Raw genomic sequence first — 57032 nt, forward strand, 5'->3', positions numbered from 1 at the left:
GCACACCGGGGTGAGATGGGCCGAGGTGGAAGCCCGGCTGCAAGCGAACCCCGACAAGCTGAAGGCGTTGCTCGCCATGGAGGAGACGGGAGGCGAGCCGGACGTCATCGGCCCGGTCGATGCCAGCGGCGCCTGCCTGTTCTGCGATTGCGCACCCGAGAGCCCGTCGGGCCGAAGAAGCCTCTGCTACGACGCCGAGGCACTGGCCTCGCGCAAGGAGAACAAACCAGCGGACAACGCGATGGACATGGCGAAAGCCATGGGCATCTCGTTGCTGACGGAAGCGCAGTACCGCCAGTTGCAGGCGTACGGTGAGTTCGACCTGAAGACCTCGAGCTGGGTGGCAACGCCACCCGGGATCCGCAAGCTGGGCGGCGCGCTGTTCTGCGACCGGCGCTACGGCCAGGTCTTCACGTACCACAATGGCGCGCAGTCGTACTACGCCGCGCGGGGCTTCAGGGGCTGGGTGAGCGTCTGACGTTCAGGGCGGATCAGTCGCCCTGGAAGCCACCCCGCCGGCAGGTCACCACCAGCGTATCGCGCCAGCCCAGCGCGCCCTCTTCCAGCGGCTGGATCGGTGTGCTCTCGTGGATCACGCGCGAGTCGTCGATCAGCAGCAGCGACCACGGCTCGCGCAGTGTGAAGCGCTGGCCACTGGGGCCGTTCGCTTCGAACACGCGGCTCTCCCCGCCCTTGATGGCGTGGCGGTCGACCATGAACACGGCGACCAGGTCCACACCGTCGCGGTGGGCACCTTCGGGCGTGGGGCGGCCAATGCCGTCGGTGGTGTCGATGCGGAACACGTGGGCCTCCACGCTCCAGGGCTGCGGGCCACGTAACTGGCTGGCCGCTTCGCCCAGCCGCGCAAGCAGGCGGCTCCACACCGGCAGCGCCACGGTGGCGGGTTCCATGGGTTCGAACCAGCGCTGCATGCCGCCGTGCAAGGCGTTGTATTCCAGCGGTTGCCAGTGGGCGCGGTGCGGCACCTGGCGCACGCGATCGTCCTCCACCACGAAGCAGCTGTGGCGCCGGCTGCGGTAACGACCACCGTCCTTCAGGTAGGCATCGGGTGGCAGCTGGTTCCAGCCGGTGTGCAGCTCGGCCAGATCCACCGGCCGCGCGGCGAGCCATTCGCTCACGTCGGCCGCACTGAGCAGCGCGAAACCGGTGGATTGCAGGGTGCTGTGCACCGCGGAAAGGGGCACGTAAGGAGGCTGGAATTCGCTGGTCATAACGCCGGCCAGTGTAGCGGCGCGCCGGTGGGCCCACAGGCCACCGGGCCTTGCGCGTGCCCAGCGTTTGCGCTGGATCAAGGCGCGCGGCGACGGCTACTGCCAAGCTCCGGCAACGCCTTGCAAGAGACAAAAGGAGCACCCGATGGCGACCCCCGTTGCGCAATGGTCCGAGGCCTTGAATCTGGACTACGGCCCGCTGGACACGATGAACCGCGAACTCATGGAGCGGCTGGCTCGCGCGCAGGCCGCGAACGACGCCGAGCTTCCCCAGGCCTGGGCCGACCTGGTGGCCCACGTCTCCACCCATTTCGGCCAGGAGGATGCCTGGATGCGCGACACAGGCCATGGCCGTTCGGACGCGCACGCGCTGGAACATCGCGTGGTGCTCAACCTCCTGCGCGAGGGCATCGGGCAGATCCGCAACGGCGATCTCGCACCGGCGCGCCAGATGGCTCGCGAACTGGGCGCCTGGTTCGCCAAACACACGCATGCGTTCGATGCGGCGCTGGCCCTGCACCTGCGGGGACACACCTTGAATTGACCCACAAGGCAACCCGGACACAGACCTGCGCACAAGCACCCGCCATGAGGTGGCGCGCATCACCGAGGAGACAGTCATGAACGACGAAGAACCCCAGCCGCCATCTTCGGTTTTCAATCTGCAGCTGGCCGAACTGAACGCGGGCGACCCGCTGCGCTGGCTTCGCCTGGGTTGGGCTGATTTCGTGCGCACGCCGGTGGGCCTGTTCTACGGCATGTGCTTCTTTCTCATGGGGCACGCGTTGCTGCTGGTGTTCCGCACCGCACCGGCCTATGTGCTGGCGCTCTCGGCGGGCTTCCTGTTGCTGGGGCCCTTCCTGTGCCTGGGTCTGTACCACGTGAGCCGGGCGCTGGAAGAAGGCCACCCGCCTTCGCTGCCGGATTCCTTGCTGGCCTGGGAGCAGACCAAGGGCTCGATCGCGATCTTCGCGGGCGTGTTGCTCATCCTGGAAATGCTGTGGGGCCGCGCGTCGCTGGTGGTGTTTGCGGTGTCGTTCAGCACCGTGCCCGACGCGCACAACCTGCCTGGCCAGCTGCTGGCGCGCGAGAACCTGGAATTCCTCATCACCTACACGCTGGTGGGTGGCGTCTTCGCCGGTCTGATCTTCGTCACCAGCGCCATCTCGATTCCCATGATCCTGGACCGCCAGACCGACGCGATCTCTGCCTCGCTCACGAGCATCCGGGCCTGCCTGCAGAACCCGGGCGTGATGGCCTGGTGGGGAGCGCTCATCACGCTGCTCGTGGTACTGGCGATGCTGCCGTGGTTCCTGGGTCTGATCGTGGTGGGGCCGGTGGTGGGCCATGCCACCTGGCACGCATACCGGCAGGCGGTGCCGGCGCGCTGACTCAGCCCTTGACGTTCACAACCAGCCGCCCGCGCACCTGGCCCGCCAGGATCTGGCTGGCGGCGGGGATCGCGTCCGCCAGGCCGATCTCGGTGATCATCGCGGCCAGCTGCGCGCGGTCCAGTGTGCGGGCCAGTTCGCCCCACGCGGCCTCGCGCTTCGCCATGGGAGCCATCACGCTGTCGATGCCATACAACGTGATACCGCGCAGGATGAAAGGCGCCACACTCGCGGGCAGGTCCATGCCCTGGGCCAGGCCGCAGGCGGCCACCGCGCCACCGTAGCGCGTGCTCGCGCAGGCGTTGGCCAGCGTATGACTGCCCACGGAGTCGACCACACCGATCCAGCGCTCCTTCTGCAAAGGCTTGCCGGGTGCGCCGAGTTCGTTGCGGTCGATCACCGCGGCGGCACCGAGCGACCTGAGGTAAGTCTCTTCCTGTGGCCGGCCGGTGGAGGCCACCACCGTATGGCCCAGCCCGGCCAGCAGCGAGATCGCCACACTGCCGACGCCACCACCCGCGCCCGTCACGAGCACCTCCCCGCTGCCGGCGGCCACACCCGCCTCGGCCCAATGTTTCTGCAGCGCCTGCACGCACAGCATGGCGGTGTAGCCGGCGGTGCCCAGGGCCATGGCGTCGCGCTCGCTCAAGCTGTCTGGCAGGGCCACGAGCCAGTCGCCTTTCACACGCGCCAGCTGCGACAGGCCACCCCAGTGCACCTCGCCCACACCGAAGCCGTTGAGCAGCACGCGGTCACCCGGCTTCCAGTCCGGGTGGTCGCTGTGCGTGACCGACCCGGCGAAGTCGATGCCAGGCACCATGGGAAAGCTGCGCACCACGGGCGACTTGCCAGTGATGGCCAGACCGTCCTTGTAGTTCACGGTGGAGTAGTCCACGCGCACCGTGACGTCACCACTGGCGGGCAGTTGCGCTTCGTCCAGTTGCGCGAGTTCGCAGCGGTAACCCGACTCGGGCTTGGTGATCAGCAAGGCATCGAACATGAACGTCTCCTAGGAAGGGGTGGATGGGGCCGACTCGCGCCACAGGCGCGCCGCCAGCCACCAGGCCAGCAGCGAATCGATCAGCGCCATCACGCCGAGCGCGAGGCGCAGCGCATCGGGCGGATCGGTGATCTGCACGAACAGCACGATGCACGAAGACAGCAACTGCAGCAGCACCATGAGCCAGAACAGGCCACGGTGCGGTTGCCACAGACGGCGAAGGATCGCGGCGGGAGAGCGCATGCCCTATTGTGCCGGTGCCCACCCCGGCGCTGCTCACGTGTCCCGGGTCGGGGTTTCCACCGTCCAGCCTCCGCCCATGGCGCGGATGAGCCGCACCGTGGCCTGCTGCCGAGCGGCCTCCACGCGCTGCGCCTGGCGCCGGTTGATCAACTCGTTGCGGCGCGCATCGAGGAGTTCGAGCTGGCTCACCAGGCCATTGCGGTAGCGCGTCTCCGAGATCGTGCTGGCGCGCTGTGCGGCGTCCACCGCACGGCCCTGGGCCAGGGCCTGGTCCTGCAGCCAGCGCAGGGCCGACAGTTGGTCCTCCACTTCGCGGAAGGCCGTGAGGACCTGACCCCGGTAGCTGGCGGCGGCCGCGTCGAGTTGCGCCTGCGCGCCCTGCACGCCGGCCTCGCGCCGGCCACCGTCGAACAGAGGCACCGACAGCAGCGCCCCCACACCCCACGCGCGCGCCGACCACTTGAACACATCGCCGAGGTCGGGGGCGGCGTAGCCCGCGGCCGCCGTGAGCGACACGCTGGGGAACCACGCCGCCTGCGCCACGCCCACGCGCGCCTGGGCGGCCAGCAGGCTGGCCTGGGCGGCGGCCACGTCGGGCCGACGGGTGAGCACGGTGCCGGGCACACCGGCCGGGATCACCGGCAGCACCCGGCCGGTGTCGGCGGGCGCCACCGTGAAGCCGGAAGCGGGTTCGCCCACCAGCACGGCCAGCGCGTGTTCGAGTTCGGCCCGGCTGCGGCCGAGCGCGAACCCCTCGGCCTCGGTGGCGGCCAGTTCGGTCTGGATGCGGATCACATCCAGCTCGGCCACGTCGCCGGCCTCGAAGCGCCGCTGCGTGAGACGAAGCGTGTCCGCGTAGGCGGCGGCGGTGTCCTGCACAAGGGACCGCTCGGTGTCCAGCGCGCGCAGAGCGAGGTAGGCCTGGGCCACCTCAGCCTGCACCAGCAGGTGTGTGCTTTGCAACAGGGCCTGGCGCGACTGCGCATCCAGCGCGGCCGCATCGCGCGCGCCCGACAGGCGGCCGAACAGGTCGAGCTCGTAGGAGAAGTTCACGCCCGCCTGCAGCAGCGTGGCAGGCACCGCGCCGCTGGCGGTGGAGGCACCGGCACCGCGCGAGGCGTCGGCACCCACGCCGACCCGGGGCAGGCGATCGGCCTGCGCGCCACGCAGCAGCGAGCGCGCCTGCGCCAGGCGGGCGGCGGCTTCCTGGATGTCGGTGTTGCCAGCGGCGGCGCGTTCGGCCAGATCGTCGAGCACCGGGTCCTGGAACGCCTTCCACCAGGCACCCCGGGGTTGGGCTTCGGCGGGCTGCGCGATCGTCCAGTGTTCGTTCTGACGCGGCTGCTCCTTGAATTGCGGCGGAGTGGGCACCGACGCCGGCAAGGGCGGCAGCGCAGTGGCGCAGCCAGCCAGCACGAGCGCGGCGGTCAGCGCCAGCAGGCGATGGAGATGTGTCACGGGATTCACCTTGGGATCTTCAATGGGTCAGGGGAGCGGCAGGGACGGCGCGGGCGTTGCCACCCCCGCCGGAGGCAAAGCCCTCCAGGTGTGGCACGGCGCCATGCAGCCTGAGCGCGCGGTTGCCGGCCAGGCGGCGCAGCAGCACGTAGAACACCGGCGTGAGGAACAGGCCGAAGGCGGTCACGCCGATCATCCCGGCGAATACGGCCACGCCCATGGCCGAGCGCATCTCGGCGCCTGCGCCGGTGGCGAGCACCAGCGGCAGCACACCCATCACGAAGGCCAGGGAGGTCATGAGGATGGGGCGCAGCCGCAGGCGGCTGGCCTCGATGGCGGCCTGCACAGGCGACCGCCCGGCGAATTCCAGCTCGCGAGCGAACTCCACGATCAGGATCGCGTTCTTCGCCGACAGCCCCACCAGCACGATCAGCCCGATCTGCGTGAACACGTTGTTGTCGCCCCCGTCCAGCCAGACGCCGGTCATGGCCGCGAGCAGGCCCATGGGCACGATCAGGATGATGGACAGCGGCAGCGTGAGGCTTTCGTACTGCGCGGCCAGCACCAGGAACACCAGCAGGATCGCCAGCGGAAACACCCACAGCGCGGAGTTGCCGGCCAGGATCTCCTGGTAGGTGAGCTCGGTCCACTCGAAGCCGATGCCCTGCGGCAGCGTCTCCGCGGCGATGCGCTCGATCGCGTCCTGTGCCTGGCCCGACGAGAAGCCGGGCGCGGGCCCGCCGTTGATGTCGGCCGAGAGGTAGCCGTTGTAGCGCATGGCGCGCTCCGGGCCGAAGTTGGAGTTCACCTTCATCAGCGCCGACAGCGGCACCATCTCGCCCGAGGTCGAGCGCACCTTGAGCAGCCCCACGTCTTCGGCTCGCGCGCGGTAGGGCGCGTCGGCCTGGGCACGCACGCTGTAGGTGCGGCCGAACTGGTTGAAGTCGTTCACGTACAGGCTGCCGAGGTAGATCTGCATGGTGTCGAAAATGTCCGTCACCGGCACGCCGAGCTGGCGCGCCTTGGTGCGGTCGATGTCGGCGTAGAGCTGCGGCACGTTGACCTGCCAGCTCGTGAACATGCCGGCGAGTTCGGGCGTCTGGTAGGCCTTGGCCATGAAGGCTTTCACCGCCGCGTCCATCGCTTCGTAGCCCAGCGAGGCCTTGTCTTCCAGCTGCAGCTTGAAGCCGCCCGTGGTGCCCAGGCCCGCCACCGGCGGCGGTGGGAACATCACGATGAAGGCGTCCTGGATCTCGCCGTAGGCCTGGTTGAGCTGGCCCGCGACGGCGCCGCCGCTCTGGTCGGCGCGCCGGCGCTCGGCGAAAGGTTTGAGCGTGGCGAACACGATGCCGGAGTTCGAGCTGTTGGTGAAGCCGTTGATGGACAGGCCGGGGAAGGCGATCGCGTCTTCCACGTTCGGGTTCTTCTTGGTGATCTCGCCCATGCGGTGGATCACCTCTTCCGTGCGGTCCAGCGTGGCACCGTCGGGCAGCTGCGCGAAGCCGATCAGGTACTGCTTGTCCTGCGCCGGCACGAAGCCGCTGGGCACAGCCTTGAACAGGCCGAAGGTCACGCCCACAAGCGCGAGGTAGATCACCATCATGAGCGCCTTGCGCGAGATCACGCGCCGCACGCCGCCGCTGTAGGCTTCGGCCCCCCGGTGAAAGAAGCGGTTGAAACCACGGAACAGGCCACCGAACACCCGGTCCATGCCGCGCGTGAGCGCGTCCTTGGGCGCGTCGTGGCCGCGCAGCAGCAGGGCCGCCAGCGCGGGCGAAAGCGTGAGCGAGTTGATGGCCGAGATCACGGTGGAGATCGCGATGGTCACCGCGAACTGCTTGTAGAACTGGCCCGTGAGGCCGCTGATGAAGGCCAGCGGCACGAACACCGCCACCAGCACCAGCGCGATCGCGATGATGGGTCCGGACACTTCTTTCATTGCGCGGTAGGTCGCATCGCGCGGCGACAGCCCCGCCTCGATGTTGCGCTCCACGTTCTCCACCACCACGATGGCGTCGTCCACCACGATGCCGATGGCCAGCACCAGCCCGAACAGCGAGAGCGCGTTGATGGAGAAACCGAGCAGGTGCAGCACGGCGAAGGTGCCCACCACCGACACCGGCACCGCCAGCAGCGGGATGATGGATGCCCGCCAGGTCTGCAGGAACAGGATCACCACCAGCACCACCAGCGCGATGGCTTCGAGCAGCGTGGTGATCACCGACTGGATGGAGGCGCGCACGAACTGCGTGGGGTCGTAGGCGATGCGGAACTCCACGCCCTCGGGCATGTTCCTCTGCAACTCGGCCATGGTGGCGCGCACCCCGGCCGAGATGTCGAGCGCGTTGGAGCCCGGCGCCTGGAACACGCCCATGCCGACAGCGGGCTGGTTGTTGAGCAGCGAGCGCAACGAGTAGTCGGCCGCCCCCATCTCCAGACGCGCGATGTCGCGCAGCCGGGTCACGGCGCCGTCGCCACCGGTCTTCACGATGATGTCGCCGAATTCCTCTTCGGTCTGAAGACGGCCCTGCGCGTTGATGGAGAGCTGCATGTCCACGCCGGGCAGGCCCGGCGAGGCACCCACCACACCAGCGGCGGCCTGCACGTTCTGGCCGCGGATCGCGCTCACCACGTCGCTGGCCGAGAGGCCACGCTGCGCGACCTTCTGCGGATCGAGCCAGACGCGCATCGAGTAGTCGCCGCCGCCGAAGATCTGCACCTGGCCCACCCCCTGGATGCGCGCAAGCCGGTCCTTCACGTTGAGCACCGCATAGTTGCGCAGGTAGTTGATGTCGTAGCGGTCGTTCGGCGAGACCAGGTGGACCACCATGGTGATGTCGGGCGAGCTCTTGACCGTGGTCACAACCAGGCGCCGCACTTCCTCGGGCAGGCGTGGCTCGGCCTGCGACACGCGGTTCTGCACCAGCTGCTGCGCCTTGTCGGGGTCGGTGCCGAGCTTGAAGGTCACGGTCAGCGTCATCACGCCGTCGGTGGTGGCCTGGCTGCCCATGTAGAGCATGCCTTCCACGCCGTTGATGGACTCCTCCAGCGGCGTGGCCACGGTTTCGGCGATGACCTTGGGGTTGGCGCCCGGGTACTGGGCGCGCACCACCACCGAAGGCGGTGCCACCTCGGGGTACTCGGAGATCGGCAGGCCGCGCAGCGCGACCAGGCCGGCGATCAGGATCAGCAGCGAGAGCACGCCCGCGAAGATCGGCCGATCGATGAAGAATTTCGAGAGATTCATGATGTTCTTCTTGTCAATCGCGTGGCGGTTCAGGACCTGGCCACGGCCACCGAGGTTTTTTCCGCGCGGGCGCTCATGGGCACGGTCTGCGGTTGCACCACGTCGCCAGGGCGCACGCGCTGCAGGCCATTGACGACAATGCGCTCACCAGGTTTGAGTCCGCTGAGCACGGTGCGCAGGCCATCGACTGGTGCGCCCAGCGTGACCTCGCGGTACTCGGTCTTGTCGCCCTCGCCCACCACCAGCACGTACTTCTTGTCCTGGTCGGTGCCGACGGCGCGCTCGCTCACCAGCAGGCTGCGCGCGGTCTGCGGCTGGCCCATGCGGATGCGCGCGAACTGCCCGGGCATCAGGCGGCCGTCCTTGTTGTCGAAGACGGCGCGCACGCGAACCGTGCCGCTGCGCGGATCGACCTGGTTGTCGATCAGCTGCAGCTGACCGGCGAACGGCGTATCGGTGGTGGCCGAGGTGCCCATCTGCACCGGAATGCGTTCGACCGCTGGACGTGCACCCCCCGCCAACCCCTGCAATGCGCCGGCGACGGTCCGTTCATCGGCATCGAAGCTGGCGTAGATCGGGCTGACCGACACCAGGGTTGTGAGCACGGGTGCACCGGGCCCGGCGGCCACGAGGTTGCCCACGGTCACCTCCAGTTTGCCGATGCGCCCGGCCACCGGTGCGCGCACCTGCGTGTAGCCCAGGCTCAGACGGGCGGCCTGCAACTGCGCCTGCGCGGCCTTGAGGTTCGCCTCGGCTTCGCGCAGCACGTTCTCGCGGTCGTCCAGCTCGCGCTGGGCGATCGCCTTGTCGTCCCACAGGCGGCGCGAGCGCGCGTGCTCGTTGGTGGCGTGGTTGACGCGGGCCTGCGCGGCGATGACCTGGGCCTCGGCGCGCGCGAACTCGGCCTCGTAAGGCGCCGGGTCGATGGACACCAGCAGGTCGCCCCTGGCCACCAGCGCGCCTTCGCGGAAGTGCGTGGCCTGCACCACCCCGGCCACGCGGGAGCGGATATCCACCCGCTCCACCGCTTCGAGGCGGCCGGAGAACTCCTGCCAGGCGGCCACGTCGCTCTCGGCCACGGTGGCCACGGAGACCGGCATGGGCGGCGGCGCGCTCACGGGTGCACTGGCCCGGGCGGGGTTTGCTTCCTGGACGAGCACGACGCCCGCGCCGATGAGGGCGGCCACGGCCGCCGCGGTGGGCCACCAGATGCGGCGCTTGAATGGAGACAGGTCGGACATGATGTTTCCTTTTTGAGGGCGAACGGAGCCGCCCCCGGTGGGTCACCGGGGTGGGCATGCGAGGTGAATGGGAAAGGGGGCGTGGGGCCGTCAGGACGGCGGGGGCGTTGCGGCCTGGTAGAAGGCCCGGACGTGGCCGCGCACCTCGACAGCGCACGGACATTCCCCGGCGGCCTGCTCGCTCAGCGAGTCAGGCCAGCCAGTGGTGGGAGGCATGAGGCCGCTGTGCACCGCGATGCCCGCTTCGCGCAGGCGCTCGGCGTAGGCCAGGGCCTCGTCGCGCATGGGGTCGTCACCGCTGGTGAGGATCAGCGCCGGCGGCAGGCCGGTAAGCCGTTGTGCGCGGCCGGGCACGGCGTAGGGGTGCTCCGCATCCATCGGGCCGCGCAGGTACTGCTGCCAGCCCTCCATCCATTTGCAGCAGGTCGCCTCACCCATGGTCTGCCGCAGCGAGGCCGTGGCGTTGCAGGGGTCCAGCATCGGCGAGACCAGGATCTGGCCAGCCAGCGGGGGATGCGCGCGGTCGCGCACCATCAAGGCCACGGCCGCCGCCAGGTTGCCACCGGCTTCCTCGCCGGCGACGAACAGCGGCGCGCCACTGCCCGCCAGGCGGGTGCGCTGCTTGAACAGCCATTCCAGCGCGGCATAGCCGGCTTCCACCGCATCGGGGAAGCGGTGCGCCGGCGCCAGCGGATAGGCCAGCGACGCGACCACGGCACCCGAGCCCGCCAGCAGCTCGGCCAGGCAGGCGCCACTGTCCAGGTCGCCCGACACGAAGGCGCCGCCATGGAAGTGCAGCACCAGCGGCACCGTGCCGCCGCGCGGCTTCGCGCCCCGCACGCGCAGCGCCAGTGGACGCTCGCCGGGCACCGACAGGTGGCGGGCGGGCGGCAAGGCGGCAGAGGATGAGGCAGTTGAAACCATGGCCCGGACTATAGACACACCCTTTCTGCGGATAAAGCCACCTGCGGCCAGTTGTCTGTTTCCATTGCATGAACAATCCCGCCACAAAGCACATCGAGGACAGAGGGCATGGATCAGATCCAATCGATCAGGGTATTTGCGCGGGTGGTGGAGGCCGGCACTTTCACCAAGGCAGCCGAGTCGCTGGACCTGCCGAAAGGAACGGTGACGAAGCTGGTGCAGCACCTGGAGTCGCGGCTGAAGGTCAAGCTGCTCAACCGCACCACACGGCGCGTGACCGTCACCCCGGACGGTGCGGCGTATTACGAGCGCACAGCGCGCGTGCTCAACGACCTCGACGACATCGAGGCGAGCATGACCAACGCGCAGGCCAACCCCAGCGGACGCCTGCGCGTGGACGTGGGGACGTCGGTGGCGCAGCACATCATCATTCCCGCCCTCGCCGATTTCTACCGCCGCTACCCCGACATCCAGCTGGAGCTGGGCGTCACCGACCGCGCGGTCGATCTCATCGCCGACAACGTGGACTGCGTGATCCGCGGCGGCGAGTTGCTGGACCAGTCGCTCGTGGCCCGGCGCGTGGCCAACGTGCCGCTCATGACCGTGGCCTCGCCGGCCTACATCCGCACGCACGGCATGCCCACCCACCCGGAGCAGCTGGGCAGCGAGCACACCATGCTGAACTACTTCTCCGCCCGCAATGGCCGCCCCTTCATCAACGAGTTCGTGAAGGACGGCCAGACGGTGGAGATCACGGGCCCGACCCGGCTGTCCGTCAATGAAAGCAACGCCATGATCGCAGCGGTGCTGGCGGGCCTGGGTGTGGCACAGATGGGCGCTTTCACGGCTGTGCCGCTGATCCAGCGCGGCGAGCTGGTGCGGGTGCTTCCGGACTGGTCGACCCACAGCATTCCGCTCTATGTGGTGTATCCGCCCAACCGGCACCTCAGCGCGAAGGTGCGGGCCTTCGTCGAGTGGGTTGCCGACCTGTTCACGAAGCAGCCCGAGATGGCTTCCCGGGGTTGAGCCTCACGCGGCGCTGGCGGCCTTGGCGGTCTCCTGCTCCTGCAACAGGCGCCACATCACCTTGCCACTGCCGCTCTTGGGCAGCGCGGTGACGAACTCGACCATGCGCGGGCACTTGTAGGCGGCCATGTTCTCGCGGCACCAGTCGACGATGGCTTGCTCGCTCGTGTTGCCGCGCGCGGCTTCGCGCAACACCACCACGGCCTTCACGCTCTCGCCCCGGTAGGCATCCTGCGTCGCGATGACGCAGGCTTCCGCGATGGCGGGATGGCGAAACATCAGGGCCTCCACCTCGGCCGGCCAGACCTTGAAGCCACTGGCATTGATCATGCGCTTGAGCCGGTCGGTGATGAAGAAGTAGCCGTCTTCGTCCACTCGACCGAGATCACCCGAGCGGAAGAAGCGCTTGCCCTCGAAGGTGATGAACGCGGCCTCTGTGGCCTCGGGGCGTTTCCAGTAGCCGTCGAACACCTCGGGCCCGTGGATGATGATCTCGCCGGCTTCGCCCTGAGGCATTTCCTGCAACGTGAGCGGGTCGACCACGCGCGCGTCGGTCCCCATGAAAGGGATGCCCAGACATTGCTGCTTGGGGTGATCGGCCGGGTTGTTGTGCGAAGGCGCGGCCGTTTCGGTGAGGCCGTAGCCCTCGCAATAGCGCAGGCCGTATTGCTCCAGCAGGCGCTGTGCCACGGCCTGCGGCATGGCCGCGCCGCCCCCGCCCATCAGGACCAGACTGGAGAGGTCGTACTTGTCGAAGTTCGGGCTGGCCAGCAGGTCGATCACCATCGTGGGAATGTTGGTCCAGTGCGTGCAGCGCCAGCGCGAGATCAGGCGGCCGGCGAGCTCGCGGTCCCAGCGCGGCATCAGGACCATCGTCGACCCGCCATAGACCCCGGCATGCATGCCGGCGACCATGCCGGTGATGTGGAACATGGGCACCACCAGCAGGCCCACGTTTTCCGAGGTGCTGTTCGTCCACATGCCCACGGCCACCGCGTTGTGCATGATCGTGCGGTGCGGGTGCATGCAGCCCTTGGGCAGGCCGGTGGTGCCGCTGGTGTAGGGCAGCACGGCCAGATCGTCCGGGCCCCGGTTGTGCGCCGGCGCTGCAGCGGTGCAGGCGAGCGCGTCGGCCCAGCTGCTCGCGGTGCCACCGGGTGGCGTGGGCAGGGCGTGCCGGGCGCCCAGCCACTCGGCCCAGGCCGGCGGTATTTCGGCCTGCGGGCCGATGGTGTCGGCGTAGTGGGAGACCACAAGGTGGCGCAAGCGCTCGGCCTCGCTCACCTCACTGTTGGCCTTGAGCAGTTCACCCGCGAGATCGGCGGCGACGATCGCGACGCGGGCATCGGGATCGAGGATGTAGTGCCTGAGCTCCTCGGCACGGTTCATGGGGTTGACCGGTACCACCACGGCGTTGGCACGCAGGATGGCGAAGTGCGCCACCACCCATTGCGGGCAGTTCTGCATCAGCAGGATCACGCGATCGCCGTCCTGCACGCCGTGTTGCCGCAGGTGCGCCGCCAGCCGTTCGGCCTGGTCATGCAGTTCACGGTAGGTGATCACGCTGTCGAAGAACACCAGGGCGGGTTTGTCGGGGTAGCGCTGGGCACTCACCACGAGGTTGTGCCAGAGCGAGGTGGCCGGCGGCGAAATGCGCCGCGGCAGGCGCGAGGGCCAGAAGCGGTGGTGTGCGTTCGGATCGGGCAGGGACGCGGTGCGCGCGCCCTCGGTGCTGCTGCTCATCACTTGTCTCCAGTGTCCGGTCTTGTGCGGCAAGCATACGGCTCGATGCCGCCCATGGCGACGCCAGCTTGTCGCCCCAGGGACGTGATCCGCGAAAGCGGATGCCACGTTGCGAAACGCGCTGTCTTGCATCGGTCACGAGAGGCTGTCAGACTGCCCCCATGACCCGACCTACCTCGCAGGGCGTGCAACGCCTGACGTGGATCCGCTGGAGCTGCACCACCGCCCTGGGCCTGTCGCTGTGGTGCGCAGGCGCCGCGCTCGCGTTCGACGCCCAAGGCCATCGCGGCGCGCGCGGCCTGGCACCTGAAAACACCATGGCCGCCTTCGAGCGTGCCCTCGCGATCGGTGTCACGACGCTCGAACTCGACGTCGTGCTCAGTGCCGAGGGCGTGCCGGTGATCTCGCACGACACCACGCCCAACCCCGACCTCACGCGCGATGCCGACGGCCGCTGGCTGCAGGCCCGTGGCCAGCCCTTCAACCGCCTCACGCTGGCCGAGATCGGTGCCTGGGACGTCGGGCGCATCAATCCGTCGACCCGCTACGCGCGCGATTTCGCCGAGCAGGTGGCACACGATGGCCAGCGCATTCCCACGCTCGCGGCGCTGTTCGACCGCGTGCGCCAGCTGGGTGCGCGTCATGTGCATTTCAATATCGAGCTGAAGATCCATCCGGGCCGACCCGATGAATCGCCCAACCCCGACGCTTTCGTGCGTGCCGTGCTCGACGTGATCAGGACCCACGGCATGGCATCGCGGGTGAGCCTGCAGAGTTTCGACTGGCGCATCCAGAAGGTCGCGAGCCAGTTGGCACCGGGCATGCCGCTGTCGTACCTGTCGGCCCAGTTGCCGCGCTTCAACACGCTCGGCAGCGGCGAGTGGACGGCAGGCCTCAAGCTGGCGGATTTCGAAGACGCACCCGGCATGGTGGCGGCCGCGGGCGGCAAGCTGTGGTCGCCGAATTTCAACGACCTGGACCAGCACCTGCTGCAACGCGCCCGCGCCCTCGAACTGCGCGTGATCCCCTGGACGGTCAACGAACCGCATGACATGGCGCGCCTGATCGACTGGGGTGTGGACGGCATCATCACCGACTACCCCGACCGCCTGCGCGCCGTGATGCAGCAGCGCGGCATGGCGCTGCCGCCGCAGGTGGCCGTGCGCGCGGCCAAGGCACCGGTGGAAGAATTCCTCCCGCCACCGCCTCGCTTCGGCGTCGCGCCACAATTGCCCTGAAAGCCCATGCCGGGAACCTAACGGCCCGCAGCGTATCATTCCAGAGCCATGCGCCACCTGCTGCTTGCCCTCATGATCGCCCTGCTGCCCATCCGCGGCTGGATGGGCGACGCCATGGCACTGGCCATGCTGGCCGCACCGGCGCACTCGACGGAACAGGCCAGCGCCAGCACCGCCGCCCCATGCCCCGATCACGCCATGCCCGGCGAGCATGCCGGCATGCAGGACAACGCCTCCGCCGACCACGCCCACAAGAGTTGCGATGTCTGCAACGGGCCGGTGATGGCACTCTCCGCCCCTGTCGTACCGGGCCTGGTTCCGGTCCATGGCGTGCTCGCGCTGCCTGCCGAACGCTTCGCCAGCTCCGAGCCGCACCGGGGCATCAAACCACCCATTTCCTGAGCGCACACACCCGAGGTGCGTCCGCCGCCGGCCGATCCGGGCTTGCAGCGGGCGCTGGTCTGTGTATTTCAGGAGATTTCCATGACGTCCTTCCGGCGACCTTCGCCGCCGCGCCCCCCGTCCGTGCGGGCCGCGCTCTTTATCGCCTGTGCGCTCGCCGGGCCTGCGGCCCACGCCCAGAACCCGGCGGCCTTCGATGCCGCCGACCCGGCCAGCCCGGTCACCACACCCAGCCTCGTGCTGCCTCCCATGGGGCGCGCCGACACGCCGGCGTTGCCAGGCGACCTCGCGTCGGCGCGCGCGATCTGGCAGCGCGCCAACCAGCGCGTGGCCGAATTTCCCCGGGGCCATGCCGACCTGCTGCGCCAGGAATCCAGCCAGGCCTCCGAGGCGCCCGCCACCTCACGCCGTGACCAGACGCTGAACTTCGCGCAAGCGCTCAAGCTCTCGTTGCGGCATCGGCCCGCCCTCTTCACCCACGCCGACATGAACCCGCTGGCACGGGCGCAGGTGCAGGTGGCCTACGCCTCGCATGTGCGCGATCTGCAGCGCGCCTGGATCGACGCTGTCGTCTCGCGCCAACGCGAGCGGTTGCTCGACGAAGTCCTCGAAGCCACCCGCACCGGCACCGAACTGGGCCGCCGCATGGTGGTGGCCGGCAACTGGAGTCAGGCCCGGCAGATGCGCGAGCAACTGATCGAAGCCAGTGCGTGGCAGGCCAGTGTGAACGCCCGCGATGCCAGCCTGCGCTCCCGGGAACACCTGGCCTCGCTGCTGGGCCTGTGGGACGCGCAGGCCGTGGCCCGGCTCGGCGACCAACTGCCAGACAGCCTGCCCGCCTTGCCCGCGACACCATGGCCCGGCCATGGCCCAGGCGCCGCGGAGGGCGAGGCCATGGTGGTGCGCAGCCACCCGACGATGGCACAGGCCCGGCTGCTGGCCGCCCGGGACGCTTCCGCGCTGTCTGCCGCGCGCCGCCAGGCCTGGGACGGCGCGGTGGACGCCGCGCTGGACGCGGTGCCGTCCGACGGGGATGCGAGCACGCCACCGCACATCGACAACCTGAGCCTGTTGCGCGACACCACCCTTGCGCGCGCGCTGAACGCGGAGGCCGAACTGCTGCAGCAGGCCACCGCGCGCCGCACCGCTGCGCGCCAGGCCTGGGCCGCGCTGCAGCTGCGGCACGCCAGCGCGCTGCACGCGCAGGACGTGGTGGCGCAGTTGCAGGCCTCGCTGGAGCAGGAAACGCTGCTTCGCTACAACGGCATGCTGCAAGGCACCTGGGATCTGCTGGCCAGCGCCCGCGATCGCATGGCCTCGCTGGACGCCGCGCTGCAGGCACGGCAGGCCTACTGGCTCGCGCGGGCCGACTGGCAGGCCTTGCTGTCGGGTGCGGACGCCACGACCAGCACCGAAGCCCCCTCTTCATCCGGCAAGGGCTCCGCCCCCGCCGCAGGACACTGACATGAACCCATCCCTCAACCGACGACATTTCTTTGCCGGCGCTGCGGCCACGGCCGTGGCGGCGGCCAGCGTGAACCGCGTGGCGCTCGCCGCCCTGCCCGAAGCCGTGCAGCAGACCTCCGCCGACACCGCCGCGCCCTGGACACCTCCCGGCGTGACCGGCGCTGGCCGGCCCTACAACCCGGTGGTCACGCTCAACGGCTGGACGCTGCCCTGGCGCATGAAAGAAGGCGTGAAGGAGTTCCACCTGGCGGCCGAACCCGTGGTCCGCGAAGTGGCCCCCGGCTTCATGGTGAACATGTGGGGCTACAACGGCCAGAGCCCGGGCCCCACCATCGAGGTGGTCGAAGGCGACCGCGTGCGCCTCTACGTCACCAACCGCCTGCCCGAGCACACCACCATCCACTGGCACGGGCAGCGCCTGCCCAATGGCATGGACGGTGTGGGCGGTCTGAACCAGCCCGCCATTCCGGCCGGCAAGACCTTCGTCTACGAATTCACCGCACGCCGGCCGGGCACCTTCATGTACCACCCGCACGCCGACGAGATGGTGCAGATGGCCATGGGCATGATGGGACTCTGGATCACGCACCCGAGGCAGAAGCACCCGCTGATCGCCGAGGTGCAGCGCGACTACTGCTTCCTGCTCAACGCCTTCGATGTGGAGCCCGGCAGCATGACCCCGCAGGTCAACACCATGCTGGAGCACAACATCTGGGCCTGGAACAGCCGCGTGTTTCCCGGCATCACGCCCCTGGTGGCGCGCCTGGGCGAGCGCGTGCGCGTGCGCGTGGGCAACCTCACCATGACCAACCACCCGATCCACATCCACGGCATCGAATTCGAGGTGACCGGCACCGACGGCGGCCCGGTGCCACCGGGCGCCCGCTGGCCCGAGGTCAGCACGGACGTGGCCGTGGGCCAGATGCGCCAGATCGAGTTCGTGGCCAATGAGCCGGGTGACTGGGCCATGCACTGCCACAAGAGCCACCACACCATGGGCGCCATGGGTCACGCGGTGCCCACCATGATTGGTGCCGACCACAGCGGCCTCGTCAGGCGGTTGCAACGGGCCACGCCAGACTACATGGTGATGGGCGAACGCGGCATGGCGGACATGGGCGAAATGCAGATGGAGCTCCCGGCCAACACCTTTCCGATGATGACCGGCACCGGGCCTTACGGCCCGATCGAGATGGGCGGCATGTTCACCACCCTCAAGGTGCGCGCCGACCAGAAGGCCGGCGACTACAGCGACCCCGGGGACTACGCACAGCCACCCGGCACGCAGGCCCGGCTGGTCGATACCGGCACGGCACCCACCGCATCACGGCCCGCTGCGCCCTCACCGGCCGGCGCGCCTGCCGGCGCCACCGTTCGCAAGCCCGCCACGCCGGCCGGCCACCACCATTGATCCGCGCAACCAAGGAGATCCCATGCAACACAACACAACCAGCCGCCGCCACTTCCAGCTGAGCCTTGTCGCCCTTCCCTGGGCACTGGCCCTGCCGGCCGCGCGTTCGCACGGCAACCAGCACGGCCATGCGCCCGCCGCGGTGGTGAAGGAACAGAAGCCCTGGGGCATCGCGGCAGAACCGGGCGCCGTCACCCGCACGGTGGAGATCCGCATGACCGACGACATGAAATTCAGCCCCAGCCACCTTGAAGTGCGCGAGGGCGAGACCTTGAGGCTGCGCGCGGTCAACAAGGGTCAGGTGATGCACGAGATCGTGCTCGGTACCAGCGCCGAGTTGAAGGCCCATGCCGACATGATGAAGAAGCACCCGGGCATGGAGCACGATGAGCCCTACATGGCACACGTGCCACCCGGCAAGGCAGGCGATGTGGTCTGGACATTCAACCGCGCGGGCGAGTTCGAGTTTGCCTGCCTGATCGCCGGCCACTTCGAGGCCGGCATGCGCGGCACGATCCGCGTCAAGCCCCGCGCCTGACCCCGCGTTTCCTCCAGGAGAACCCCATGCAAAGACGACACCTCCTCACCGCCGCCATCGGCCTCGCCCTGACGGCACCAGGCAGCTTCGCCCAGTCCGCCTTGCCACCTCTGCAGGTCTGGAAAGACCCCAACTGCGGCTGCTGCAACGACTGGATCGCGCTCTTGCGCGCCGACGGCTTCCAGGTGCAGGTCTTCGACACCGGCAACGTCGCCGTGCGGCAGCGCCTCGGCCTGCCCGCCCGATACGGCTCGTGCCACACCGCGCTGGTCGGCGGCTACGTGGTCGAGGGCCACGTGGCCGCCAGCGAGATCCGGCGCCTGCTCGCCGAGAAGCCGGTGGCAATCGGCCTGGCGGTGCCTGGCATGCCCGTGGGCAGCCCGGGCATGGACGGTCCGGTGTACGGCAACCGCCGCGACGCCTACGACGTGCTGCTGGTGCAGCGCGACGGCAGCACGCGCGTGTTCCAGCACCACCCCGGCGCAACGAGTGGCTTCAAACCCACCTCGGGCGACGCGGCCGGCGCCCTGCCCTCCACCGAGGCCGAGGTCCGTCGGGTCGACCTGGCGGCGGGCAAGATCACGCTCAGGCACGGCGAGATTCCCAATCTGGACATGCCGCCGATGACCATGGTCTTCCAGGCGCGCGATCCGGCCCTGCTCGCGGGCGTGAAGGCCGGCGACAAGGTGCGCTTCACCGCCGACAAGATCAACGGCGCCTACACCGTGCTGACCCTCGAACCCGCACCCTGAACGGCAACCAGCAGGCGGGTTTGATGTGGATCAAACCGGAGCGGAATCGGCCGGGGAAACCCGGCGTTTTCGCTTCGGTTTCACCGCGCCGTGCCGATAAATGGGCATGCGCAACAACCAGCCTGTCACCCAACAAGAGTTCTTGATCCCCGAAGGGGTCACCCTGGTGTCCACCACCGACCTGCAAAGCAGGATCACCTATTGCAACCCGGCCTTCGTGGCCGTGAGCGGCTTCGAACGCGACGAGCTGGTCGGGCAGCCGCACAACATCGTGCGCCACCCGGACATGCCGTCCGAGGCCTTCCGCGACATGTGGGCCACGCTGGCCAGCGGGTCGCCCTGGTCCGCGCTGGTGAAAAACCGCCGCAAGAACGGTGACCACTACTGGGTGGAGGCGAACGCCACACCGGTGGTGGAGCATGGGAAGACGGTGGGCTACATGTCGGTGCGCACCCGACCCACGCGCGAGCAGGTCCAGCAGGCCGAGGCGCTGTACGCGCGCATGCGTGCCGACAGCGAGAGCGGTCGTGTGTCGCTGGTGCTGCGCCAGGGGCGCGTCGTGCGCGCGGGCTTCCTGGGCCGCATGGAAAGCCTGCTGCGGCCCACGCTGGGCAAAGGTATCGCGCTCGCATGCGTGGGTCTGGCGGCGGCCGGACTTGTCACGGGAGAACTGGCCGCGCCCTTCGGTGCGGCGGTGCACATCGCTGCCGGCGCGGCGCTGCTCGCCGTGGCCGCATCGGTCGCGCTGCTGCTGCGCCGCCAGTTGTTCAACCCCTTGCGCCAAGCGGTGGACCTGGCCAACCTGATGGCGGCGGGCGATCTGTCTGCACGGCACCAGAAACCCGCCCATGGCGAGTTCGAGGCGCTCTTCAAGGCACTCAACCAGCTCAACGTCAACCTGCAGGCCGTGGTGTCGGACGTGCGCCATGAGGTGGAGGGCGTGCAGGTGGCTTCCGGCGAGATCGCGGCGGGCAACCAGGACCTGTCATCGCGCACCGAATCGCAGGCCAGCAGCCTGGAGCAGACCGCCGCCTCGGTGGAAGAGCTCAGCAGCACGGTGCAGCAAAGCGCCACCTCGTCCCGCGAAGCGTCGGCGCTGTCGCAGCGCTCGGCCCGCGTCGCCCGCGAGGGCAACGACGCGATGGTGCAGGTGATCGACACCATGGACGAGATCAGCCGCTCCTCCCATCGCATCGGCGAGATCATTGGCGTGATCGATGGCATTGCGTTCCAGACCAACATCCTGGCGCTGAACGCGGCGGTGGAAGCGGCCCGTGCGGGCGAGCAGGGGCGCGGGTTCGCCGTGGTCGCGGGCGAAGTGCGCAGCCTGGCACAGCGCACCCTGGCCGCGTCCAAGGAAATCAAGGCGCTGATCGAGGCCTCGGCCGGTACCGTGGCCGCGGGCAGCGCGCTGGTGCACAGCACGGGCAAGACCATGACCGAGGTGGTGGACTCGGTCGAGCAGGTCAACGGCCTGATCGCCGAGATCACCGGCGCGACACAAGAGCAGGCCCTGGGCCTGGGCCAGATCAACCAGGCTGTCGGCCAGCTCGATGCGGTGACGCAACAGAACGCGGCCATGGTGGAGGAGCTCGCCGCGGCGGCCAGCTCGCTCCAGGCGCAGGCACGCGTCATGAACGACGCGGTGCGGGTGTTCCGGCTCAACCAGCGCCCCGCCGGCTGAGCGCGCGCCATCGAACATCCTGTCACCCGGCAAAACCGGCATGGCGTGCTAATGTCTCGCCATGCCAAAAACCCTGCGATACACCCTGCTCTCGCTGCGCGAGATGCTGCTATCAGCCGGACCGTTCGCCATCCTCACGATCGCCCTGCTCTGCTTCACCTACTGGTGGCTCAAGCCCAATCCGCCCGACCGCGTGGTGCTGGCCACCGGGCCTGCGCAGAGTGCGTACGACGAGTTCGGCAAGCGCTACGCCGAGGCGCTCGCGCGCAACGGCATCACCGTCGAACTGCTGCCATCCGAGGGATCTTCCGCCAATCTGGAACTGCTGCGCACCGGCAAGGCCGACCTCGGCTTCGTGCAGGGTGGTACGGCCGACATCGGCTACGACGACGAGGACTCGATCTCCTCCCTGGGCAGCCTGTTCGTCGAACCGCTCTGGCTGTTCTACCGCGAGGAAGCCGCCAGGCGCCTGCACAAGGCCCCCACCGTCAGCAAGCTCTCCGATTTCAAGGGCTGGCGCGTGAATGTGGGCACGCCGGGCAGTGGCGTGCCGCGCCTCTTCTCCACCCTGCTCGACGTCAACCGCATCAGCGCCTCGGACATGACGCTCAGCCAGCTGGAGCAGACGCCCGCGACGGTGGCCTTTCTGAACGGTGAGCTCGACGCCGTGGTGTTCGCCTCGGCGCCCGAGTCGCTGATGGTGCAGATGCTGCTGCAGACCCCCGGCGTGAAATTGCTGGACTTCGCCCAGAGCGAGGCCTACTCCCGCCGCTTCGGCTACCTCACGCCGGTGGTGATGCCGCAGGGCGTGGTCGATCTGGCCAACAACGTGCCGCCACGCAACGTGCGCCTCGTCGCATCGACCACCAGCCTGCTGGCGCACAGCGACACGCATCCCGCCATCCTGCAGTTGTTCGCACAGGCCGCCATGAACCTGCACGGCGGCGCCAGCTGGTTCAGCCGGGCCCGCGAATACCCGAGCCTGGAACACAGCGAAGTGCCGATCGCGCCGGAAGCACAGCGAGCCATCAAGGGCGGATCGCAACCATTCCTGCAGCGCTATCTTCCGTTCTGGCTGGCCAACCTGATCGAGCGCATGTGGCTGGCCATGGGCCTGATCATCGCGCTGGCGCTGCCGCTCTCACGCATCGTGCCGCCGCTCTACACCTTCCGCATCCGCAAGCGCGTGTTCCGGTGGTACGCCGAACTGCGCGACGTGGAACAGCGCAGCGAGGCAGGCAGCGAGAGCCCGCAGAACCTGCTGGAACAACTCGACGAGATGGAGGCCAAGGTGGAGAAAGTGGTGGTGCCGCTGTCGTACACCGACGAGCTCTACGCGCTGCGCAACAACATCCACCTGGTGCGCAAGAAACTCCTGCGCAAGGCCTAAAGCTGGTCGCCGTCCTGGGCCTTGGCACTGTTGAGCCAGGCTTGGCGGGCCACCTCGTCAAGCGCCTCGTCCACCACGCCGTGGTCGGCCACCACGCGCAGGCGGTCCTGTTCCTGCAAGCGTTCCAGCCCGCGCTTGGTCATCGACAGCGAGCGGCCGTTTGCACCAGTGAACAGGAACAGCGTGCCATGCGGGCTCGCCCAGGTGATCTGCCAACGCATCGCCTGGCCATCCTGCAACACATCCACCCAGGTGCCTACGGGCAGCGTGGCGGTTGTTGAACGCTGCACGGCCATCTCGGCCTTGACGTCGGCCCAGTCGCGCTGCATGGGACGCGTCTCGAGGAATGCCGGCTGGGTGGTCGTCACCGGGGGTTCCGGAAACGCGTCATCCATCAGGCACGAATCGCGCGCCTCGGTGCGCTGCATCCACGGTTCGTCGTCCTCTTCCACCTCGGGCTGGATGCTGGGTTGTTCCTCCTGCACCGGCTCGCTGCGCTGCGTCTTGTAGGCGGCTTCGTGCAGGCCCATGAGGGCCTGGAAGAACGCTTCGGTCTGCTCGCGCGGGTAGTCGATCGAGTCCAGGCCTTCGCGCAGCGTGCGCAACACACCCGGGATCACCTTGACGAGACGAGGCCGGTTCAGGCTGGCCAGCGCCAGCTGGCAGGACCACAGCAGGTCCGGCAGGATGTCGTTGTAGCGGGTTGCGGGCGAATCCGCGGGTGACACGGGCGGCGATTCAGACAGTTCCAGTCGCGCCTGCGCGATCACCTGCGACCAGGGACCCGTGAGGAAGCGCCGCACGACGCCCGGGGCTTTCTCGAAATCGTTGCGCGAGCGGATCTCGCCGGCCACACGTTCGGCCAACAGATTGCGCTGCTCCACCCGCACCAGCGTCTGCACGGCAAGACCACGGGCTTGCACCTGCGCCGGGGCCACGGCGGCAGCCTGCGACCGGTGCAGCTCCAGCAACAAGCTGGGGAAGCGCTCGGCAAGGTCTTCGCCCGGCCTGGCCAGCTTCTGCACAATCCCCCGCACCTGGTTGGAAAACGGCCCATAACCCGGGTCCGTCTCGGCGGTGAAGGCCAGGCTGCGTTCGGTGATGGCATCCAGCAGGCGGCGGGCCGGGTTTTGCCTGTCGGCGAAGAAGCGGGGCTCGCTGCGCGCCAGTTGCAGCAACGCGGGCTTCATGTCCTGCACCAGGTCGCGCACGGGGGCGAGCAGGCGCTCGTCGGCCGCGATGCGCTTGAGCATGAGCGACACGACTTCGCTGGCCAGCGTGCGGCCCATGACGTTGTCCGACACGGCCGTCTTGCTGTTGGCCTTGTCGTTCATGTCGAGGTTGCCCACCAGCAACTGGTGCAGATGGTCGAGCGTGAGGATGTTGTCGTTGCCCAGCACCTCCTGCACCGACACCGACTCATCTTTCTGGGCGGCAGCCACAGGGGTCGGGCGCGCGCTCGCGGTCTGGGTCACGGCATAGCTGGCGGGTTTCACGCCCGCGCGATCGAGCTGCCGGCTCAACTCCGCATACATGTTGCGCAGTTCATCGCCCAGCGTCATCGCCCCCACCTGCAGCCAGCGCGTGCGCACCGCCGCATCGACATGCAGGCCCTTGAGCGCGGTCATCAACGCGGCCACGACCACCTCCGCCCGCAGCGGGTTGGCCTCGGGGCTCACCACCGTCAGCCCCTGCGCACCATTCAGGCGCGCGGTCAGGGTGCCGAGGTCTTCGTCCACGGCCATCTTCACCACCTGTTGCACCCGGGCAAGCTCGACGGTTTCCTGCACCTGGTCGTCGCCCATGAGTTCGAGCTCGTCGAAGCTCACGGCAGGCGAACGGCGCGAACCCGTGCCGGTGTGCGGCAGGGCGTTCTCCATCGACTCGGCAAAAGCGGCCAGGAAGCGGGTGGAGATCAGGTCGCGGTGGGATTCGAGGGTGAGGCGGGCCTGCTGCATGGCCTGCTTCTCGCTCAGCTGACCCGCGGTGAACTCCCGGTCCTTCAGGGTGGAATGCAGCTTGCTGAGCCAGCGCGGCACCCAGTCGCGCGTCTGGGCGAGGGCCTCGCGGAGGCAGGCGTCAAAGGCCTTGGTGTTGCTGGCGTCCATGCAGCCGGGGTCCTTGGTGAGCAGAAATGGAGAGCGGTTCAGAACAATATCGGCAGGAGCGTACTACCACCGCAGCGGAATTGAAACCTGGAAATGCCGGTGGCTCACCGTCTGGTCATCAATAGACGCCAGCCGTCGGCACCCAGGTCTCTCAGGGTCTGCAAGTTGCGTTCCACGATGGCATCCGCATCACCGCCCGCCGTGTCCACCGCCCGCTCAACGCTTTCTTCCCGCAGCAGATGCAGGGTCGGGTACGGCGCCCGGTTCGTGGCATTCGTCACATCGTCCGGCGCCGTGCCATCGAACTGGAACAGCGGGTGGAACGGCGCCACCTGGATCACGCCTTCGAGTTCGTGTTCGGCCACCACATCGTCCACCACGTTGAGGAAGTCGTTGAACACCTCGAAATCGGGAAACAGCGTGGGGTGCACCAGCAGCGTGGTGTCGATCTCTTCCGCTGGCGTGTTCACCAGGAAGTCCAGCTCGCGGTCCAGATCGTCGAGGAAGGCGTCCAGGTGCCTCGCGGTGCTCACCACGATGCGCACCTGGTTCTTCACGTACACCGCCCGCGCGAACGGACAGAGGTTCAGGCCGATGACCGCCTTTTCGATCCAGTGGCGCGTATCGGCTTCAACGTCTTCGGCGGTCAGAGTGGACATGTCGAGGAAAAGAGGGTGCTGGTCCAGAAAGCCGCGGGTCCGGGTTCCCCGGCCCGCAGGCATTGCCCCTTGAGGGGTGACGGCCCGGGCATCGGGCCGGCGCGGGGTGGACTTACTTCAGGGCTTTGTAGCGCACGCGCTTGGGCTTGGCGGCCTCTTCGCCCAGGCGCTTCTTCTTGTCGGCCTCGTACTCCTGGTAGTTGCCATCGAAGAAGTACCACTGGCTGTCGCCCTCGGCGGCCAGGATGTGCGTGCAGATGCGGTCCAGGAACCAGCGGTCGTGGCTGACGACGAGCGCGCTGCCGGCGAACTCCAGCAAGGCCTCTTCCAGCGCGCGCAGGGTTTCGACGTCCAGGTCGTTCGACGGTTCGTCCAGCAGCAGCACGTTGCCGCCCTCGGCCAGCATCTTGGCCAGATGCAGGCGACCGCGTTCACCGCCGGAGAGGTTCTTCACCATCTTCTGCTGGTCGCCACCCGAGAAGTTGAAGCGGCCGCAATAGGCGCGGCTGGGCATCTGGAACTTGCCCACGGTGATCATGTCCAGGCCACCCGAGATGTCCTGCCACACCGTCTTGTCGCCGGCCAGGCCGTCGCGGCTCTGGTCCACGGCCGACATCTTCACCGTCTGGCCAATCTTCACGGTACCGCTGTCGGGCTGTTCCTTGCCCATGATCAGCTTGAACAGCGTCGACTTGCCCGCGCCGTTGGGGCCGATGATGCCCACGATGGCCCCCGCCGGCACCTTGAAGCTCAGGTTGTCGATCAGCAGGCGGTCGCCGTACGACTTGGACACGCCGTTGAACTCGATCACCTCATTGCCCAGGCGCTCGGCCACGGGAATGAAGATCTCGTTGGTCTCGTTGCGCTTCTGGTATTCGACGTCGCTCAGCTCCTCGAAGCGGGCCAGACGCGCCTTGCTCTTGGCCTGGCGGCCCTTGGCGTTGGAGCGCACCCACTTGAGCTCCTCCTTCATCGCCTTCATGCGCGCGTCTTCGGTGCGCTGCTCCTGCTCCAGGCGGGCTTCCTTCTGCTCCAGCCAGGTGGAGTAGTTGCCCTTGTACGGAATGCCGTGCCCACGGTCGAGCTCGAGAATCCACTCGGCGGCGTTGTCGAGGAAGTAGCGATCGTGGGTGATGGCCACCACGGTGCCGGGGAAGCGTTGCAGGAAATGCTCCAGCCACTCCACGGACTCGGCGTCCAGGTGGTTGGTGGGTTCGTCGAGCAGCAGCATGTCGGGCTTGGAGAGCAGCATGCAGCACAGCGCCACACGGCGCTTCTCGCCACCCGAGAGCAGACCGATCTTGGCGTCCCAGGGCGGCAGGCGCAGCGCGTCGGCGGCGATTTCCAGCTGGTGTTCGCTGTCGGTACCGGCGGTGGCGATGATGGCTTCGAGCTGGGCCTGCTCGGCCGCGAGCGCGTCGAAATCCGCGTTCTCTTCCGCGTAGGCGGCGTACACCTCTTCCAGGCGCTTCTGCGCGGCGCGCACCTCACCCATGCTGTCTTCCACCGCTTCGCGCACGGTCTGCTCGGGGTTGAGCTGAGGCTCCTGCGGCAGGTAGCCGATGCGGATGCCTGGCATCGGAATCGCTTCGCCTTCGATCTCCTTGTCGATGCCCGCCATGATCTTGAGCAGCGTGGACTTGCCCGAGCCGTTGAGGCCCAGCACACCGATCTTGGCGCCCGGGAAGAACGACAGCGAGATGTCCTTGAGGATCTGGCGCTTGGGCGGCACGATCTTGCCGACCCGGTTCATGGAAAAGACGTATTGAGCCATACCAGTATGGAGTTCGATGAAGGAAAAGGAAGAAGGGGCTGAAGGCCGTTGGCCCACGAGCTGACAAGCATCAGGAAAAAGGCGGAGCCACTCGCCCGGGACAACCACAGGCCTGCGCCCCTGCGACTGCACCCACCCTGAAAGAGCCTTTGGACACAGCCGGATGACCGACGAGTCTACCGCAGCCCTGCGCAGCCATCACCAGAACTGCCAGGCTGTGCTTTTGTCTTATCCATGACAAAAAAGAGGTCTTAAGAGTTACAAACCCATCTTCAAACAAACGCGGCACTCATGCCGCAACCAGAGGATGAAGATGGGCTTCAGGGGAACCAGACGCGGGCGCTGGGTGATTGTGTTGCTGGTCGCCATGCTGGTGCTGTTCGGCGGTGTGCTGGCTTTGCTGGCCTACGTGACGGGCGCGGGCGCGCTCGGCTTCATGCCGCCACAGATGTCCGCTGCGCACTACACGCCGAAGGACGTGGTGGGCGATCTGGGTGGCATGCCCGTGACCATTGCTCGCCACATTCCGCATCTGGTGGAGTACGACGGCGATCCCGGATGGGGAGAAAAGCGCAAAGGCCCACCACCAGAAAGAACTCACGCCTCGCGCCTCAAAAGCTTTGGTGTTCACGTGCGCTACCCCGATATGGCCACGCTCTCCAGCCCTGAGCTGTGGAGTGAATTCGAAAAAAAACGTCTCTATGACCATAAGTGGCTGGATCTCACGATTCAGTCTGGCTCGAGCTATCCGGGGGATGGGTATTTGGATCGAGGCTACCAAGCGACCATCCCAAATCCGGAGCGCCACGATTCATCCAGCCAATATGAACCGCTGCCGTCGCCTATCAAAGGGCTGGAGTTGTATGCCAAACGAGGGGTCAATCCTCGAACAGGTGTCGCTCATCGCTACGAGTGGACGGACGGTGATCTCTACATCCATCGCAACCGCGAAGGCAATGTCACAACCTTCATCAGATGCACCTTCCGCAGCGGCACCGAACACTACTCCAGTTGCGCTCAGGACTGGAGCATGGAGGGGCATGGCTTGGGGATTGACCTGCGTGCGCGCTATGCACCCGACCTGCTGCCTCAGTGGCAAGACATTCAGGCCCGAGTGAGCCGGTTCGTGTTGGGCTTCAGAGACCCACAAGCCGCGTCTGAACGCTCGCCGACACGTTGATCACCCTTTCTCATTCAGCAACACAGCAAATCAAGGAGGACTCTCATGACGCAACCCCAAACCCTGAGCACCCAACAACTCCAAGACTTCCGAGCGCGTATACGCAACGCCGGTACTCTCGACCAAAAAAAGGCCGTAGCCAACGAAACCCCATGGGTGCAGGCCGCATGAGTTCTTCACCCAAGAGTGCCGCAGCTCTACCCCCCCGTGCCAGGAAGCGGGGGCGCTGGGTGATTGTGCTGCTGGCCGCGATGCTGGTGCTGTTCGGCGGTGTGCTGGCTTTGCTGGCCTACGTGACGGGCGCGGGCGCGCTCGGCTTCATGCCGCCACAGATGGCCGCTGCGCACTACACGCCGAAGGACGTGGTGGGCGATCTGGGTGGCATGCCCGTGACCATTGCTCGCCACATTCCGCATCTGGTGGAGTACGTCGGTGACCCGGGCTGGGGGGAGAAACGCAGAGGCCCGCCGCCTGAGCGCACGCACGCCTCGCGCCTCAAAAGCTTTGGCGTTCACGTGCGCTACCCCGATATGGCCACGCTCTCCAGCCCTGAGCTGTGGAGTGAGTTCGAGAAGAAACGCCTGTACGACCACCGTCACCGGCGTGGCGTGCGATGCACAGTCGGGTGTGATCACCGGCTTCTACATTGCGGACTCCGGCCGAGGTCTGGTGAGCGACATGACCCGCTACATCCCCATCGCGGACTTCCGCGCCGAGGCCAACGTGGCGAACGCGTACGCGATCTACACCACCGAGCCGATCAAGCTGTGGGAAGAGGACATCAACGCGACAGGCAATGAACTCGCGAACCTGATCACCGGCAACCGCGGCAACAACGTGCTCACCGGCGGACGCGGCAACGACACGCTGATGGGGCAGGCCGGCGACGACACCTATGTTTTCGGCAGGGGCGATGGGCAGGACATCGTGTTCGACGCCGATGCGACCCGTGGCAACACGGACGTTCTGCAGCTCAACGGCATCAACCAATCGAACCTGTGGTTCAAGCACGTGGGCAACGACCTGCAGATCGACGTGATGGGCACGACCGACCGCATCACGCTGAAGGACTGGTACGTTCCCGGCGCGACCGGCAGTGACAACCAGATCGAACGCATCAAGACCGCCGAAGGCTACACGCTCTACAACAGCGACGTGGAACAAATGGTGCAGGCCATGGCCTCTTTCGCACCACCCAGCGCCGGCCAGACCAGCTGGACCAACGGGCAACGCAGCAGCACAGGCCAGGTGCTGATCGCCGTGACCCACTAACGCCCCGAAGCAAAAGCAAAAGCGAACGCAGAGGTTTCGGCCTCTGCGTTCGCTCTGTTTTATGAGCATGCAAGCGCCACCCCATTCACAACACCCTCCGGATTCTGCGCTGAACAGCATCGACACGGGCCTTCACTGCCTCCTGCAGATGGCCAGGCTGCACGGTGTGGCCGCAGACCCCGCACAACTTCAACACCAGTTCGGGCGCGATGCCTTTGACGTTCAAACCATGCTGTTGGCAGCCCGCCAACTGGGCCTGAAAGCAAAAGTCGTTCGACAGGCGGTGGACCGCCTGGATCGTGCGCCGCTACCGGCGGTGGCGATCGGTCGCCATGGCGACTTCTTTCTCTTGGGCAAGGTGGACTCCAGTGCCACCCCGATGCGCGCGCTGGTGCAGACGCCAGGGCAGCCTCCCGACATCGTCGACGTGGATGCCCTTCAGCAGCGATGGTCGGGCGAGCTGATCTACTTCACCAGCAAGGCGAGCTTTGCCGCAGACATGGCGAAGTTCGACTTCACCTGGTTCATTCCCGCCATCGTCAAGTACCGCAAGGCGCTGGGTGAAGTCCTTCTGATCTCGCTGGTTCTGCAGGTACTGGGTCTGGTCACACCCATGTTCTTCCAGGTGGTGATGGACAAGGTGCTGGTGAACCAGGCGATGACCACCCTCAACGTGATCGCCGTCGGGCTGATCGCCGCCACCGTGTTCGAAGCCTTGCTCACGGGCATTCGCACCGCCGTCTTCGCCAACACCTGCAGCAAGATCGACGTCGAACTGGGTGCTCGCCTTTTCGGTCACCTGCTGAGCCTGCCCATCAGCTACTTCCAGGCGCGGCGTGCGGGTGATTCGGTGGCCCGCATCCGGGAACTGGAGAACATCCGGAGCTTCCTCACCAGCAATGCGATGACGCTGGTGCTGGATCTGATGTTCTCCGGGATATTTCTCGCGGTGATGTTCTGGTACAGCGTGACACTCACCTGGATCGTTCTGGGTTCGATACCGGTCTACCTCGCGCTCTCGCTGCTGTTCACGCCGATCCTGCGCGCACGGCTCAACGACAAGTTCAACAAGGGCGCCGAGAACCAGTCGTTCCTGGTGGAAAGCCTGGGTGGCATGGACACCATCAAGTCGATGGCGCTGGAGCCGCGCTGGCAGCGCAAATGGGATCAGCAGCTGGCGGGCTATGTGGCCGCCGGTTTGTCGACGGCCAACATTTCTCTGGTGGCCAGCGGCAGCGTCACGCTGGTGAGCAAGCTCGTCACCGTGGCCATCATGTGGCTGGGTGCGCTGCTGGTGATCGACAACCAGTTGACCGTGGGAGAACTGGTTGCCTTCAACATGCTGGCAACCCAGGTGTCGTCTCCCATTCTTCGCATGGCCCAGCTTTGGAACGATTTCCAGCAGGTGGGCATCTCCATGAGCCGGCTGGGCGACATTCTGAACACGCGCACGGAGTCGGCGTCCAGCAAAAGCCGGATGCCCCAGATTGCCGGCTCAATCGAGTTCGACCAGGTGTCGTTCCGCTACCAGCCGGATGCGCAGGATGTCATCCGGTCGGTGTCCTTGAAGATCCGCCCGGGTGAAGTCATCGGCATCGTGGGGCGTTCGGGCTCGGGCAAAAGCACGTTGACCAAACTGGTTCAAAGACTGCATGTGCCGAACCGCGGACGTATCAGTGTGGATGGGCACGACATCGCCGTGGCAGACACCGCTTCGCTGCGGCAGCAGATTGGTGTGGTCTTGCAGGAGAACACGCTCTTCTCTTGCTCCATTCGAGACAACATCGCTCTGAGCGACCCCGCGCTGCCTCTGGAATCGATCACGGCAGCGGCCCGGCTGGCTGGCGCCCATGATTTCATCTGCGAGTTGCCACAGGGCTACGACACCCGGATCGGCGAGAACGGCACAGGCTTGTCCGGCGGGCAGCGGCAACGCATCGCGATTGCCCGCGCGCTCATCTCGAACCCACGCATCCTGATCTTTGACGAGGCCACAAGCGCCCTGGACTACGAGTCGGAGCGTGTCATTCAAGAGAACATGGGTCGCATTGCCGCAGGACGCACGGTGCTCATCATCGCCCACCGGCTGAGCGCCGTAAGGGATGCCCACCGCATCATCGTCATGGAACGGGGGCAGATTGCCGAAGAAGGCTCTCACACCGAGTTGCTGCGGAACCCCCAGGGTATCTACAGCCACCTGAATCGCCTGCAGCACGGCGCAAGTGCAGGGCTTGAGACGGTCGATGGGGTTGCCGCATGAGCGCCATACACCGCGTGCAAGCCGGAGCGGAACTGGTCTTGAAGTACGCCTCGCGCTTCGCCTACTTCTGGAAGCAGCGGCACACTTTGCGATCGGGCTTCTTCAACCAGCACGAGGCCGAGTTCCTGCCGGCGAGGCTGTCACTGCAGGAAGCGCCAGGGTCCGCCGGCCTGCGCTGGTCGGGTCGTGTGCTCATGGCTATCGTGCTCTTTGCCCTGCTGTGGTCCATCTTTGGCAAAGTGGACATCATCGTCAATGCGACCGGCCGCATCATTCCCTCGTCTCGAACAAAGACCATCGGCTCCATCGATGTGGCGAGCGTGCGTGCGCTGCACGTGAGCGAAGGGCAGCGCGTGCGAGCGGGTGACGTGTTGATCGAGCTCGACTCCAGCGCCAGCGATGCCGAGCGCGACAAGGCGGCAGATGCGGTGATACAGGCGCAATTGCAGGTGGCCCGTTCGCAGGCAATGGCGCGCGCGGTAGAGCAGATGAAGCCGCCCACGCTGCCACCGATTTCGGGGTTGCCGGTCGACGCGTGGCAGGCGGCCAGCGTGCAACTCCAGGCCCATTTTGAGGACTTCAGGGCGAAGCTGCATCGCCTGGATGGCGAGGTCGCTCGCTACGCCGAGGCACTTCCACTGGCCACACGCCGTGCCGAGGACATGAAGTCGCTCCTGGAAGGCCATACGGTCTCTCACCACGCCTGGATGGAGGCGGAACAGAGCAGGCTCGATATTTCGGGAAGGCTGCTGGATGTCAGGAATCAGCGCACCGCCTTGATGGCGCAAACGCGCAAGGAGGCATGGGACACGCTGACGGAAGGCAACAAGATCATCGCCGCGGCACAACAGGACCAGCGCCGGGCCCAGGCGCACAGCCGGCTGCTCAAACTGACGTCCCCTGTGGATGGAACCGTGCAACAACTGGCCGTACACACCGTGGGAGGTGTTGTTCCGGCAGCGCAGCCGCTGATGCAGATCGTCCCGCTGGACAACGCGGTTGAAGTTGAGGCGACGATCGACAACAGGGACATTGGATTCGTACGAGAGGGCCAGCCTGCCTCCGTCAAGGTGGAGGCGTTTGACTACACGAAGTACGGAACGATTTCATCGACGGTTCGGCATGTTTCGCAGGATGCGGTTCAGGACGAATCGCGAGGCCCCATTTACACGGCCAGGATTCTCCTCGATCGAAATGCCATTGACGTCGAAGGAAAAGCGATGCCCTTGTCCGCTGGGCTGGTGGTTCAGGTGGATATCAAGACAGGCACGCGAAGGGTGATCGAATACGTTCTCTCCCCGCTGGTGCGTCACACTGGGGAGGCCATGCGTGAGCGTTGAACGTATCGTGGGCGGTGCGAAATGGGCGCTTCTATCGATGGGGTTGGCCGTGAGCACTGCGCAAGCGGGCCTGTGGATGGAACAGGTCACCACGCATTTTTCAGACCCATTGTTCAGTCAGCCGGAGAGGCTGAGTACCGCGAAGGCAATGCCTGGCGATGCCAGCCCGCTGGATTGCGACGCCTCCGTGCCCACTCAAAAGTTGTCACTGACCGAGGCGATTCAACTGGCTTTGTGCCGACATCCGCAAATCCGGGTTGCTGCGGCGTCGATCCGGCGGCAAGCAGCTCAACTGGGAGAATCGCGGGCGGCCTACCTCCCTGTCATCAGCATGGGAGCGAGCCAGCAACGCCAGGTGGCACAACAGCCTGACTCGCAGTTCACTGTGCAGACCGATCGAAAGACCACGTCGCACTTTGTCACTCTGACCTGGCGCCTGCTCGACGGGGGAGGCCGACATGCGAGTCACAGCATGGCCAGGTCGCTTCTGGACGCAGCCGTCGCCACACATGATGCCGAACTGCAGCGGCTCTTCTCCCTGGTCACCGCCGCGTACTTCGACGCACAGACGGCCCGCGCGAACCACGATTTCAGAGCGACAAGTGAAGGCCTGGCCCGGCAGACACTGGATGCCTCGAAAAGGCTGGAGGCCAGAGGCATGGGGTCTCAGTCGCAGACACTGCAGGCCAAGGTGGCACTCGCGAAAGCGGAGCTGGAGCGCGTAAGGGCGAGAGGTGTCCATGAGAAATCCTTGCTCGCGCTGCAGGTGACCATGGCCCTGCCGGCCAGCCAATGGGCCGAACGGAGTTGGGATATCGAAGAAGACTTCGATGAATCCGCCGACGACCTTCAGCAAGCACTTTCTGAATGGGTGACCCTTGCCACACGGCAACACCCTTCCCTGCGAGCGGCGCGATTGGAAGCCGACGCCGCGAGAGACAGGCTTCGCATTGTTCAATCCGAGGGCTTGCCCACGCTGGACTTCACGCAGAGCCGATATGTCAATGGGCGTCCGAATCAAGGCCTGTCAAGCAGCCGCTCCAGGGAAACGGTTACCGGGGTCACCTTGAACATCCCCTTGTTCGAAGGGTTTTCGCGCACGTACAAGGTCAGCGCCGCGCGGGCGCAAATCGACATCCAGGAGGCTGAGCTCTCTCGACTGGAGGCACAGGTTCTCAGTGAAATTGCGAAGGCGCACGCCGAAGCCTCCGCCGCCCTGCAAAACCTCCAGTCTTCCACGGCGCTGCTGGATGCCTCTCGAGAAGCGCTTGCCCACGTGAGACGAAAGTTCGAGGCCGGTGTCGCCGACATTTCAGAGATGCTCCAGGTGCAGGCGTCGCTGGCAGATGCCCAGCAGGAGCGGATTCGCGCGGTATCGGAATGGAGATCTGCACGGCTCCGGTTGCTGGCCAACGCGGGCGTGGCTGGCCTGGCGGCTCTGTAACTGCGTGATGCCCGGCACGGTTGGTTCTCCTTGCGGCCATGCCTTCGGACAAGGGGTCGCAGGAAGTCGTGCGACAATACCGCCTTGTCGGGCACTTCAGTTGGCCCGGCGCCGGCACTTCGCCGGGATGTGCGCAACCTGCTTGCAAGCGTCGACTTCCTGAATCCATCTGCCCAGACTGACCGGGCGCCGCGGCCACCCAAGGCACGGCAACCGGGGTGGCCGATGCCCCCAGCGCCCTGGACGGGCGCCTCACCTACATGACCTTTGACGATCTGAACCTGGCCCCGGCCATCGTGCAAGCGGTGCGCGAACACGGTTACGAAACCCCCACCCCCATCCAGGTGGAAGCCATTCCCGCCGTTTTGACAGGCCGTGACCTGCTCGGCGGCGCCCAGACGGGCACCGGCAAGACTGCTGCCTTCACCCTGCCGATGCTGCACCGCCTGGCGGCATCCGAGCGCGCCACCAGCCGCTTCGGCGGCGTCGGCATCCGCGCCCTGGTGCTCACCCCCACCCGCGAACTGGCCGCCCAGGTCGAGGAATCTGTGCGTGTCTACGGCAAGCACCTCTCGCTGACCTCCACCGTCGTCTTCGGCGGCGTGGGCATGAACCCGCAGATCAACGCCATGAAGCGTGGCGTGGACATTCTGGTGGCCACACCCGGCCGCCTGCTCGACCTGCAGCAGCAAGGCTTCCTGGACCTGTCCACCGTGCAGATCCTGATCCTGGACGAAGCCGACCGCATGCTCGACATGGGTTTCATCCACGACGTGAAGAAGGTGCTGGCCCTGGTGCCCAGCGAAAAGCAGAGCCTGCTGTTCTCGGCCACCTTCAGCGACGAGATCCGCGACCTCGCCAGCGCCCTGCTCAAGGACCCGCAGCACATCCAGGTGACCCCGCGCAACACCACGGTGCAGCGCATCTCGCAGGTCATCCACCCCGTGGGCCGAGGCAAGAAGAAAGCGCTGCTGGTGCACATCATCAACCAGCACAACTGGAGCCAGGTGCTGGTGTTCACACGCACCAAGTTCGGTGCCAACAACGTCGCCGAGTACCTCACCAAGAACGGCATCGAGGCGATGGCGCTGCACGGCAACAAGAGCCAGGGTGCCCGCACCCAGGCGCTGGCCGGCTTCAAGAGCGGCGAGATCCGCGCTTTGGTGGCGACCGACATTGCGGCGCGCGGGATCGACATCGACGAACTGCCGCATGTCGTCAACTACGAAATCCCCAACGTCTGTGAAGACTACGTGCACCGCATCGGCCGCACCGGCCGCGCTGGCAACAGTGGTGAGGCCGTCAACCTCGTGAGCCTGGACGAAGAAGGCTTCATGATGGAGATCGAGCGCTTCACCAAGCAACAGATTCCGGTGCAGATCTTCCAGGAATTCATGCCGGAGCCCGGCGAGAAGGCCGAGCCCATCGCCATGGGCCGCCAGACCATCTGGGGCGGCGCGGGCAAGCCGCCCAGCCGCGAGGTGATGGCGGCAGCCGCCAAGGCAGCCCGCACGGAAATGCTGCAGCGCGTGCGCGAGAAGAAGGCCAATGAGCAGCAGGGCCGTGGCCAGCGCCAGCGGCCTGCCGGCGACGGCAGCCAGCCCGAAGGCGCGCGCGGCGAAGGCCGTCGTGGCAATGGCGGCGGCCAGCGGGCCAACGGCCATGGTGGCGGTGGCAATGGCCAGCGCCAGGGCCAACGCCACGGCGGTCAGCAAGGTCAGCGCCCGCCGCGCGAAGACCGCGGTTTCCGTGAAGACCGGGGCCCGCGCGAGGACCGCGAGCACGGTGCCGAACGCCAGCCCGGCCCGAACGCTCATCTGGGCAGCCTGCGCATCAAGGAGCCGCGTCCTCGTGCCGCGAACCCCGGTGGACAGCCCGATCCGCTGCGCACCAGCATCGACGCCATGCGCACCGGCAACCGCGGTGGCCGTGGCAAGGGGGGTGGCGGCGGGCAACGCGGCGGCAACGGCGGTGGTGGAGCCGATCCGCTGCGCACCAGCTACGGGCGCATCCGCTAGAACGGTTTCGCCACTACAGTGCGGTCATGTCCCTTGACCGCACCACCCCTTCCGGCGCCCCGTCGGCCCCCGCAGGCCACGGGGCGTCGCCACGTTATGCCACCCTCATGGTGGCCACCTGCAACGTGCTCAATCTGGCGCAGGCCGGGCGCCATTTCTACGATGGCCAGGAGCCCTACACCCAGACGGAGTTCGAGCGCAAGGTGGGCTGGCTCGGTGATCGCTTCAAGGTGCTCAACGCGGACGTGCTCGCCGTGCAGGAAGTCTGGGACGAGACCGCGCTGCGCACGGCGGTGGCGCGCAGCGGGCTGCAGTACGGCTTCGTGGCCGTGCCGGGCGCCGAGAACGGCCCGGGGCAGATCGGCGCACAAGGCACACCGCGCGTGGGCATCGTCACGCGCCTGAAGGTCGACGCCATCCAGTCGGTGACCGATTTCCCCGATGCCGCCCGGGTGGAGGTGCCCGGCCTCGGGCTGCACACCCGCTTCGAGCGTCCACCGCTGATCGCCATGCTGCGCCTCAAGCACGGCCAGCCGCTGTGCATCATCACCGCACACCTCAAGAGCAAGCGGCCCAAATTCCTGGAAGATGCCAGCGGCGCGACCATCGAGGACACGGCGGACCCCGCGGTACAGGCCCTGGCCTCCTTGCGCTCACTGGTCATGCGCGCAAGCGAGGCGCTCGCGCTGCGCCTCAAGGTGGTGGAGCTGCTGCACCGCACCCAACTGCCGCTGGTGTTGATGGGTGACCTGAATGACAGCCCGCACAGCGTGACCACACAGCTCATCGCCGCCACCTCCCAGGTGGCGTACGACAAGGGCGCCTACGATCACGCCCTGTTCAGCGCCTGGGATGTGCAGGGCGAAGCCGCGATGCGGCGCGATGTGGCGTACTCGCACATCCACCAGGGCTACCCGGAGGTGCTGGACCAGGTGCTGGTGAGCGAGCAGTTCGTGGCGGCCAGCCGCGGCGCCATCGGCGATGTGCGGCGAGTGGAGGTGTTCAACGACCACCTCTTCGAAGGTCGAGACCGCAGCCGAAGCGACCATGGCTTCGTGCGGGCGCTGTTGCGCCTGAGACTGCCCGCCACGCCGTAGCGGGCCCGCCGGTCATACGGCGGGCGCAGCGGCCTCGCGAATGCGCTTGGCGAGGTGCGCCAGCGCCTCTTCCACCTGGTCGACCAGCACCAGGCAGAGGTCGCCGGGTTTGAGCCGTTCCAGCGCGGCGTCGATGGCCACGAATTCGCCGCGGATTTCCATCACTTCCTGGGTACGGCTCGCACCGGACAGCCCTTCCCGCAGCAGCCTGAGCACTTCGCCATCTTCACGGCCGCGCTGGCAGGCGTCCTGAAACAGCAGCACGTCGTCGAAGGCCTTGCCCAGGATCGTGGTCTGTTCGCGGATGTCCTCGTCGCGGCGGTCGCCCGCTCCGCTGATGACGACGCTGCGCCGGCGCGCCGGCATGGCGTTCACCGCCTCCACCAGGGCGCGCATGGCATCCGGGTTGTGGCCGTAGTCGGCGATCACGGTAGCGCCCCGGTAATCCATCACATTGAAACGGCCGGGCGCGTTGTCGGCATCGTTGGAGAAGCTCGCCAGCCCGCGTGCGATGGTGTCCCAGTCCAGGCCCGCGCACCATGCGGCGCCGATGGCGGCCATCACGTTGTCTTTCTGGAAGCCGATGGTGCCGCCGCGCGTGATGGGCACGCCCTGCAGCGGAATCGCCACCCGCCAGCTGCCTTCGGTGACGAGGATGCGGTCGCCTTCCACGCAGATGGTCCGCTTGCCCTGCACGCGGTGTGCGGCGAGCACGGGGTGGTCGTGGTCCTGGGCGAAGAACACCACGCCGCCGGGGCACTTGGCGGCCATCGCGGCCACGATGGGGTCGGCCGCGTTGAGCACCGCATAACCCGTGGGTGCCACGTTCATCACGATCACGCGCTTGAGCACCGCGAGGTCCTCGACGGTGGTGATGTAGTTCAGGCCCAGGTGGTCGCCAGCGCCCACGTTGGTCACGACCGCGACCTGGCACTGGTCAAAGCCCAGGCCTTCGCGCAGCATGCCGCCCCGGGCGGTTTCCAGCACGGCGGCGTCCACATCGGGATGCAGCAGCACGTTGCGCGCGCTCTTGGGGCCGGAACAGTCACCGCTGTCGATCTGGCGGCCATCCACGTACACGCCGTCGGTGTTGGTCATGCCCACGCGCATGCCGTTGGTGGCCATGAGGTGCGCGATCAGGCGTGTGGTGGTGGTCTTGCCGTTGGTGCCGGTGACGGCCACCAAGGGAATGCGCCCATCGTCGCCGGGTTCGAACATGTGGGCAATCACAGCCTCACCCACCGGTCGCCCCTTGCCGTACGAGGGCGACAGGTGCATGCGCAGGCCGGGTGCGGCGTTGACCTCGACCACGCCACCGTGCTGCTTTTCCAGCGGCACATGCACGGTTTCACAGACCACGTCCACGCCGCAGATGTCGAGGCCGACGGTCTGTGCCGCCGCCACGGCGCGCGCGGCCACGTCGGGGTGCAGGTCATCGGTGACGTCGGTCGCGGTGCCACCCGTGCTCAGGTTGGCGTTGTTGCGCAGCACGACACGCCGGCCGATCTCGGGCACGGACTCGGGCGTGAGTCCCTGAACATCCAGGCGTGCCAGGGCAATGTCGTCGAAACGGATCTTGGTGAGCGAGGTGGCGTGGCCGTCGCCGCGTTTGGGGTCGGCATTGACGAGGTCGACCAGTTCCCGCACCGTGTGCTCGCCATCGCCCAGAACGTGCGGCGGGTCGCGCCGCGAAGCGGCCACCACTTTGTCACCGACCACCAGCAAGCGGTAGTCGCTGCCGGGCAGGAATTTCTCGACCATCACGTCGCCAATCTCGGCGGCCGCCCGGTACCCGAGTTCGAGGTGCTCGCGCGAGACGATGTTGACCGCCACGCCTTTGCCCTGGTTGCCGTCCTGCGGTTTGACGACCACCGGCAGCCCGATTTCCAAGGCCGCGGCCCAGGCATCCTCCACGTCCGTCACGGGTCGGCCTTCGGGCACTGGCACACCGGCTGCTGCGAGCAAGGCCTTGGTCAGGTCCTTGTCCTGCGCGATCGACTCGGACACCGCACTGGTGCTGTCGACCTCGGCGGCCCAGATGCGGCGCTGGCGAGAGCCCCAGCCCAACTGCACCAGGCTGCCCGAGGTGAGGCGCCGGTACGGAATGTTGCGCGCCACGGCGGCATCCACGATGCAGCCGGTGCTCGGGCCCAGGCGCACGTCCTCGTCCAGCGCGCGCAGGCGGGCGATGGCACCTTCCACATCAAACGGCGTGGTCTCGCTGGCGGCTGCCGCTGCGAGCAGCTCGCGGGCCAGGCTGAACGCCAGCTTGCCGACGGCTTCCTCGCTGTACTGCGCCACCACCTGGAACACACCGGGCTCCAGGGTGGCGGCGGTGCGGCTGAAGGAAACCGGACAGCCGGCCTGGGCCTGCAACGCCAACACGGTGTCTTCAAGCACATGGGCCAGCGACAGCCGCTCCTGCGGCGGGTTGCTCGGCTTCAGGGCGCCGATGGTGGGAAAGAGCTCGCGCAGCCGCCGTTCGAAATCCGGCAATGTCTCGATATCGAGCTCGTGCGGTTCGCAGGCCACGATGGCCTCGATGCAGGTGTGGCGACTCCACAGATTGGGACCTCGCAGGGGCCGGATGCGGGAAACGTCCATGAAGGAAGCTGGATGTGAATGAAGGGAGGACTGGCGACTCAGCGCGCCACGTCCAGCGTAACCGGTTCGGCCCGATCGGGTGTCAGCCCCGCCTCGAGACCCGAGGTTTCGATGCCCGCGGCCATCAGCTCGGGCGACACCGAAAGCGCCCAGGCCGCGGCGGCCACCGCCATCACGGTGTGGGGGCCCAGTGCCTTCAGCAGGGTCTGCACGACCGGGCCGTCCAGCCGCACGCGGTGTGCCTTGCGCACGCCTTCGGCCAGCACCAGCGCACCCTCGAACATCGAGACCGTGCGGGAACCCGCCTCTCGGTGCTGCTGCAACGCGGGAGACGCGGCGTCCATGCCATAGAGGATCACGTCACCATCGCACAGCTCGACCATCTCGAGCACGCGGGCATCGTCGGCATTGAGCACGGCCACGCCGTCGGGCAGCACCACATCGACCTGTGTGCGCAGCACGCGGTAGAGCTGGTCGACGTTGTGCACGTCGTGCCGTTCCAGGCCGACCACCGGATCGAGGTCGGTCACCACGCCCACGGTGCAGCGGTCATAGGCCAGGCCATCGTCGAGGATGACGTCCGGGCCGTTCTGCAGGACCACAGTGTCGATCTCGCGGTTCATCAACAGGCGCTGCCCGGCGTCCCAGTGGGCACTGGGCCGGGCGTCGACCTTGCGGTTGCCCAGGAACAGCCCGTCCTGGCAGGCCAGTCCGACCTGGTGGCCGCTCAGGTGCAGAAGCCAGGCCACGAGCCGGGCGATCTCGTTGCTGTGGTGGGAGCCTGTCACGCCCACGATGGGCACACGCCCGTTGCCGCCTTCGTCGAACAGGTGGTCCACGATGGCACGCCCCACCGGGCGCGACAGACCAGTGGCGGGCTTGAGGTGCATCAGCAGGCCGGGGCCGGCGTTCACTTCCACCACCGCACCGCCCTGTTCTTCCAGCGGGCGACCGATATCGCGCGCCACGAGGTCGATGCCGGCCACGTCCAGGCCGACCACGCGGGCCGCCAGCGTGACCGCGTGCGCCACTTCCGGATGCACGTCGTCGGTGCAGTCGATGGCCACATTCCCGTTGCGCTGGATCATCACGCGCCGTCCGGCAGCGGGCACCGAATCGCCCGACAGGCCCTGGCGCTCCAGCAGCAGCCGCATGACCGGCTCCCTGTCCAGGTGGATGGTCTCCAGCGGGAATTCCTCGGCTTCGCCGCGACGCGGGTCGCTGTTGAGCTGGCTGTCGATGAGCTGCGCCACGGTGGAGCGGCCATCACCGAGCACGGACAGGCTCTCGCCGCGTGCCGCCGCCACCACGCGCCCACCCACGACCAGCAGGCGGTGTTCGTCGCCTTCGACGTAGCGTTCGACGATGACCTCGCTGCCCTCCGCATCGGCCACGGTATAGGCTTTCTCCACGTCGCCGCGCTCGGTCAGGTCCAGGCTCACGCCACGGCCATGGTTCGCGTCCGAAGGCTTGACGACCACCGGCAACCCGATGTCCTGTGCGGCTTCCCAGGCGGCCTCGGGGCTGTCGACCACCTGGCCTTCGGGCACCGGCACGCCGCACGACGCCAGCAGGCTCTTGGTGAGGTCCTTGTCGTGCGCGATGTTGCCAGCGATGGCACTGGTGCGATCGGTCTCGGCCGTCCAGATGCGGCGCTGGCGCCGGCCATGGCCGAGCTGGACCAGGTTGCCGCCATTCAGGCGCAAGTGCGGAATACCCCGGTCCGTCGCGGCGGCGACGATGGACGCCGTGCTCGGCCCCAGATAGGTGCGGTCGATCTGCTCCACCAGACGCGCCACCGCTGCAGGCACGTCGAAGGCGGGCTCACCGGCACGCCGGTGGATGGCGGCGAGCAGCAGGGCATGGGCTTCCGTGAGCGCAGCCCGTGCCACGGCCTCATCGCGGGCGCGGAACACCATGCGGTAGACGCCGCGCTTGGTGGTTTCGCGCGTCTGGCCGAAGCCTGTTGGCATACCCGCGAGGTTGAGCAGTTCGATGACGATGTGCTCGAGGATGTGGCCCGCCCATGTGCCTTCGCGCAGGCGCTCGATGAAGCCGCCGCGTTCACCCACGCCACAGTGGTGCTCCACGAGGGCGGGCAGCCACTCGATCAGGCAATCGGTGAGGCCGGGCAGCTTGTTCGAAGGGAAGTCTTCCAGATCACCCAGATCCAGCCAGACTTCGAGAACCGGACGGTAGGTCCAGATATTGGGACCGCGCAGGTAATTGATGCGCAGCAGATTGATGTCGTGTTTAGAGCTCATGTCTCCGACGGGACGCGTGGTTCGGGCGATCAGGCCAGACCGACCGGGGGTTCAGAAGAACTTCGATGCCATCAACGATCACGGGCCCGACATCGGTGAAAATGCAAGGCTCCCTTGTGGGAGCATGCCATTTCTCGCGGTCGACGCCACGCTGTCATCTTCACCATGCTTTCACACTTTCCAGCTGAATCCTCAGCCCCAGGCGCCGACCCTGCGCGGGACGCCCTGCGGACCGCATCAACCCAGCTGGGGGGCGATGATAGCGCTGTCGCCTCGTTGGCGCTGGACTTGGACAGCGATTTACATTTCCGTACGCGCACCCTGTTGTTAACCCGTCAAAAGTTCACGCTCGACGGACAGGAGTGGCCCCTGGCGCCGGGCATGGAGCTGCGGATGAGCGACCACGCTGGCGTGGGCTGCCTCGAATTGCTGAATGCCGACGGCCGTGTCGCTGTCTGGCGCTTCACGATGGGCGAGCAAGGCCGGGCCACGCGGCTGGTCGATCAGTTCCACCGGGTGATGGCCGAACTGGAGCAAAGTTCCGCCTGGCCCCTGGACGAGGTCGGCGTCCGCACCTGCCCGCAGTGCCAGGCCAGCCTGCCACCCGACAGCGACGAATGCCCCGAGTGCGCGCCGGAAACACCCCAGGCGCCGCCATCGACCTGGGTGCTGTTGCGTCTGTGGCGCTTCGCACGGCCCTACCGCTGGACACTGCTCACCGGTTTTCTGCTCACCCTGGCCTCCACCGCTGCCACGCTGGTGCCGCCTTACCTCACCATTCCACTCATGGACCGGGTGCTGATCCCGTTCCAGAACGGCCAGGCCATCGACAGGGGGCTGGTGCTGGCCTTGCTGGGCGGGCTGCTTGGTTCGGCGCTGCTGGCATGGGGCCTGGGCTGGGCGCGCACCTGGCTGCTCGCCCTCGTGTCCGAGCGCATCAGCTCGGACCTGCGCACCACCACCTTCGACCACCTGCTGGAACTCTCGCTCGACTACTTCGGCAGCAAGCGCACCGGCGACCTCATGGCGCGCATCGGCAGCGAGACCGACCGCATCAGCGTGTTCCTCTCCCTGCACGCGCTGGACTTCCTCACCGACGTGCTCATGATCAGCATGACAGCGGTGATCCTTTTTTCGATCAACCCCTGGCTTGCCCTGGTGACCCTGCTGCCCCTGCCCTTCATCGGCTGGCTCATCCACCTCGTGCGTGACCGCCTGCGCACCGGCTTCGAGAAGATCGACCGCGTCTGGGGCGAAGTGACCAACGTGCTGGCCGACACCATTCCAGGTATCCGCGTGGTCAAGGCCTTCGCACAGGAATCGCGCGAAGCCCGGCGCTTCCGGCAGGCCAACGAACACAACCTGGCCGTCAACGACCGCATCAACAAGACCTGGTCGCTGTTCACCCCCACCGTCACCCTGCTCACGGAAATCGGCCTGCTGGTGGTGTGGGCCTTCGGCATCTGGCTGGTGAGCCGCAACGAGATCACGGTGGGCGTGCTCACCGCCTTCATCGCCTACATCGGCCGCTTCTACGGCCGGCTCGATTCGATGAGCCGCATCGTCTCGGTCACGCAGAAGGCCGCCTCCGGTGCCAAGCGCATCTTCGACATCCTGGACCACGTCTCCAACGTGCCCGACCCGGTACAGCCGGTGCCGCTGACGAATGTGAAGGGCGGCCTGCAGATGGAGGGCGTGAGCTTCCGTTATGGCAGCCGCACCGTGATCCGCAACCTGAGCCTGGAGATCCGGCCGGGCGAGATGATCGGGCTGGTCGGCCACAGCGGTTCGGGCAAGAGCACACTGGTCAACCTGCTGTGCCGCTTCTACGACGTGAGCGAGGGTTCCATCCGCATCGACGGCACGGACGTCCGTCGCGTCGCCGTGGCCGACTTCCGTCGCCACATCGGCCTGGTGCTGCAGGAACCCTTCCTCTTCTTCGGCACCATCGCCGAAAACATCGCCTACGGGCGGCCCGACGCCACCCGCGCCGAGATCGTGGCCGCCGCGCGCGCCGCGCACGCACACGAATTCATCCTGAGGCTTCCACAGGGCTACGACTCGCTGGTGGGCGAGCGGGGTCAGGGCCTGTCGGGCGGCGAGCGCCAGCGCATCAGCATCGCTCGCGCGTTGCTGATCGACCCGCGCATCCTGATCCTGGACGAGGCGACCTCGTCGGTCGACACGGAAACGGAAAAGGAAATCCAGAAGGCGCTGGACAACCTGGTGCAGGGCCGCACCACCATCGCCATCGCACACCGGCTTTCCACCCTGCGCAAGGCAGACCGGCTGGTGGTGATGGACCGCGGCCAGGTGGTCGAGATCGGCCCGCACGACGAGCTGATGGCGCTGCGCGGCGCGTACTGGCGGTTGTACGAGGCACAGGCCCGCAAGGAACAGGAAGCCGCCAGCCTGCTCGATGCCGGCATATCCGAGGACGACGCATGAGCCCCCCCGCCTGGCAACTTCAACGCAATGCCTTCGGCCGCCTCGTGCTGACGGATGAGGCCGGTCAGGCGCACGTGGGCGTTGTTCCGGTGCGCGCCTTTCCCATTGGAGCGCCGGACGAAGGCCTTTCGGTGCTGGGCAGCGATGGCCACGAACTGGTGTGGGTGGACCGCCTCTCGGCGCTGCCGGCCGGACCTCGCCAGCTGCTGGAAGAGGAGCTCGCCCAGCGCGAGTTCACACCGGTGATCCAGCGCATCGAAGCGGTGTCCACCTTTTCAACACCCAGCACCTGGAAGGTGACCACCGACCGTGGCCCCACCAGCTTCACGCTGCGCAGTGAAGACGACATCCGCCGCCTGCCCGGCCACGCCTTGCTGATCCTGGGCAGCCACGGCGTGACCTTCGCCGTGCGCGACCGCCTTGCACTGGACGCGAACTCCCGCCGGCTGCTCGACCGGTTCCTTTAAGCGGTTCAGCCGCGCACGAACAGTGTCACCAGCGGCTCATCTCCCACCTGGCGGCTGCGATGGCCGTGCACCGCGGGGTCGAAGGTGGCGCCTTCGGGCAGGGTGTCGGCCGAATAGAAGTGCTGGCCAGCCCGGAAAGCGCGCCAGCTGCCGTCCTGCAGGCCGATCTCCATGCAGCCCTGCAGCACGAACAACCACTGGGCGTCGCCGGTGCAATGGAATTCGCTGCGGAAGCCCACCGGGCTCTGGCGCAACTGACAGGCGGTGGCCGGCAGCAACGGGGACAGCCGTGCCGCTGGCGATCCCTCGCTCAGGGCGATCTCGGTCTCGCGGAAACGCGCGCGGCCATCGGTATCGGTGTACAGAATCACCTGCTGGAATGTGCTCAAAGGAAATCTCCTGAATCCGGGCCGTCGTTTGTACCAGAGGCTTTCGCCGCTTTTCGCTGACACTACGCAACCATGAAAGTTCTACTCGCTGAAGACGATGTCATGCTGGGCCGCAGCATGGAACGCGGCCTGCGCATGGCCGGTTTTTCCGTGGACTGGGCGCACGACGGCCTGCAGACACAGGCCGCCTTGCGCGAGCAGGAGTACGAGGTGGTGCTGCTCGACATCGGCCTGCCCGGCCTGGACGGCCTGCAGCTGCTGCAATGGCTGCGGGCGCAGGACCGGCCGGTGCCCGTGCTGGTGGTCTCGGCACGCGATGCGGTGAGCGACCGGGTGACCGGCCTGAACCTGGGCGCCGACGACTACCTCACCAAGCCCTTCGATCTGGATGAACTGGTGGCCCGTGTGCATGCGCTGGCACGCCGCCGGGCGGGCCGCGCCCAACCCGAGATGCAGTTCGGCCGCCTGATCATGCGCCCGCTGCGACGCGAGGCTCTGCTCGACAACCAGCCGGTGTCCCTGGCCGCGCGCGAATACGACCTGCTGCTCGCCCTGATGGAGAACCCTGGTACCGTGCTTTCGCGCGAGCAGCTGGAGAGCCGCCTCTATGGCTGGCACGAAGAAGTGGCCAGCAATGCGGTGGAGGTGCACGTGCACCACCTGCGGCGCAAGCTGGGCACCGCGTGGATCAAGAACGTGCGAGGCGTGGGTTACAAGCTGGTAGCCGCGGAATGAATTCGATCCGCCAGCGCCTGCTGTTCTGGCAGATCACGGCGCTGGTCGTCACCAGCGTGCTGGTGAGCGGCTTCACCTATTACCTCGCCTGGGAGGCCTTCAACCGGGTGCGCGACTTCGGCATGGAACAGATTGCACATTCGGTGGTGCGACACGGCGTGCGCCCCCACAGCTGGATGCTGGACCGGCCGGAGCACCCAGCGCCACGGGCCACGGCCCGGCCGCAACCCCAGGACAATCCACCCCCCTGGGTCTCGGACGACCTGGGGCGCTTCATCAGCCAGATCTGGTCGGAAGATGGCGAGCTCCTGTACGCCTCGGTCGAAGGTGGTGGCCCACCCCTGCAGGCCATGGGCTTCAACAACATCCAGTGGGCCGGCGAGGCCTGGCGGGTGTACACGCTGGAGGACGACGAGGAGGTTGTCCAGGTGGCCAAGAGCGTGAGGGACCGCGCCAGCACTTTTGCCCAGATGGTGCCCTGGCTGCTGGTGCCCGTGGGCCTGCTGGTGCTCGTGCTGAGCGTGCTGATCCGCGCTGCCGTCAACCGGGCGCTCGCACCGCTCGATGCGCTTCGACAGGACATCCGCCAGCGGGATGAAAAGGATCTCCTTCCCATCGACACCCGGGGCCTCCCCGAAGAAGTGGCGCCTCTGGGGCAGGCGCTCAACCAGTTGCTCGAACGTGTGACGCGCCTGCTCTCCCGCCAGCGACAGATGCTGGCCGACGCAGCGCACGAGCTGAACACACCGCTGGCCGCCGTCAAGCTGCAGGCGCAGCTGACCCGTCGCGCGCCCGAGCACGAACGCGGCGCGGCACTGGACGAACTGGACCGCGGTATCACCCGCAGCACGCACCTGGTGACCCAGTTGCTGCAGATGGCGCGGCTGGAGGCCGATGGGCGAGAACGGCAGCCGGTGCCGGTGCGCCTGTGCCAGCTCGCGGCAGACACCGTGAGCGCGTTCTCGGCACGCGCCGAGGCCCGGGGCATCGACCTCGGGCTGGACACCTGCGAGACCGCCACGGTGCTGGCCGACCCCCACGATCTGCAGGTGCTGCTGGACAATCTGGTGGACAACGCCCTGCGCCACACGCCCCCGGGCAGCCAGGTCGATCTGCGCGTTGAAAGGGAGGCCAACCGGGTGACCCTGATCGTCAACGACAACGGCCCCGGGATCCCTGAAGCCGATCGCCCGCGCGTGCTGGAGCGTTTCGTGCGCCTGAATCCGCGCGACGACGCCACCGGCAGCGGCCTCGGGCTGGCCATCGTGGCCCAGATCGCCCAACAGAACGGGGGGCTGCTGACCTTGGCCAGCAGCCCCCCGGGCGGCCTGAGCGTGCGCGTCTCGTTCAGCGCACACCCGGCGGATACGGCATCGCCCGACGGGACGATGCCTGCGACGGCTTAGCCGCCGTTGGCGCGGCGCGACTCGACCGCCTGGGCCCGCACCTCTTCACGCGACTGGCCCTGTGCCACCACCGGCTGCGGGTAGCGGTTGGGGTACAGCTGGTTGAACTTCGCACCGGTTTCGCCATCGGCGATCAGGTCACCGTTGCGGATGGCTTCGGCCAGTTCGGCCTTCACCTGTTCGCGGGTCTTGCCCACGGCCACGGTGGTGGCGGGCGTTTCGGCGCGAACGGTGGCGTACTGAGCAGGTGCCACATCCTTGAATTTGGCACCGGTTTCGCCATCGGCGATCAGGTCGCCATTGCGCACGGCTTCAGCCAGTTCGGCCTTCACATCAGCGCGGCTCTTGCCAGCGACGACTGCGGGCTGGGCGTACAGGGCCGGGAACAGCTGGTTGAAGCGGGCACCGGTTTCGCCATCGGCGATCAGATCACCGTTGCGCACGGCTTCGGCCAGTTCGGCGCGCACTTGTTCGCGGGTCTTGGCGGCAGCAGGGTCGGCGGCCAGAGCGTGACCGGCAACGAGGGTGGAGAGAGCGATGGCAACAACAGACAGACGGGTTTTCATGACAGTTTCCTTTGAGAGGGTTGAACATGCCGGTCGGTCCGTTGTGCGGTCTGGCCGGCTTCGATGCCTCTGCGGAGGGTTTGCGTGCATCGATGGGATGAACTGTAAAGTTTCCGACCGTGATGAAAAATAGCAGCCAAAAGACTGGTGTGTTTCTGTTTCAGCAATAATCATCCGTTCTTCACCCGGGTAAACCCTTTAAAGGAGACTTTCCATGGACCGCCTGGCCTCGATGCGCGTTTTCCAGAAAGTGATCGATGAGGGCGGTTTCGCCGCCGCCGGCCGCGCGCTCGACATGTCGCCTGCCGTGGTCACCCGGCTCGTGGCCGACCTGGAAGACCATCTGGGCACCCGACTGCTCCACCGCACAACACGGCGCGTCTCCCTCACCGACGCGGGCGAGAGCTATCTCGACCGGGTCCGCGTGATCCTGCAGGACCTCGACGAAGCCAACGATCTGGTGAGTTCGCAGACCAGCGAACTGGCCGGTGTGTTGCGCCTGCTGGCGCCGCCGGTGCTGGCCACCCACGTGCTCGCGCCACTGGTCAGCGGCTTCCGGCAGGCGTACCCCAAGATCCTGCTCGACATCGACGTGGAGTCCCACCGCGAACCACCGATCCAGGACTACGACATCACGCTGATGGGGGCCAAGGCCTCGTTCGATGCGAACGTGATCGCGCGCAAGGTGCTCTCCAGCGTCACCGTGCTGCTCGCCTCGCCCGACTACCTGCGGCGCAAGGGAACCCCCATCCGGCCGGAGGACCTGGAGCAGCACGACTGCCTGCGCTTCAAGCCACCAGGCGGCCGCACGCGGGCATGGCGGCTGCTGCACGAGACGGATGAAGCGCGTTTTGTCGATATCGATGTGCAGCCGGTGCTGTGGGCCAACCACACCGACACCCTGATGCACGCGGCGCTCGACGGCGCGGGCATCACCGCCACCACCATCGAGCTGGCCGCCCCCCTGATCCAGAACGGTGATCTGGTGCGCGTGCTCAACCCCTGGATCACCGACCGTCTGGCCATGTACGCAGCCCTGCCGAGCCGCAAGTTCATGCCGCGCCGCACCGGTGTCTTCCTGGACTACCTCATTGAGCAGACCCGCACGCGCGTGAGCAGCGCACTGGCCACCTGCAGCACCTGCTGAAGCACACCGTTACACAAAAGGGGACCGGCCTCAACCCCGTTGAGGAGGTTGATTCGTTTCAGTGGGCTCCATCCACTTTCCGGAGCCCTCATGAAACCCCCGCCCTCCGTCAGACTCGCCATTTCTCTTGCCGTCGCACTCGCGGCGCTGTCCACCGCATCGGCGCACGCCATCGGCCGCCTGGCCGATATTCAGGTGATCGACCGCGACAGCGGTGAAACGCTCGCGGTGTACCGGCATCAGGGCGAACACTGGGTCGCCGGGCGCCCCGGCGCACGCTACGCGGTATCGGTGCGCAACGCCACGGGCGGCCGTGTGCTCGGCGTGGTGTCGGTCGATGGCGTGAACGTGATCTCGGGCGAAACCGCCGCCTGGCAGCAGACCGGCTACGTGCTCTCGCCCTGGCAACAGCACGCCATCACCGGGTGGCGCAAGAGCGACACCGAGGTGGCGGCCTTCCACTTCACGGCGTCCAGCGCGTCTTACGCCGAGCGCACGGGTCGACCCGCGCACGTCGGCGTGATCGGCGTGGCCGTGTTCCGTGAAAAGCCGCTCCCGCCGCCTCCGCCGGCCGTCACGCCATGGCCCTCGCCGAGAGAGCAAGGTGCGGCCGAGCAGCGCTCCTCATCGGCCCCGGCCAGCGCCACCGACACCCTGGCCGAAACACAGGCCGGCGCCGGCGAAGCGCCGCGAGAGCGTCCCGGGTCGCTCGCCGCCCGCCGCATGGGACCTGCCGCGCCGATGCCTGCGCCCCGGCTGGGCACGGGACATGGCGCACGCGAGAACGCGCCCATCACGCACACCACCTTCGAGCGACGCAGCGACCGGCCCGACGAAGTGATCCGCCTGCGCTACGACAGCCGCGAGAACCTCATCGCCATGGGCATCATCCCCACGCAGGCCATGCCGCCCAGGCCGAACCCGTTTCCCGGTGCGGTGCACCCCGGCTACGCACCCGATCCGAGTTGAGGTGCGTCCAACATAATCCGGCATGAGCTCCGAGGCCGTGCCGGACGAAACGCTGATGCTGGCCTTTGCCGCCGGGGATGCGCTCGCCTTCGAAACCCTGTACGACCGCCATGCCCTGCCGGTGTGGCGGTTCGTGCAGCGCAGCCTGCACGACACCGCGCTCGCCGATGACCTGGTGCAGGACGTGTGGTTCTCCCTCGTGCGACAGGCCCCGCAGTACCTGCCTCGCGCGCGGTTCCGCACCTGGCTTTTCACCCTGGCCCACCACCGCCTGGTGGACCACTGGCGCACGCACAAGGTCCACGCCAGTCTGGACGCCGAAACCGAAGACGGTGCCGCCCTGGCGGACACCCTGGCAGCGGACTCGGGCTTCGGCCCGGTGCGCCAGATGCAATCGCGCGAACAGGCGCAGGCCCTGCTCGACGCCCTCGACGCCCTGCCCCTACCCCAACGCGAGGCTTTCCTGCTGCAGGCGGAAGGCGGCTTGAGCCTGGCCGAGATCGCGCAGGCCACCGGCGTGAGCGCCGAGACCGCCAAGAGCCGTCTGCGCTACGCGCGCGAACGCCTGCGCCAAGCCCTGGAGGCGTTCACATGAAGCCACAAGACGATCTGCTGCAACGCTACCGCGAAGCCAACGCGCACGATCCCGCCCGGCCCGGTCCCGCCGTGCGCGAGAACGTGCTGGCGCAGGCGCGCGCCGCCGCACAAACCCACAAGGCGCCGGGCCAGCACCGCTCGCCCGCCGTCAACGACACCGCCTGGCGCTGGCGCGCACTGGGTGGGCTGGCGGTGCTCGGTCTGGCCACCCTGGTGGTGCTGCAGTTCGAACGCGGCACACCCGAGGAACGCGAGGCGGCGCTCGGCGAAGCGGCAGCACCCGGCCGCAACGCCGCGCCAGCCCCCATCGCACCCGCACCTTCGCCAGTCCCGGCCGCCGCACCGGAACCGGCCCCCTCCGTCGCGCCAGAAGCCGCGGCACCCGCCCCACCCACGGCACCGGCAAGCCCGCCCGCGGTGACGCCGCACGCCGTCACACCGGCCGGGCGCCGCACCGCGCCCGCCAGCCCGCCGCCACCTTCGACGCAGGCCGCGCCCGCAGAAGCCGCACCCCGGTCGCAAGCGGTCGACAGCACGGCGGCACCCCGGCCTGCGCCGCGGCCCGCCCCGGCACCCACGCCCGAAGACCACGACAGCGCATCCGCCGGGCTGGCTGCCGCTGTCCCGCGGGCACGCAGCCTCGCGCGGGAAGAAGCACCCGCCACGCTATCGGCACGCCGGGCCGCGTCCACCCCGCAGCCGGCGCCGCCCCGCGCGCCCACCGCGGGCCTGCTGGAGGCCGCCGCCCGCGGCGCAGTGGCCGATGTGCGCGAGGCCCTGGCCCAGGGGGCCAATGTGGACGAAGCCGATGCCCTGGGCCGCAACGCCCTCATGCTGGCGGCGCTGCGCGGCGACGCGACGCTGCTGCGCGTGCTGCTGGACGCCGGCGCCGACCCGCAACGCACCGACCGCGACGGCCTGCGTGCCGCCGATCTCGCGCGCCAGGCTGGCCACGAGGCGCTGCTGCCTCTGCTGGAAGCGCGCATGCCACGCTGAGCCCGACCGCTACCATGGACGCATGAACACCCACGCTCTCCATCCCACTCCTGTGAATTTCGGACACCAGGGACGCGTCGTGCTTGTCACCGGAGGGTCCCGGGGCATTGGCGAGGCGTGTGCGCGCCGCTTCGCGCGCGAAGGCGCCAGGCTGGTGATCGCGGACGTGGCCGACGCGCCAGGCCGCGCACTGGCCCGCGACATCGGCGGCACCTACATGCATTGCGACGTGGGCGACAAGGCCGACGTGGACGCGATCGTGGCGCTGGCGCTGTCCACGCACGGCCGCATCGACGTGCTCGTCAACAACGCCGGCATCTTCAAGGCGGCCGACTTCCTCGAGGTGACCGAGGACGACTTCGACGAGGTGCTGCGCGTGAACCTGAAGGGAGCCTTCCTCATGGGCCAGGCGGTCGCGCGGGCCATGCGCGGCACCGGGGGCGGCAGCATCGTGAACATGAGCTCGGTCAATGGGGTGATGGCCATCCCGAACATCGCCAGCTACAACGTGAGCAAGGGCGGCATCAACCAGCTCACGCGCGCGATGGCGCTGTCACTGGCCGACCACGGCATCCGCGTGAACGCGGTCGCACCTGGCACCATCGCCACCGAACTGGCCGCCCAGGCGGTGCTCACCAGCGAAGAGGCGCGCCACAAGATCCTGAGCCGCACGCCACTGAAACGGTTGGGCGGGCCCGACGAGGTTGCCGATGTGGTGGCTTGGCTGGCGAGCGACGCGGCCAGCTACGTGACGGGCGAGATCGTCACCGTCGACGGCGGCCGCATGGCACTCAACTACACCGTCCCCGTCTGAGCCCCTGCACCCGTCTTACACCTTCTTACGACCCGATACGCCCGGAAGGCGTGCCGGGATGCGTTGTCCGGCAGACTTGTGTCCCTTGGTGCCAACCGCCGGATGGTTGGCCGTGTGAGAGCAACCGAAAGAGGACGCCCATGAAACAGCCACTGGGTGTGATCGTGACCGCAGCCCTGGTGGGCCTGGCCCCGTTCACCATCGGCGCGACCGAGCGCAGCACCACCAACAAGGCCGCCCCGGCGAAAACCAGGCCGGCGGCCGCGAAACCCGTCACCGCCAAACCCGCCCCTGCCACCCCGGCCCCCAGCGCGGACCACAGCGGCCCTGGCGGCGATACCGTCGTGCATGGCTTCTTTCAAGGCTGGGCGAACGGCATGAACCGCGGGGCTCGCGCCATCGGCCTGGACAAGGACCCGCTGGAGGGCCGCCTGCCCGGAGGCAAAGGCATTCAGCGGCGCACCAACGAAGGGCCATTCGACAACGACCCCACCCGCTGAACAAGAACGCTTGCCGTGCAGGGTTCAGGCGGGCTGCACTCCCCGGATCACCGGCGCTTCGCGGATCGGCAGGTGGATCAGCGCCGCGCCCACCGCCAGCACGATGTCGATGTACCAGACCCAGTCGTAGCTGCCGGTGGCTTCGAACACCTGCCCCCCCAGCCACGCCCCCAGAAAGCCACCGACCTGATGCGACAGCATCACCAGCCCGAACAGCATGGCCATGTTGCCCGTGCCGAAGAACTTGGCGACCAGGCCCACGGTAGGCGGCACGGTGGACAGGAACGTGAGGCCCATGACGGCCGCGAAGGTGAGCATCACGGCTTCGGTCTTCGGTGCCAGCAGAAACACCAGCACCGCCACCGCGCGGGAAGCGTAGACGAGTGACAGCAGCGACTTCATGCGCCAGCGGCCGACCGCCCAGCCCATGACCAGGCTGCCCACGATGTTGAACAGGCCGATCACACCCAGCGCCCAGGCCCCCACGGGCGCGGGCAGCCCGCAGCTCGCGACGACGCCCGGCAGGTGCGTGGCCAGAAAGGCCACATGGAAACCGCAGACGAAAAAGCCGGCCGACAACAGCAGATAGCTGGGGGTTCGCAGGGCCTTGCGGATCGCCTCGCCGGCCGGCAAGGCCACCGGGGCCGGCGCCGCCCCCACCGAAGCCGACGGCCCGGGACCGCGCAGCACCCAGGCGGCCGGCAGCGCGAGCAGCACGATCAACCCCAGGGCCTGCATGGCCCCGATCCAGCCCATGCTCACCGTCAGCGCAGCGGCCAGTGGAGCCATCAGGAACTGCCCGAACGAGCCGCCCGCGTTCACGATGCCGGTGGCCATGCCCCGTCGCTCGGCCGGCATCAGGCGTGTCGTCGCCGCCATCAGCACCGACGGCCCGGCCATGCCAGCCCCCCCTGCCGCCAGCACACCGATGGCGAGGATGAGACCCCAGGTGCTGGTCATGAGCGGTGTGATCCAGGTGCCCAGCGCCACCAGCAGCACACCCGCGAGCAGCACCCGACCCGCACCGATGCGATCGGCCACCGCGCCGGCGAACGGTTGCGTCAGGCCCCACCAGAGCTGGCCGAACGCGAAAGCCAGACTGATGCTGCCCACCCCCAGCCCGGTGGCGGTGTTCAGCGGCGACAGGAAAAATCCCATGGTCTGGCGCGTCCCCATGGTCAACGCGAACGTGCCAGCGGCGGCCAGCAACACCAGCCACCACACATAAGGCACCCGCACAGGGGCCTTGGGCAAGCGATCAGTCCCCATGGGTGTCCTCCTCGTGGAATGCGGCGAGGCCTTCGTCCAGCAGCCCGTGGAGCGCGGCCACCGTGGCCACGCCGAGTTTCTCGTTCAGGGACAGCTGGGCGGCTTTCCAGCGCCGCTGCGCCTGACGCCGCAATTCGAGGCCTGTGTCGGTGATGTGAACGAGGCGGCTGCGTGCATCCACACCCTCGCCCAGTGCAAGCCAGCCGGCAGCAATCATCGGCTGCAGGTTGCGCGTGAGGGTCGAGGCGCTCATGTCCATGCGCCGCGCCAGCTCGCCGGGCGCCAGCGGCCCGAGCCGGTCCACGTGCGTGAGCAGCGAATACTGGGTGATCTTCAGGCCTGAGCCGGTCAGGTGCTGGTCGTAGTGCTGCGTCACTCGCCGGGTGAGCTGGCGCAGCTTGAAGTTCGTGCATCCCACCGGGGTGGCAGATGTCGCATGCGTGTCGGCGTTCATGAATTTATTGTATCTACAATATTTGTATCTGCAAATTAAAGGAGATCGCATGAGCGCAGAGGACATCCAGGCCCATTGGAACCAGCAATACGAAGCCGTCGTGGCCCGCCTGAAAGCGGGCATCGGCGCGGGGCTGGCCAATCCGGCCGACATCGCGGGGCTGACCGGCCTGCAGCAGATGCAGGCCATGCTCGAGGGGACGCTGCCCTATCCGCACATCGCCGACACGCTGGACTTCTCGCTGGTGGAGGTGGGCGAAGGCCGCGCCGTGTTCCAGGGCCTGCCCCAGCTCAAGCACTACAACCCGCTGGGCACCGTGCACGGTGGCTGGTATGCCACGCTGCTGGATTCCGCCGTGGGCTGTGCGGTGCACACGGTCATGCCGGTGGGCCGCGCCTACACCACCGCCGAACTGAGCGTGAACATCGTGCGTGCCGCCTCGTACAAGAGCGGGCCGCTGCGCGCCATTGGCACTGTGGTGCATGCCGGGCGTCAGCTGGCCACGGCAGAGGGCCGCATCGTCGGGCCCGACGGCAAGCTCTACGCCCATGCCACAACGACCTGCCTGGTTTTTGAAGTGCCCTCAAAATAGCGCGCATGAGACTTCTACACACCATGCTGCGCGTGGGCAACCTCCAGCGCTCGATCGACTTCTACACCCAGGTGCTGGGCATGCAACTGCTGCGCACCTCCGAAAACCCCGAGTACAAGTACTCGCTGGCCTTCGTGGGCTACGAGGGCAATCCGGCGCAGGCCGAGATTGAACTCACCTACAACTGGGGCACCGACAGCTACGAGCTCGGCACCGCCTATGGGCATATTGCCCTGGGCGTGCCCGACGCTTACGCCGCCTGCGAGAAGATCAAGGCGGCCGGCGGCAATGTGACGCGAGAAGCCGGGCCGGTCAAAGGCGGCACCACGGTGATCGCGTTCGTCACCGACCCCGATGGCTACAAGATCGAGCTGATCCAGCGCGCGGACGACCACCAGACCGGTCAAGGCCTGCGCTGAACACAGCGGCTGCACCACCCCAAGGAAAAAGCCCGGCATGCCGGGCTTTTTCCTTGGGAATGATGGGGCGCTCAGGGAGCGATCACCACTTCCACGCGGCGGGCTTCGGCGTTGTTGCCGCTGCCCGTGGTCTGCTCGGGCTTCTTCAGCTCGACCACCGTCTCGGCCACCCCCGCACCCACCAGCGCGCTGCGCACGGCCAGGGCCCGCTGCTTGGCCAGTTCGGCGTTGAATGCCGGGTCGCCGGTCGTGTCATGGAAGCCGGACAGCACCAGCTTCTTGCCCGCCTTGCCTGCGGCAATGGCATCTCCCAGAGCATTGAGCGCACCCGGGGCCAGGTCGGCCTTGCCGGAAGCGAAGTAGAACTTGACCACACCGTTCTCGACCACGACGCTGGCGTCATCACCCACAGGGGCTGCGGCCGGGGCGGCAGCCACTGCGGCGGCTGCGGTGGGGGCACCCGATGAAGCCGCGCCGCGCGACTTGTGGACACCAATGCCCAGCACAGCGCCCACCACCAACACAATCACGCTGATCAGCAGCAAGGCAACAACGCGGTACTCGGGCTCGTCATCCTGAGAGGACATGGGAAACACTCCGTGAAGAATAATGGGGAAAGAACTCGACGAAGATTGTAAATGGCCGACCGTGACACCCCGAGGGCCCGCGCCCTCCACGACCCTGCGCTGCGCAACGGCGCGCAGATGATGGCCGACACCCTGGCCCAGTGGCGTTCGCAGGGCGAGCGGCCCGATCTCTGGGTTTTTGCCTATGCATCGCTGGTGTGGCGCCCGGAGTTCGAAGCCGCCGAACAACGGCCGGCCCGCGTGCGTGGCTACCACCGCTGCCTGCAGATG

50 protein-coding genes (2 of these 50 only partly in view) are annotated in these 57032 nt (G+C 67.4%); 32 read left to right on the forward strand and 18 right to left on the reverse strand.

The genetic code is table 11. The features are described from left to right. Window positions 1–478, forward strand: partial view of a DUF4256 domain-containing protein gene (locus tag J2X09_RS12070; RefSeq protein ID WP_204733848.1) — the 3' portion only. Its footprint begins 68 nt before the window's first position; the window shows 478 of its 546 coding nt (coding positions 69–546); the start codon falls outside the window, past its left edge; its stop codon occupies window positions 476–478. 13 nt (window positions 479–491) lie between these two features. Here J2X09_RS12070 and J2X09_RS12075 read toward each other — a convergent pair whose 3' ends face one another. Continuing rightward, window positions 492–1232: a 2OG-Fe dioxygenase family protein gene (locus tag J2X09_RS12075; protein ID WP_204733847.1), complete on the reverse strand. Its 741-nt coding sequence runs from the start codon at window positions 1230–1232 to the stop codon at window positions 492–494. Window positions 1233–1377: 145 nt separating this feature from the next. Between J2X09_RS12075 and J2X09_RS12080 the strand changes: the two genes are divergently transcribed. Together J2X09_RS12080 and J2X09_RS12085 are read left to right on the forward strand one after the other, a co-directional pair. Further along, window positions 1378–1776: a bacteriohemerythrin gene (locus tag J2X09_RS12080; protein WP_204733846.1), complete on the forward strand. Its 399-nt coding sequence runs from the start codon at window positions 1378–1380 to the stop codon at window positions 1774–1776. 76 nt (window positions 1777–1852) lie between these two features. After that, window positions 1853–2623, forward strand: a complete 771-nt coding sequence (locus J2X09_RS12085) for a DUF2189 domain-containing protein (RefSeq protein ID WP_204733845.1) — start codon at window positions 1853–1855, stop codon at window positions 2621–2623. Window position 2624: 1 nt separating this feature from the next. On the opposite strand, the gene acuI is transcribed toward J2X09_RS12085, so the two are convergent. From acuI to J2X09_RS12115, 6 genes are all read right to left on the reverse strand, one after another. Then, complete coding sequence (acuI, locus tag J2X09_RS12090; RefSeq protein ID WP_204733844.1) at window positions 2625–3623, reverse strand: acrylyl-CoA reductase (NADPH); 999 nt, start codon at window positions 3621–3623, stop codon at window positions 2625–2627. 9 nt (window positions 3624–3632) lie between these two features. Next, window positions 3633–3866, reverse strand: a complete 234-nt coding sequence (locus J2X09_RS12095) for a hypothetical protein (RefSeq protein ID WP_204733843.1) — start codon at window positions 3864–3866, stop codon at window positions 3633–3635. Between the two features lie 33 nt (window positions 3867–3899). Next, the gene (locus tag J2X09_RS12100) at window positions 3900–5333 is read right to left on the reverse strand and encodes an efflux transporter outer membrane subunit (protein WP_374726498.1); all 1434 of its coding nucleotides are present in this window, start codon (window positions 5331–5333) and stop codon (window positions 3900–3902) included. Window positions 5334–5343: 10 nt separating this feature from the next. After that, window positions 5344–8571 (reverse strand): efflux RND transporter permease subunit, encoded by a 3228-nt coding sequence (locus J2X09_RS12105; protein ID WP_204733841.1) that lies wholly within the window; start codon window positions 8569–8571, stop codon window positions 5344–5346. Window positions 8572–8600: 29 nt separating this feature from the next. Continuing rightward, entirely contained in the window at window positions 8601–9812 is a 1212-nt protein-coding gene (locus J2X09_RS12110; protein WP_204733840.1) for an efflux RND transporter periplasmic adaptor subunit, read from the reverse strand. Window positions 9813–9902: 90 nt separating this feature from the next. Then, window positions 9903–10736, reverse strand: coding sequence for an alpha/beta hydrolase (locus J2X09_RS12115; RefSeq protein WP_204733839.1), 834 nt, complete (start codon window positions 10734–10736; stop codon window positions 9903–9905). A gap of 108 nt (window positions 10737–10844) precedes the next feature. Here J2X09_RS12115 and J2X09_RS12120 point away from each other — a divergent pair, with 108 nt between their 5' ends. Continuing rightward, window positions 10845–11762 (forward strand): LysR family transcriptional regulator, encoded by a 918-nt coding sequence (locus J2X09_RS12120; RefSeq protein ID WP_204733838.1) that lies wholly within the window; start codon window positions 10845–10847, stop codon window positions 11760–11762. Between the two features lie 3 nt (window positions 11763–11765). Here the strand turns inward: J2X09_RS12120 and J2X09_RS12125 are convergent, their stop codons facing one another. Then, window positions 11766–13505 carry a long-chain fatty acid--CoA ligase gene (locus J2X09_RS12125; RefSeq protein WP_204733837.1) on the reverse strand — a complete coding sequence of 580 codons (1740 nt, stop codon included), beginning with the start codon at window positions 13503–13505 and terminating at the stop codon, window positions 11766–11768. 161 nt (window positions 13506–13666) lie between these two features. On the opposite strand from J2X09_RS12125, the gene J2X09_RS12130 reads away from it, so the two are divergent. From J2X09_RS12130 to J2X09_RS12170, 8 genes are all read left to right on the forward strand, one after another. After that, window positions 13667–14743: a glycerophosphodiester phosphodiesterase gene (locus J2X09_RS12130; RefSeq protein ID WP_204733836.1), complete on the forward strand. Its 1077-nt coding sequence runs from the start codon at window positions 13667–13669 to the stop codon at window positions 14741–14743. A 48-nt stretch (window positions 14744–14791) separates the two neighbouring features. Beyond that, window positions 14792–15145: a hypothetical protein gene (locus tag J2X09_RS12135; RefSeq protein WP_204733835.1), complete on the forward strand. Its 354-nt coding sequence runs from the start codon at window positions 14792–14794 to the stop codon at window positions 15143–15145. 81 nt (window positions 15146–15226) lie between these two features. Next, window positions 15227–16609: a TolC family protein gene (locus J2X09_RS12140; protein WP_204733834.1), complete on the forward strand. Its 1383-nt coding sequence runs from the start codon at window positions 15227–15229 to the stop codon at window positions 16607–16609. Window position 16610: 1 nt separating this feature from the next. Further along, a complete protein-coding gene (locus J2X09_RS12145; protein WP_204733833.1) occupies window positions 16611–18023 on the forward strand; it encodes a multicopper oxidase family protein in 1413 nt (470 codons plus the stop codon). A 22-nt stretch (window positions 18024–18045) separates the two neighbouring features. Next, window positions 18046–18561: a cupredoxin domain-containing protein gene (locus tag J2X09_RS12150; protein ID WP_204733832.1), complete on the forward strand. Its 516-nt coding sequence runs from the start codon at window positions 18046–18048 to the stop codon at window positions 18559–18561. 26 nt (window positions 18562–18587) lie between these two features. After that, entirely contained in the window at window positions 18588–19313 is a 726-nt protein-coding gene (locus J2X09_RS27075; RefSeq protein ID WP_204733831.1) for a copper-binding protein, read from the forward strand. A gap of 106 nt (window positions 19314–19419) precedes the next feature. Then, window positions 19420–20997, forward strand: coding sequence for a methyl-accepting chemotaxis protein (locus tag J2X09_RS12165; RefSeq protein WP_204733830.1), 1578 nt, complete (start codon window positions 19420–19422; stop codon window positions 20995–20997). Between the two features lie 61 nt (window positions 20998–21058). Next, window positions 21059–22387, forward strand: a complete 1329-nt coding sequence (locus J2X09_RS12170; protein WP_204733829.1) for a TAXI family TRAP transporter solute-binding subunit — start codon at window positions 21059–21061, stop codon at window positions 22385–22387. Here J2X09_RS12170 and J2X09_RS12175 read toward each other — a convergent pair. The 3 genes from J2X09_RS12175 to ettA form a co-directional block, all read right to left on the reverse strand. Beyond that, complete coding sequence (locus J2X09_RS12175; protein WP_204733828.1) at window positions 22384–24495, reverse strand: DUF1631 family protein; 2112 nt, start codon at window positions 24493–24495, stop codon at window positions 22384–22386. The two genes, J2X09_RS12170 and J2X09_RS12175, sit on opposite strands and share 4 nt — an antisense overlap. Window positions 24496–24599: 104 nt before the next feature. Further along, a complete protein-coding gene (locus J2X09_RS12180; protein WP_204733827.1) occupies window positions 24600–25154 on the reverse strand; it encodes a DUF1415 domain-containing protein in 555 nt (184 codons plus the stop codon). Between the two features lie 112 nt (window positions 25155–25266). Then, complete coding sequence (gene ettA, locus J2X09_RS12185) at window positions 25267–26928, reverse strand: energy-dependent translational throttle protein EttA (RefSeq protein WP_204733826.1); 1662 nt, start codon at window positions 26926–26928, stop codon at window positions 25267–25269. Window positions 26929–27235: 307 nt separating this feature from the next. On the opposite strand from ettA, the gene J2X09_RS12190 reads away from it, so the two are divergent. The 7 genes from J2X09_RS12190 to J2X09_RS12220 all read left to right on the forward strand — a co-directional run bounded on the left by J2X09_RS12190 (window position 27236) and on the right by J2X09_RS12220 (window position 37539). Beyond that, window positions 27236–28108, forward strand: coding sequence for a hypothetical protein (locus J2X09_RS12190; protein ID WP_204733825.1), 873 nt, complete (start codon window positions 27236–27238; stop codon window positions 28106–28108). A 561-nt stretch (window positions 28109–28669) separates the two neighbouring features. Beyond that, window positions 28670–29380, forward strand: a complete 711-nt coding sequence (locus J2X09_RS12195) for a calcium-binding protein (RefSeq protein WP_310308384.1) — start codon at window positions 28670–28672, stop codon at window positions 29378–29380. A 61-nt stretch (window positions 29381–29441) separates the two neighbouring features. After that, complete coding sequence (locus J2X09_RS12200; protein WP_310308385.1) at window positions 29442–31640, forward strand: type I secretion system permease/ATPase; 2199 nt, start codon at window positions 29442–29444, stop codon at window positions 31638–31640. Beyond that, window positions 31637–32980 (forward strand): HlyD family type I secretion periplasmic adaptor subunit, encoded by a 1344-nt coding sequence (locus tag J2X09_RS12205; RefSeq protein ID WP_204733823.1) that lies wholly within the window; start codon window positions 31637–31639, stop codon window positions 32978–32980. The genes J2X09_RS12200 and J2X09_RS12205 overlap by 4 nt, the downstream gene beginning before the upstream one ends. Next, window positions 32970–34424 (forward strand): TolC family protein, encoded by a 1455-nt coding sequence (locus tag J2X09_RS12210; protein ID WP_310308386.1) that lies wholly within the window; start codon window positions 32970–32972, stop codon window positions 34422–34424. Before J2X09_RS12205 ends, J2X09_RS12210 begins: the two co-directional genes overlap by 11 nt. Before the next feature lie 260 nt (window positions 34425–34684). After that, the gene (locus J2X09_RS12215; RefSeq protein ID WP_204733924.1) at window positions 34685–36442 is read left to right on the forward strand and encodes a DEAD/DEAH box helicase; all 1758 of its coding nucleotides are present in this window, start codon (window positions 34685–34687) and stop codon (window positions 36440–36442) included. A 107-nt stretch (window positions 36443–36549) separates the two neighbouring features. Next, complete coding sequence (locus tag J2X09_RS12220) at window positions 36550–37539, forward strand: endonuclease/exonuclease/phosphatase family protein (protein ID WP_310308490.1); 990 nt, start codon at window positions 36550–36552, stop codon at window positions 37537–37539. A gap of 12 nt (window positions 37540–37551) precedes the next feature. Here the strand turns inward: J2X09_RS12220 and cphA are convergent, their stop codons facing one another. Continuing rightward, window positions 37552–40143 (reverse strand): cyanophycin synthetase, encoded by a 2592-nt coding sequence (gene cphA / locus J2X09_RS12225; protein WP_204733821.1) that lies wholly within the window; start codon window positions 40141–40143, stop codon window positions 37552–37554. Window positions 40144–40181: 38 nt separating this feature from the next. Further along, the gene (locus tag J2X09_RS12230) at window positions 40182–42407 is read right to left on the reverse strand and encodes a cyanophycin synthetase (RefSeq protein ID WP_204733820.1); all 2226 of its coding nucleotides are present in this window, start codon (window positions 42405–42407) and stop codon (window positions 40182–40184) included. Between the two features lie 165 nt (window positions 42408–42572). On the opposite strand from J2X09_RS12230, the gene J2X09_RS12235 reads away from it, so the two are divergent. Further along, window positions 42573–44855, forward strand: coding sequence for a cyanophycin metabolism-associated ABC transporter (locus tag J2X09_RS12235; protein WP_204733819.1), 2283 nt, complete (start codon window positions 42573–42575; stop codon window positions 44853–44855). Beyond that, a complete protein-coding gene (locus J2X09_RS12240) occupies window positions 44852–45322 on the forward strand; it encodes a cyanophycin metabolism-associated DUF1854 family protein (protein ID WP_204733818.1) in 471 nt (156 codons plus the stop codon). The genes J2X09_RS12235 and J2X09_RS12240 overlap by 4 nt, the downstream gene beginning before the upstream one ends. A 5-nt stretch (window positions 45323–45327) precedes the next feature. On the opposite strand, the gene J2X09_RS12245 is transcribed toward J2X09_RS12240, so the two are convergent. Further along, window positions 45328–45711: a cupin domain-containing protein gene (locus J2X09_RS12245; protein ID WP_204733817.1), complete on the reverse strand. Its 384-nt coding sequence runs from the start codon at window positions 45709–45711 to the stop codon at window positions 45328–45330. Window positions 45712–45783: 72 nt separating this feature from the next. Between J2X09_RS12245 and J2X09_RS12250 the strand changes: the two genes are divergently transcribed. Both J2X09_RS12250 and J2X09_RS12255 read left to right on the forward strand, forming a co-directional pair. Then, window positions 45784–46446: a response regulator transcription factor gene (locus tag J2X09_RS12250; protein WP_204733816.1), complete on the forward strand. Its 663-nt coding sequence runs from the start codon at window positions 45784–45786 to the stop codon at window positions 46444–46446. Continuing rightward, window positions 46443–47852 (forward strand): sensor histidine kinase, encoded by a 1410-nt coding sequence (locus J2X09_RS12255; RefSeq protein ID WP_204733815.1) that lies wholly within the window; start codon window positions 46443–46445, stop codon window positions 47850–47852. Before J2X09_RS12250 ends, J2X09_RS12255 begins: the two co-directional genes overlap by 4 nt. Here the strand turns inward: J2X09_RS12255 and J2X09_RS12260 are convergent. Then, window positions 47849–48418, reverse strand: a complete 570-nt coding sequence (locus J2X09_RS12260; RefSeq protein WP_204733814.1) for a DUF4148 domain-containing protein — start codon at window positions 48416–48418, stop codon at window positions 47849–47851. The two genes, J2X09_RS12255 and J2X09_RS12260, sit on opposite strands and share 4 nt — an antisense overlap. A 214-nt stretch (window positions 48419–48632) precedes the next feature. Here J2X09_RS12260 and J2X09_RS12265 point away from each other — a divergent pair, with 214 nt between their 5' ends. The 6 genes from J2X09_RS12265 (at window position 48633) to J2X09_RS12290 (ending at window position 53441) form a co-directional block, all read left to right on the forward strand. Next, window positions 48633–49565 (forward strand): LysR family transcriptional regulator, encoded by a 933-nt coding sequence (locus J2X09_RS12265; RefSeq protein WP_204733813.1) that lies wholly within the window; start codon window positions 48633–48635, stop codon window positions 49563–49565. Window positions 49566–49655: 90 nt separating this feature from the next. Continuing rightward, on the forward strand, window positions 49656–50534 hold the full coding sequence (locus J2X09_RS12270) for a hypothetical protein (protein WP_204733812.1): 879 nt from the start codon (window positions 49656–49658) through the stop codon (window positions 50532–50534). Between the two features lie 22 nt (window positions 50535–50556). Then, complete coding sequence (locus tag J2X09_RS12275; protein WP_204733811.1) at window positions 50557–51129, forward strand: RNA polymerase sigma factor; 573 nt, start codon at window positions 50557–50559, stop codon at window positions 51127–51129. After that, window positions 51126–52127 carry an ankyrin repeat domain-containing protein gene (locus J2X09_RS12280; protein WP_204733810.1) on the forward strand — a complete coding sequence of 334 codons (1002 nt, stop codon included), beginning with the start codon at window positions 51126–51128 and terminating at the stop codon, window positions 52125–52127. Before J2X09_RS12275 ends, J2X09_RS12280 begins: the two co-directional genes overlap by 4 nt. A gap of 22 nt (window positions 52128–52149) precedes the next feature. Continuing rightward, window positions 52150–52941: an SDR family NAD(P)-dependent oxidoreductase gene (locus tag J2X09_RS12285; protein WP_204733809.1), complete on the forward strand. Its 792-nt coding sequence runs from the start codon at window positions 52150–52152 to the stop codon at window positions 52939–52941. A gap of 140 nt (window positions 52942–53081) precedes the next feature. Beyond that, entirely contained in the window at window positions 53082–53441 is a 360-nt protein-coding gene (locus tag J2X09_RS12290; RefSeq protein WP_204733808.1) for a hypothetical protein, read from the forward strand. 24 nt (window positions 53442–53465) lie between these two features. Here J2X09_RS12290 and J2X09_RS12295 read toward each other — a convergent pair whose 3' ends face one another. Next, complete coding sequence (locus tag J2X09_RS12295) at window positions 53466–54710, reverse strand: MFS transporter (RefSeq protein ID WP_204733807.1); 1245 nt, start codon at window positions 54708–54710, stop codon at window positions 53466–53468. Further along, a complete protein-coding gene (locus J2X09_RS12300; RefSeq protein WP_204733806.1) occupies window positions 54700–55164 on the reverse strand; it encodes a MarR family winged helix-turn-helix transcriptional regulator in 465 nt (154 codons plus the stop codon). The genes J2X09_RS12295 and J2X09_RS12300 overlap by 11 nt, the downstream gene beginning before the upstream one ends. A gap of 49 nt (window positions 55165–55213) precedes the next feature. Between J2X09_RS12300 and J2X09_RS12305 the strand changes: the two genes are divergently transcribed. After that, complete coding sequence (locus tag J2X09_RS12305) at window positions 55214–55756, forward strand: PaaI family thioesterase (protein ID WP_204733805.1); 543 nt, start codon at window positions 55214–55216, stop codon at window positions 55754–55756. Window positions 55757–55761: 5 nt separating this feature from the next. Further along, the gene (gene gloA / locus J2X09_RS12310) at window positions 55762–56175 is read left to right on the forward strand and encodes a lactoylglutathione lyase (protein ID WP_204733804.1); all 414 of its coding nucleotides are present in this window, start codon (window positions 55762–55764) and stop codon (window positions 56173–56175) included. Window positions 56176–56246: 71 nt separating this feature from the next. Here gloA and J2X09_RS12315 read toward each other — a convergent pair whose 3' ends face one another. Beyond that, the gene (locus J2X09_RS12315; RefSeq protein ID WP_204733803.1) at window positions 56247–56762 is read right to left on the reverse strand and encodes an OmpA family protein; all 516 of its coding nucleotides are present in this window, start codon (window positions 56760–56762) and stop codon (window positions 56247–56249) included. A gap of 51 nt (window positions 56763–56813) precedes the next feature. Here J2X09_RS12315 and J2X09_RS12320 point away from each other — a divergent pair, with 51 nt between their 5' ends. After that, window positions 56814–57032, forward strand: the 5' end (the start) of a protein-coding gene (locus tag J2X09_RS12320; protein WP_374726500.1) for a gamma-glutamylcyclotransferase. Its footprint extends 450 nt past the window's final position; only the first 219 of its 669 coding nucleotides appear in the window; it begins with the start codon at window positions 56814–56816; its stop codon lies beyond the right edge, outside the window.

The organism is Hydrogenophaga laconesensis, from assembly GCF_031457235.1.
GTDB lineage: Bacteria > Pseudomonadota > Gammaproteobacteria > Burkholderiales > Burkholderiaceae_C > Hydrogenophaga > Hydrogenophaga laconesensis.

Excerpts from the sequence above, each read along its gene's own strand:
- J2X09_RS12295 (WP_204733807.1), bottom strand. The coding sequence starts at position 54,710 with ATGGGGACTGATCGCTTGCCCAAGGCCCCTGTGCGGGTGCCTTATGTG.
- J2X09_RS12300 (WP_204733806.1), bottom strand. The coding sequence starts at position 55,164 with ATGAACGCCGACACGCATGCGACATCTGCCACCCCGGTGGGATGCACG.
- J2X09_RS12140 (WP_204733834.1), top strand. The coding sequence starts at position 15,227 with ATGACGTCCTTCCGGCGACCTTCGCCGCCGCGCCCCCCGTCCGTGCGG.
- J2X09_RS12105 (WP_204733841.1), bottom strand. The coding sequence starts at position 8,571 with ATGAATCTCTCGAAATTCTTCATCGATCGGCCGATCTTCGCGGGCGTG.
- J2X09_RS12275 (WP_204733811.1), top strand. The coding sequence starts at position 50,557 with ATGAGCTCCGAGGCCGTGCCGGACGAAACGCTGATGCTGGCCTTTGCC.
- J2X09_RS12190 (WP_204733825.1), top strand. The coding sequence starts at position 27,236 with ATGAAGATGGGCTTCAGGGGAACCAGACGCGGGCGCTGGGTGATTGTG.
- J2X09_RS12205 (WP_204733823.1), top strand. The coding sequence starts at position 31,637 with ATGAGCGCCATACACCGCGTGCAAGCCGGAGCGGAACTGGTCTTGAAG.
- J2X09_RS12200 (WP_310308385.1), top strand. The coding sequence starts at position 29,442 with ATGAGCATGCAAGCGCCACCCCATTCACAACACCCTCCGGATTCTGCG.
- acuI (WP_204733844.1), bottom strand. The coding sequence starts at position 3,623 with ATGTTCGATGCCTTGCTGATCACCAAGCCCGAGTCGGGTTACCGCTGC.
- ettA (WP_204733826.1), bottom strand. The coding sequence starts at position 26,928 with ATGGCTCAATACGTCTTTTCCATGAACCGGGTCGGCAAGATCGTGCCG.
- J2X09_RS12165 (WP_204733830.1), top strand. The coding sequence starts at position 19,420 with ATGCGCAACAACCAGCCTGTCACCCAACAAGAGTTCTTGATCCCCGAA.
- J2X09_RS12315 (WP_204733803.1), bottom strand. The coding sequence starts at position 56,762 with ATGTCCTCTCAGGATGACGAGCCCGAGTACCGCGTTGTTGCCTTGCTG.
- J2X09_RS12255 (WP_204733815.1), top strand. The coding sequence starts at position 46,443 with ATGAATTCGATCCGCCAGCGCCTGCTGTTCTGGCAGATCACGGCGCTG.
- J2X09_RS12230 (WP_204733820.1), bottom strand. The coding sequence starts at position 42,407 with ATGAGCTCTAAACACGACATCAATCTGCTGCGCATCAATTACCTGCGC.
- J2X09_RS12260 (WP_204733814.1), bottom strand. The coding sequence starts at position 48,418 with ATGAAAACCCGTCTGTCTGTTGTTGCCATCGCTCTCTCCACCCTCGTT.
- J2X09_RS12095 (WP_204733843.1), bottom strand. The coding sequence starts at position 3,866 with ATGCGCTCTCCCGCCGCGATCCTTCGCCGTCTGTGGCAACCGCACCGT.
- J2X09_RS12125 (WP_204733837.1), bottom strand. The coding sequence starts at position 13,505 with ATGAGCAGCAGCACCGAGGGCGCGCGCACCGCGTCCCTGCCCGATCCG.
- J2X09_RS12240 (WP_204733818.1), top strand. The coding sequence starts at position 44,852 with ATGAGCCCCCCCGCCTGGCAACTTCAACGCAATGCCTTCGGCCGCCTC.
- J2X09_RS12085 (WP_204733845.1), top strand. The coding sequence starts at position 1,853 with ATGAACGACGAAGAACCCCAGCCGCCATCTTCGGTTTTCAATCTGCAG.
- J2X09_RS12075 (WP_204733847.1), bottom strand. The coding sequence starts at position 1,232 with ATGACCAGCGAATTCCAGCCTCCTTACGTGCCCCTTTCCGCGGTGCAC.
- J2X09_RS12180 (WP_204733827.1), bottom strand. The coding sequence starts at position 25,154 with ATGTCCACTCTGACCGCCGAAGACGTTGAAGCCGATACGCGCCACTGG.
- J2X09_RS12175 (WP_204733828.1), bottom strand. The coding sequence starts at position 24,495 with ATGGACGCCAGCAACACCAAGGCCTTTGACGCCTGCCTCCGCGAGGCC.
- J2X09_RS12110 (WP_204733840.1), bottom strand. The coding sequence starts at position 9,812 with ATGTCCGACCTGTCTCCATTCAAGCGCCGCATCTGGTGGCCCACCGCG.
- J2X09_RS12285 (WP_204733809.1), top strand. The coding sequence starts at position 52,150 with ATGAACACCCACGCTCTCCATCCCACTCCTGTGAATTTCGGACACCAG.
- gloA (WP_204733804.1), top strand. The coding sequence starts at position 55,762 with ATGAGACTTCTACACACCATGCTGCGCGTGGGCAACCTCCAGCGCTCG.
- cphA (WP_204733821.1), bottom strand. The coding sequence starts at position 40,143 with ATGGACGTTTCCCGCATCCGGCCCCTGCGAGGTCCCAATCTGTGGAGT.
- J2X09_RS12280 (WP_204733810.1), top strand. The coding sequence starts at position 51,126 with ATGAAGCCACAAGACGATCTGCTGCAACGCTACCGCGAAGCCAACGCG.
- J2X09_RS12270 (WP_204733812.1), top strand. The coding sequence starts at position 49,656 with ATGAAACCCCCGCCCTCCGTCAGACTCGCCATTTCTCTTGCCGTCGCA.
- J2X09_RS12215 (WP_204733924.1), top strand. The coding sequence starts at position 34,685 with ATGACCTTTGACGATCTGAACCTGGCCCCGGCCATCGTGCAAGCGGTG.
- J2X09_RS12115 (WP_204733839.1), bottom strand. The coding sequence starts at position 10,736 with ATGGTTTCAACTGCCTCATCCTCTGCCGCCTTGCCGCCCGCCCGCCAC.
- J2X09_RS12150 (WP_204733832.1), top strand. The coding sequence starts at position 18,046 with ATGCAACACAACACAACCAGCCGCCGCCACTTCCAGCTGAGCCTTGTC.
- J2X09_RS12130 (WP_204733836.1), top strand. The coding sequence starts at position 13,667 with ATGACCCGACCTACCTCGCAGGGCGTGCAACGCCTGACGTGGATCCGC.
- J2X09_RS12145 (WP_204733833.1), top strand. The coding sequence starts at position 16,611 with ATGAACCCATCCCTCAACCGACGACATTTCTTTGCCGGCGCTGCGGCC.
- J2X09_RS12220 (WP_310308490.1), top strand. The coding sequence starts at position 36,550 with ATGGTGGCCACCTGCAACGTGCTCAATCTGGCGCAGGCCGGGCGCCAT.
- J2X09_RS12265 (WP_204733813.1), top strand. The coding sequence starts at position 48,633 with ATGGACCGCCTGGCCTCGATGCGCGTTTTCCAGAAAGTGATCGATGAG.
- J2X09_RS27075 (WP_204733831.1), top strand. The coding sequence starts at position 18,588 with ATGCAAAGACGACACCTCCTCACCGCCGCCATCGGCCTCGCCCTGACG.
- J2X09_RS12250 (WP_204733816.1), top strand. The coding sequence starts at position 45,784 with ATGAAAGTTCTACTCGCTGAAGACGATGTCATGCTGGGCCGCAGCATG.
- J2X09_RS12305 (WP_204733805.1), top strand. The coding sequence starts at position 55,214 with ATGAGCGCAGAGGACATCCAGGCCCATTGGAACCAGCAATACGAAGCC.
- J2X09_RS12135 (WP_204733835.1), top strand. The coding sequence starts at position 14,792 with ATGCGCCACCTGCTGCTTGCCCTCATGATCGCCCTGCTGCCCATCCGC.
- J2X09_RS12235 (WP_204733819.1), top strand. The coding sequence starts at position 42,573 with ATGCTTTCACACTTTCCAGCTGAATCCTCAGCCCCAGGCGCCGACCCT.
- J2X09_RS12290 (WP_204733808.1), top strand. The coding sequence starts at position 53,082 with ATGAAACAGCCACTGGGTGTGATCGTGACCGCAGCCCTGGTGGGCCTG.
- J2X09_RS12080 (WP_204733846.1), top strand. The coding sequence starts at position 1,378 with ATGGCGACCCCCGTTGCGCAATGGTCCGAGGCCTTGAATCTGGACTAC.
- J2X09_RS12170 (WP_204733829.1), top strand. The coding sequence starts at position 21,059 with ATGCCAAAAACCCTGCGATACACCCTGCTCTCGCTGCGCGAGATGCTG.
- J2X09_RS12120 (WP_204733838.1), top strand. The coding sequence starts at position 10,845 with ATGGATCAGATCCAATCGATCAGGGTATTTGCGCGGGTGGTGGAGGCC.